Source organism: Mesorhizobium sp. WSM3873 (assembly GCF_001672445.1).
GTDB lineage: Bacteria > Pseudomonadota > Alphaproteobacteria > Rhizobiales > Rhizobiaceae > Mesorhizobium.
Genome location: NZ_LYTM01000017.1, coordinates 1 through 56,321, shown reverse-complemented (window position 1 = coordinate 56,321; position 56,321 = coordinate 1). Strand labels below are relative to the sequence as shown.

Here is a 56,321-nt window from a genome sequence, read left to right as displayed (position 1 = left end):
CATGAAGAGGGCCGAACGCTCGACGAATTCCTTCTGGCGGCGCTCGCTCTCTTCCTGCTCGGTCAGGATATCGATGTCCCAGCCGGTGAGCTGCGAGGCAAGGCGAACATTCTGGCCGCGGCGGCCGATGGCCAGCGACAGCTGGTCGTCCGGCACGACCACCTCGATGCGCTCGGCATCCTCGTCGAGCACCACCTTGGCGACTTCCGCCGGCTGCAGCGCGTTGACGATGAAGGAAGCGGCCGAAGGCGACCACGGAATGATGTCGATCTTCTCGCCCTGCAATTCGCCGACCACCGCCTGGACGCGACTGCCGCGCATGCCGACGCAGGCGCCGACCGGATCGATGGAGGAATCCCGCGAGATGACGGCGATCTTGGCGCGCGAGCCCGGATCGCGGGCGACCGACTTGATCTCGATGATGCCGTCGTAGATCTCCGGCACTTCCATGGTGAAGAGCTTGGCCATGAACTGCGGATGCGTGCGCGACAGGAAGATTTGCGGGCCGCGCTGCTCGCGGCGCACGTCGTAGACATAGGCGCGGACGCGGTCGCCATATTTGTAGTTCTCGCGCGGGATCAGCTCGTCGCGCCGGATGATCGCCTCGCCGCGGCCGAGGTCGACGATGACGTTGCCATATTCGACGCGTTTGACGGTGCCGTTGACGATCTCGCCAATACGGTCCTTGTACTCGTCATACTGACGATCGCGCTCGGCCTCGCGCACCTTCTGGACGATGACCTGCTTGGCCGACTGCGCGGCGATGCGGCCGAAATCCATCGGCGGCAGCTGTTCGGCGATGAAGTCGCCGAGCTGGGCGTCGGGATTGCGCTCGCGCGCCGTGGAAAGGGCGATCTGCGTCGCGTAATCCTCGACCTTCTCGACCACTTCCATCAGCCGCTGCAGCTTCATCTCGCCCGTATTGGGATTGATGTCGGCACGGATATTGGTTTCCTGCCCATAACGCGAACGCGCCGCCTTCTGGATCGCATCGGCCATCGCGGCGATGACGATCTGCTTATCGATCGACTTTTCACGCGCGACCGCATCGGCGATCTGCAGCAGTTCGAGCCTGTTGGCGCTTACAACCATTGTCTTTCTCCCGACTTCGCTCCGGGCATCGGCCCTGAAGCTCGATCAACTTTCCTGTTCGGTTTCGTTTTCTTCGCCGGCGATTGCATCTTCTTCCGCTTCGCCCCGGCGTTTTTTTGCTTCCTTGCGGACCCTGTTGTCCTTCGACAGGGCCTCGCGGATAAGATCGTCGGTCAGCACCAGGCGCGCCTCGGCAATCGCGTCATAGGGCACGCGTATCGTCGGCTCTTCGCCATAGGCCGCCTTGTCGCGCTCCAGCAAGATGCCGTCGGAGTCCGCCTCGGCGATCTTGCCTTTGAAGCGCTTGCGGTCGCCGATGAGGACCGACGTCTCCATCTTGACCAGATGGCCGGTCCAGGTGGTGAAATCCGATTTGCGCACCAGCGGCCGGTCGATGCCCGGCGACGAGACTTCGAGATGATACGCCTTTTCGATCGGATCTTCGACATCGAGCGCGGGCGAGACCGCGCGGCTGACCTCTTCGCAATCCTCGACGGTCATGGTGCCGTCGTCGCGCTCGGCCATGATTTGCAGCGTCAGCCCGTTCTGGCCGGTCAGTTGCACCCGCACGAGGCGGAAGCCGATGGCCTTCAGCACCGGCTGTATGATCAGCGCAATGCGTGCATCGATACCGCTTTCGCGGATGATACGGTCGTCGGCCTCGCTTGCCGCTGCGGTCATAAGTTTCCTGTCGCCTTTTCGCTCCGGCCGGCAGGTAACAAAAAAGAGCGGGACCGGGTGGACCCACTCTTCGTCATACCGACCAAGAATTTGAGGCTGATATAAACGATCCCGCCCGGCGTTTCAAGCCTGACGATGCATCGGACAAGCCCCGGGGGGTAGCAGCGTTGCGTGCCGAGCATGGCGGCTATGCGCCGGCGCCTCTGTAATCTTCGCCTGCCGGCACCCATCTATGTTGCAGTGCAGAAAGAAAGGTCGCGCGCACTGGCGCGCGAAGGTATTTGTCATGGACCGTGGATTGTTTTTTGTGATTGGCGATTTTCTTGGCACGTTCGGCAGCGCGGCTGCCGCATCGCGGGCCGTCGAGGCGAACCGCAAGCCGCGCCGCAGCGACCTGAAGAAACTCGGCATCGACCCGGCCGCTTTCGACAAGCTCGGCCGCTTTTAGGCCGCCCACGGAAGAAACGGACAATAACTGAGTACGAGCTTAAGCCTCGAGGCGCAGAATTCGTTGGCGGTCGCGGCTTCTTCGAGAGGCAGCCCTCGCCCCTACTTCTGAGCTTCTACGAGCGACGCAGCGATTGCAGCAATCGAACGGAACAAGACAAGCGGATCGTCCTTAGTCGGCAGAAATCCCCGTCTTTGCCAGAATTGCGCCGCCTCCCCGTCGATTGCATTGACCATGAGCGCACGTCCTCCAATCAGATCTGCAGCCTGAACGCAGCGCTGAAGCGCGTGCTTCAGCAAGCCAGTGCCGACACCGCGCCCAGCCCATTCTGTATCGGTCGCAAGCTGGCCAAGGAGAAGACAGGGCACCGGATCGGGCGGTTGCCCTGTGCGAATCGACCGGGGCAAGATCGACGGCACCACAGCCGTCGGCGCCAAGCCATAATATCCGACCACTCGGCCGACCTCGTGGACAACGAGAACGGCCGTGAAGCCTTTCTCCTGATTGGAGAGCGCGCGCGTTTTCAGCCAGTGATCAAGTGTAGGTTTCCCGCAGGAAAACCCGGAAACGTCGTGAGCTGCGCCAAGCGGTTCGGGAGCCGATAAGGCCACGGCCTAGCGCTTTGCTGCGTAACCGGCTTCCCAGGGCGCGGGCCGCTTTGCCAATTCCACCATGTCGGGAACCGGAGCGACCGGGGCTGACAGAACCTCCATAAACTCCGCGAAGCCTTCCGGGCTCATGCGGATAAGGCGGCTGTCCATCAACACATCTTCGGCCGCGCGCACGGCAGCATCGCGCACGAAATCCGTGCGGGACCGGCCGCGGAGAGCGGCGGCACGATCAATGATCGCCACGTCCGCCTCCGGAAGGCGCATCGAGATCGGGTATTCCTTACGTTCGACCGTGGCGGCCATAATTATCTCCCTGCCGTTAATATGGCAGCATGTAGCGCGAACTGCAATACATGAATCATCCCAGGCCGGCCGCAAGCCGGGTTCTCTGCGACCGGGAAGACCACTTTGCAAGCGATCGCCCGCTGCTGAGCGGCTGGTTACCGGTTCCTGGGAAGTTAGTGCTCGGTCGGCCTACTTCCGGATAAAGGTCAGATAGGCGGGCCGCCTTCCCGCGCGAAGGGCCTTCGCCTCGTAGCGAGTGCCGGGCCATCCCTCATAGGGCGTGTGCCAGTCGGCAGCCTCGTTTGCCTGCCAGGCGAAACTGCCATTGGCGCTGCAGGCGAGCAGCGTCCAGTTCACATAGCTGTCGATATCGGAGGCGAAGCGGAATCTCCCGCCCGGCTTCAGCACCCGGGCGAACCGGTCGAGATTGGCGGGGCTGACAAAGCGCCGCTTCCAGTGCTTCTTCTTCGGCCAGGGATCGGGATAGAGCAGGTCGATGCCGTCGAGCGAGGCTGGCGGCAGCCAGTCGAGCAGACGCGTGGCGTCGTCGTCATAGACTTTCAGATTGGCGAGCGGGCGCTTGTCGAGCGCCGTCATCATCTTGGCCATGCCGTTGACGAAGGGCTCGACGCCGATGAAACCGGTCGCCGGAGCCTCCGTCGCGCGATGCAGAAGATGTTCGCCGCCGCCGAAGCCGATCTCGAGCCAACAGGCTGAAACGTCCGCCTTGAACAGCGTTCCAAGGTCCGCGGGTGCCTCCGCCGTCAGGTCGAGGCGATAGGCGCGCAAGCCACGTTCAAGCGCCTCGGCCTGCTGCGGACGAATGGTCTTGCCGTGCCGGCGGCCGAAAAATCCTTCGGTCGCGCGGCTTGGCCTGTTGGTTGGCTCCATGAACAGGTCTGGCGACGCCGTCAGGCGGCAATCGCATCGGCAACCGCGTCCTTGAGCGCCTTGGCAAGGTCCGTCTTCTCCCAGGAGAAGGAACCGTCCCGGCCGGCCTTGCGGCCGAAATGGCCATAGGACGAGGTTTTCGCGTAGATCGGCTTGTTGAGGTCGAGATGACGGCGGATGCCGGAAGGCGAGAGGTCCATCACCTTGCGCAGCGCCTCCTCGAGCCTGGCCTCGTCGACCCTGCCGGTGCCGTGCAGGTCAACATAGACCGACAGGGGCTGGGCGACGCCGATGGCGTAGGAAAGCTGGATGGTGCAGCGGTCGGCGAGCTTGGCCGCTACCACGTTCTTGGCGAGATAGCGCGCCGCATAAGCAGCCGAACGGTCGACCTTGGTGGTGTCCTTGCCGGAGAAGGCGCCGCCGCCATGGGGCGCAGCACCGCCATAGGTATCGACGATGATCTTGCGGCCGGTCAGGCCGGCATCGCCGTCGGGCCCGCCGATCACGAACTTGCCGGTCGGGTTGATGTACCAGTTGCAGTCGTCGGCGACCTTGAGTTCGCCAAGCGCCTCGCGGACGTAAGGCTCGACGACATTGCGGACCTTCTTCGAATCCCAGCTCGAGTCGAGGTGCTGGGTGGAAAGCACGATCTGCGTCACTTCCGCCGCCTTGCCGTTGGCATAGCGCACGGTGACCTGGCTCTTGGCGTCCGGGCCGAGCTTGGCGGCCTCGCCGTTGCCTTCGTGGCGCGCGGCGGCAAGCAATTCGAGGATCTTGTGGCTGTAGTAGATCGGCGCCGGCATCAGGTCCGGCGTCTCGCGGCAGGCATAGCCGAACATGATGCCCTGGTCGCCCGCGCCTTCCTCGCCCTGGCGGTCGGCGGCATTGTCGACGCCCTGGCCAATGTCCGGCGACTGGCCGTGCAGCAGCACCTCGATCTTGGCCGTCCTCCAGTGGAAGCCAGCCTGCTCGTAGCCGATCTCACGGATGGCCTTGCGGGCGACCGATTTGAACTTGGTCGGATTGACGACCGGGTGGCCCGCCGCATCCTTGAGGATGTTGCCTGCCTTGTCCTTCTTCAGCAGCGTCTCGGGAACCCTGACCTCGCCGGCGATGACGACGCGGTTGGTGGTGGCCAGCGTCTCGCAGGCAACGCGCACCTTCCACGGGTCCATGCCCGTCTTCCTGGCCTCGCGATAGACGAGATCGACGATCTCGTCGGAGATACGGTCACAGACTTTGTCGGGATGGCCTTCGGAGACGGATTCCGAGGTGAAGAGATAGTTCTGCCGCGTCACGGGTGTCCCCTCTTGAAAAGGATCGGCAAGGCTGCCGATTTTGGCGCGCCACGTGTTAGCGGTGCCGGGCGCCGCTCGTCAAGCGGCGCGACAGATCTGGCATGACTATCGGCACAATCAACTTGTGCCACCGGCGGCAGGGCACCGCCGGCGACATGAGCCTGGATTCACTCGGCGTCGTCCGGCGAAAGGGACTTCACAAGATCGATAATCCGGCGCCGCACCTTGACGTCGGGAATCTTGACGAAGGCACGATTGAGCTGAAGCCCTTCCGGGCTGCCGCAGAATTCGATCGCGAAAGTCATCGAGGCATCCTCGGCAAATCCCCGATTGCCGGCGACCGCCTCCTGACCCGGGGCGTCCTCGAAGAAGAAGGCGACAGGGACGCTCAGGATGGAGGCGATTGCCTGCAGGCGGCTGGCGCCGACCCTGTTGGTCCCCTTTTCGTACTTCTGTATCTGCTGAAACGTGATGCCGAGATTTTCACCCAGCTTTTCCTGGCTCATTCCAAGCATATTGCGACGCAGCCGAATACGACTGCCGACATGAATGTCGATCGGATTCGGCTTCTTCTTGTTCTCTTCTGTCATTTTTTCCTCGCCGAATTTTTCCGGCTTTTTCTATTTTTGCCGCCCAAACGAAACCGGAGCCACCTGCCCCAACAGACCCCTCCAACCGACTTCGAGAAAATTTTAGGCGTTACAGTATGAGTTTCTAATGTGCCGACTGTCAATTCACCCGTAGCCGCTGCCTTACATTCAATGTGAGGGCCGCGAGGGCAAACAGCAACATGATCAGCAATCCGTTAATTCGCCGCTGATCGGCGGTTAGCAGGGCGCGCCCGGAAACCGGCACATGCGCGTCGATGGCGCCGCGCGCATCGACTGCCAGGGCATCGACGATGCGCCCACGCGAATCGACAACGGCGGAGATGCCGTTGTTGGCCGCACGCAACAAAGGCACTCCATTCTCCACCGCACGAATCTGCGCCTGCCTGAAGTGCTGGTAGGGGCCTGGCGTGTCGCCAAACCAGGCGTCGTTGGTGACGTTCACAATAAGCTCGGATGACGCTGCATCGATGGCAACGAGGTCAGGAAAGATGACCTCGTAACAGATGAACGGAACGGCGCGCAGGCCGTTCGGCACCGCGATCGGATGGCGTTCGTTGCCGGCGGCGAAATTCATCGGTCCGGCAACGAGCTGACCTATGCCGAAACGCTCGAACAGGCCGGCAAAAGGCAGATATTCGCCGAACGGCACCAGATGCACCTTGTCGACAGCATCGACGATCTCGCCCTTGTCGTTGATCGCCACCACGGAGTTGTAGTAACGGCTGCCGGCATTGCCTGCGCCACCCTCCTCGCGCACCACGCCGGCGATCAGCATCTGGCCGTCGCCCAGCATATCGCCCAAGGCCGTCAGCGCGTCCGGTCGCTCCGTGAACAGGAACGGCACGGAGGTTTCCGGCCACAGGATCAGTTGCGGCTTGGCATGGCCTTGCTCCGGTGCCTTCGCCGAAATCCCCATCAGCGTGGCGAAGATGCGGTCGCGCACCGAGGCATCCCATTTCTCGGTGAGGTCGACGGCGGGCTGAACGATGCGCACGTCGATCGAGCGGGTGGCCGGCGGGGCTGGGACGGCAAGCCTGAAATAGCCGAAGCCGACGTGAGCGGCAACGAGAGCGACGAACAAGGCCAAGCCCAGCCTGAGATGCCGGCGCGCCGCGACAAGCGCCGGCAGGGAAAAGACAAAAACGGCGAGCGCGTTCATGCCGATCATGCCCGTCACCGACACGCTTTGCATCAGGAGGGGCACCGGCATTGCGGCATAGCCGACGGCATTCCAGGGAAAGCCGGTGAACAGGAAATCGCGCAGCCATTCGGCAAGGCCGAAGCCGAAGGCAAGTGCGGCGATGCGGCCGATATCACTGCTCCAGCAAAGCCGCGCCACGAGCGTCGCGAAACCATAGAAGAAGGCGAGCCCAAAGGGGATGCCGACGACGGCGAAGGGCAGCGCCCAGGCGAAGCTGTCGGCCTCGACAAGAAGGGCCTGGCCGATCCACCAGAGGCCGGCGAGGAAATAGCCGAAGCCGAACCACCATCCGATGGCGAAAGCCGGGCGAAGGCGACGCAGCCAGCCGTCGGAGGCTTCACCGGTGGCGCCGTCGAGCAGCCAGACAAGCACCGGAAACGAGACGAAACAGACGGCGAAGAAATCGTAAGGTGCCTGGGCGAGAACCGCGAGCGCTCCCGCGACAAACGCTACCAGCGACCGCCGCCACCCCCACAGCAGAATTATCCGGCCGGCAAAGCGCTGCATTCAACTTTCCAAGTCGCGCGAATCAGGCAGCCAGAGATTTAACAGGCCGAGCCGGATGCTCCAAACATGAGTGAGCGCAACCAAATTCACGGTCGCGCTAACGGTGCCACCCTTCAATGCTGAGGCCGCTCAGTCGCTCGGCCTCCTCTTTGGGCACAATGCGCACGGTCTGTGTGGTCATCGATCGGCATGAGCGAATATCAGGCCTGCTCGGTGCGCGCCGCGCGGCGGCGCTGCCGTTCGCCCTTCGGGCTCTGCACGATGCGCACCCGCTTGACGCGGCGCGGATCGGCGTCGAGCACGTGGAATTCGAAGCCCGGTATGGCCTGCACCACTTCGCCACGGGCCGGAACCCGGCCGAGCGTGTTGAAGATCATGCCGCCGATGGTGTCGACATATTCGCCGTGCTCGCCGGCGGCGAAATCCTCGCCGATCATCTTGGCGACCTCGTCGATCTCGGCCTTGCCGTCGACCACGAACACGCCGTCTCCGATCCGGGTGATCATCGGCTCGTCGTCGTCGTGCTCGTCCTCGATGTCGCCGACCACCATCTCGACGATGTCTTCCAGCGAGGCGAGGCCGTCGGTGCCGCCATATTCGTCGATGACCAGCGCCATCTGGGTCCGCGTCGTCTGCATGCGCCCCATCAGGTCGGAAGCAAGCATCGATGGCGGCACGAACAGCACCGGACGGATCAGGTCGAGATCGCCGATGGTGCGGGCGAGATCGACCTGGGCCAGATCGAGGATCGTCGGCGCCTGGGTCTTCCTGTTCGCCCGGCCCTTCTTGACGCGGGCGACCTTGGTAATGTGGGCAAGAACGTCGCGTATGTGGACCATGCCGCGCGGATCGTCGAGCGTTTCGGAATAGACCGGCATGCGGGAATGACCGGACTGTTCGAAGAGGCCAAGCAGATCGCCAAGCGAGGTGGTGATCTCGACCGCCTCGATATCGGCACGCGGCACCATGACGTCCTCGACGCGCACTTCGCGCAGCCGCAGGATGTTGTTGAGCATCGCACGTTCGCCGGGCGAGAAGGATTCGGCATCGGTGGCCGTCTCGGCCAGCGCGTCGGCGATCTCCTCGCGCAGGTTGGTGCCGTTGCGGTGCCTGAACAGGCCTAGGACGCGATCGAAGAGAGAAGGACCGGCATGCGGAGGCTCGGCGGCCACGCTGCCGGTCGGAATACTCGGACTGGAGCCCTCTTCCGATTTTTCGGAAGGCTTGGCCGCACTGCCGGCGTCCGGACGGGCGGCAGTTTCTGGTTTGTCGTTCATCGCCATCAGGTCAATTGGTCTTTTTTGTTACGCGTAGGGATCGGGAATGGCAAGCCTCGCAAGCGCCGCGCGCTCGATCGCTTCCATCTCCTCGGCCTCGGCGTCGGTCTCGTGATCATGGCCCAGAAGATGCAGCAGGCCATGGATGACGAGATGGGTGATATGGTTCGCCAGCGGCTTGTCTTCCAGTGCGGCCTCACGCGCAACGGTCTCGGAAGCAAGCACGATGTCGCCCAGCATCGGCGGCAACTCGGCGCCTTTCGGAACGGAAAAAGCCGGGAAAGACAGTACGTTGGTCGGCTTGTCTTTGCCGCGCCATTCGGCGTTGAGAGTGCGGATATGGGCGTCGTCGGAAAAAACGACGCTGAGCTCCGAAGCGCCGCTCGCGCCGGTTTCGGCAAAGGCGGCAGCGACGGCCTGATCGACCAGGTGCGCCAGCTCGGCCTCAGGGGGCCAGTCGCCGGCCTCGACGAAAATATCGATGTCGACCGGCGTCTTGCCGCTGGATCCCGGATTTTCAGCCATGGGGCTTGGATCAGCTCTCGGCGCCGAGGCCCCTGGCGAACTTGCCGTCCCGGTCATAGGCCTTGACGATCTCGGCAACCAGCGGATGGCGCACGACATCGCCCTCGTTGAAGCGGACCGTGACTATGCCCGGCACGCCGTCGAGGATGCGCAGCGCCTCGACCAGGCCCGACTTGGTGTTGGGCGGCAGGTCGATCTGGGTCGGATCGCCGGTGACGATCATGCGCGAGTTCTCGCCGAGACGGGTGAGGAACATCTTCATCTGCATCGGCGTGGTGTTCTGCGCCTCGTCGAGGATCACCGCGGCATGCGCCAGCGTGCGGCCGCGCATGAAGGCTAAAGGCGCGATCTCGATAACCTCGGCGGCGATCGCCCGCTCGACCTTGTCGGCCGGCATCATGTCGTATAGCGCGTCGTAGAGGGGCCGCAGATAGGGGTCGACCTTCTCCTTCATGTCGCCGGGCAGGAAGCCGAGCCGCTCGCCGGCCTCGACCGCCGGGCGCGACAGCACGATGCGCTCGACCATGCCGCGCTCGAGCAGCATCGCCGCATGGGCCACCGCCAGATAGGTCTTGCCGGTGCCGGCCGGGCCGATGCCGAAGACCATTTCGGAGCGCTCCAGCGCGCGCATATAGGCGTCCTGGTTGAGCGAGCGGGCATAGATCGTGCGCTTGCGCGTGGCGATCTGGGCGGCCGAAACCTTGCCCTTGCGCTCCATGGTGGGCAGCGTCAGCTGGTCGTCGGCGGCGATCGCCATGCGCACGGCGCCGTCGACGTCGGACTGGCCGATATCGACACCCTTCTGCAGAATGCCGTAGAGCGTGTCGAGCGCGCGGCGCGCCTGCTCGGCGGCCGAAGCTGTGCCCTTGATCGCAAGCTGGTTACCGCGCGAACGGATATCGACGCCGAGCTTCTGCTCGAGACGGGCCAGATTCTCGTCGAACTGGCCGTATAGGGCGCTGGCAAGCTTGTTGTTGTCGAAGGTCAGTACGATGTGCGCCATGTCGGAGGCCCCGGATGCCTGGTTCTGGGGCGGATTCTTCAGTTCAGCAGCGCTCAACCGTCTCTCCTCATCTGCCGAGGCTTGTGGCTATGCATGTCGTTGTCCCGAAACCGCGAGCACTTTTTGGGCGACATGCATCAGGCCAACTCGGCGAACAGGCTGTTGGGACCTGTCTTCGTGATTCGTACGTCGATAATGTCACCGATTCCGCCGGCCTTGTCGTCAACAATAACAGGCTGCAGCCAGGGCGAGCGGCCGACGATCTGACCGGCATGGCGGCCGGGCTTCTCGATCAGCGTGCTGACGGTGCTGCCGACCAGGCTGGCGATGAATGCCTTCTGCTGCTCGTTGACTAGCGCCTGCAGGCGCTGCAGCCGCTCGTCCTTCACGGCTTCCGACACATGGCCGTCCATCTCGGCGCCCGGCGTGCCGGGACGCGGCGAATATTTGAACGTGAAGGCCGAAGCGTAATTCACCTCGCGCACCAGTTCGAGCGTTGCCTCGAAATCCGCTTCCGTCTCGCCGGGGAAACCGACGATGAAGTCGCCGGACATGGCGATATCGCCGCGGGCGGCGCGCATGCGATCGATGAGCGCCAGATAATCGCGTGCCGTATGCCTGCGGTTCATCGCCTTCAGTATCCGGTCGGAGCCAGACTGCACTGGTAAATGCAGATAGGGCATCAAGGCCGGCAGGTCACGGTGCGCGGCGATCAATTCATCATCCATGTCGCGCGGATGGCTGGTGGTGTAGCGCAGCCGCGCCAGGCCGGGAATTTTCGCCAGGCGGAAGAGCAGGCGGCCGAGGCCCCATTCCTCGCCGTTTTCGCCCTCGCCGTGCCAGGCGTTGACGTTCTGACCGAGCAGCGTCACCTCGCGCACGCCAGCCTCGGCGAGGCGCTCGGCCTCGGCGACGATCTGGGCCACCGGCCGCGAGACTTCGGAGCCGCGCGTATAGGGCACGACGCAGAAGGTGCAGAACTTGTCGCAGCCCTCCTGAACAGTAAGGAAAGCGGTGACGCCGCGCTTTGCCAGCTCGGCGCGCTTCGGCTGCGGCAGATGCTCGAATTTGTCCTCAATGGCGTAGTCGGTCTCGACGATCTTCTCGCCGCCGCGCACCCTCGCCAGCACGTCGGGCAGCCGGTGATAGGTCTGCGGGCCGATGACGAGATCGACGGCCGGCGCACGGCGTATGATTTCCGCCCCTTCGGCCTGCGCCACGCAGCCGGCGACGCCGATCAGCAGCTCACGGCCGGCCTCGGCGCGCTCGGCCTTCATGTCGCGGATGCGGCCAAGCTCCGAATAGACTTTTTCGGCCGCCTTCTCGCGGATGTGGCAGGTGTTGAGCAGCACCAGATCGGCGTCTTCGACGGCGTCGGTGGCGACATAGCCGTCGGCCGCCAGCGCATCGGTCATACGCTGGGAATCGTAGACATTCATCTGGCAGCCATAAGTCTTGACGAAGACTTTTTTCGCCGCCCCGGCATGCACCGGCTCGCGCTCAGGCGCGGTGCCGATGTCGTGACTTTCAATCGTGTTCAATTCCATCGGGCGGCTTCTAGCGCCTTTCCGCGACAAAAAACAGCCGATTCCGGCAGGCTACGGCGCCGCGCGTCGGTTTTTCAAGCTATGCGCTGACGACTGGGACGCGGCTCGGCGAGCGCAGCCTGCATCATCTCGCGCACCCTGGCTTCCATCAACCTTGCCGTTTCCTTGCGGTTAGAACCCTTGGAGAAGGGCACCGGATCACCGAAATGCACTTCGGCATCGAGCGAGCCCTCGGCAAGCAAACCCTTCAAATGCGGCATCAAGTCCTGGTCGCCGATCCAGGCGGCGATCGGCCGGTGGCGGCGGCCCATCGGCACGCCGTGCAGGCGCGTATAGGCGATCGCCACCGGCTGGATGAAGACCTGGTCCGCCGCCCCTTCCGAAATCGCCATCGAGGCGGCGCCGAACAAGGTGCTCTTGAACGGCAGCACCAGATTGCCGTCGCCGGTCGAACCCTCGGCGAACAGCACCATGGCATCGCCCTTGGCCATGCGTCTGGCGATCTCGCTCGCCTGGTCGCCGGAGGTGCGCCTGCGCTCGCGCTCGATGAAGACGGTGCGCTGCAGCTTGGACAGCATGCCGATCATCGGCCAGCCTTCCATGTCGGCCCTGGCGATGAACTTCACATCGACAAAGGAGCCGAGCACCATGATGTCGGTCCAGGAGATGTGGTTGGCCGCGATGAGCAAGGGGCGCTGCTTCGAGAGCGCGCCTTTGACGTGCACGCGCATGCCCAGCGCCTTGAGGATCATGCTGTGCCAGATTTTGAGGACGACCGTCTCCGGCCAAAGCCTCGTCTTCATCGACAGGAGCTGCAGCGGCGCCAGCACCAGCGTGCCGGCGGCGACGAGGCCGAACGCCAGGAAAATCCGCAATTTCTTGATCATTCGCTCCGGCCCTATCCCACGGTCTGGCTAGCGAAGATCGCGGCGCATGACAAGCGCGCCGGTCGGGCCGTGCTCGGTCGACCGGTAGTAGTTCGGACGCTGGCCGACCTGACGGAAGCCGAGCCGGCGATAGAGCGCGATGGCCGGCGCATTGGTCTCGTCGACCTCGAGGAACAGCGCCTCGGCGCGCTGCGCATGCAATTCGCGCAGCACCGCATCGATCAATTGCCAGCCAAGCCCCTGGCGCCGATGGGCGCGAGCCACCGCGACCGTAAGGATCTCGCCCTCGCCTGCCGCGAGCCGCGCCAGCACGAAACCGACCGGCGGCTTCGCACCCTGCCCGGTCTCGCGCGCGGCGTAACCGAACACGGTGTCCTGTTCGAGCAGTGCCGCGAACTCGCCATCGGTCCAGGGGCGAACGAAATCCTCGCGATGCAGCACCGCAACGGCGGCGCTGTCGGCCACCGTCAGCGGCTCCAGCGCATAATCCCTGCGGCGCGGCTGAAAGAAAGGTATGCGCATCAGGATTTTTTTCCCTTTGGTGCATGATCTTCTCCAGAACCCGGCTTCCCGGATTCATGGCTCCGCCTTGGCAGAATGAAACCGGCCTGCGGCTTGGCGTCGGCGCCGCGCAGATAGAGCGGCTTCGGCTTTGCGCCTGGCCCTTTCGCGGCGGCCAGTCGGGCATAGGTCGCTATGTCGGCTGTGGCAACGGCCGGCCCGGTGTCGAAACCATGTCCGCTCGCCGCGATCAGCGGCGCGGCGGTGCCGGTGAGGACCGCTTTCGCATCGACTGCCATTCCGGTCGCTTGGGAAAGCGTGGCCACCATTGGTCCGTAAGTCAGAACTAACGCTTCATCGAAAAGTGCCGCATGGAGTTCCTCGCGGCCGGCGTCGAGCGCCGCCAGCACGGCGCGGCCGGGAAAGGCATTCGCGGCCTCCGCCGCCAACGCTTCCAGCGTCGTCACGCCGATAGCCGGGATTTTCAGCGCCAGGGCCAAGCCGCGCGCGGTCGAGACGCCGACGCGCAGGCCGGTGAAGGAACCGGGGCCGATCGAGACGGCTACAGCGTCCAAGCCTTGATAGCCGATCCCGCCGGCCTTCAATGCCGCCTCGATGACGGCCATCAGATGCTCGGCATGCCCTTTGCCGAGGTCGAGCACCTGGCGGCCAAGCTCGATGCCAGCGTCAGCGTCGTGTACGCAGGCGGCGCAGAGATTGGCGGCGCAGTCGATGGCGAGCAGCTTCATAGGGCCGGTTAACCAACTGGATCAAAACACATTCCCTGTGCCCGGCATGGCCCGCCGCCGCAAGGGCCACGCCGCATAAATGTTATGCGGCTTGGCTTTAGCGCGACATCAGGAAGCTGGCCTTGACAGCGATCAGCCCGCAGCCGCGATGCGCAGCACGTGGTTGTCCCAGACATAGTCAGGTTCGGCGCGCGACCCGCCCGCACCGCCGACGATCTCGCCAGCGCCGGTCGTTGCCATGAAGTCGGCGCCGTCCGGCGCGAGACCGCAAACTTCGACCAGCGACTTCGTTGCGACAACGCGTCCGCTGGCGGCATCGATGACGGCCAGCGAATTACCCTCCGGCGAGGTCACGGCGACGGTGCCGGCATCGGGATTGGCGGCAACCGAGCCGATATAGTTGCGGAAGCCCGACAGCACGTCCTGCGGCATCTCCAAAAGCTCGAGCTCCTTGCCGCGCGCGGCGCGGCCGACCAGCGCCGGCCGGTCAGTCGCCGGCCCGCGATACTGGCAGCCGAACCAGACGGTGCCCGCCTGGTCGCGGTCCATGTGACGGATCGACAGCTGATGCAGCGCCGGAAACAATTCGTGCTTTTCGATCAGGTCGCCAGTGATGCGGTCGACCAGCGTGTAGGAAGGCTTCATCGTTGCGATGTTGAGCTCGGCGCGGCCGAAATCCGGATGCGTTTCGATGCCGCCATTCGCGACGGCGAGCGTCCTGCCGTCGCTGAGCAGCAGCAGTTCGTGCGGACCCGTGCCGTAGGTCGGGAACTCGCCGACGCGGCTGAACTTCGCCCGCGCGTCATAGACGCCGACGACGCCGGCGGCGTTGTCGAAATCATTTTCCGTTGCATAGAGCAGCGCGCCGTCGGGCGAGAACACGCCGTGACCGAAGAAGTGCCGGCCGGCGATGCTGGCGATGGTCAAAGGCTCCTCGCGGCCGGTGTGGTCGAAGACCATCGCGAAGGTGCCGGGCTGGCGGGCGAAGACGATCGAGCGTTTCGACACCGGATCGAACGCGACGTCGTGGCCACGGTCGGGCAGATCGAGCGTGTGCAGGATCTTGCCGGCCTCGGAGAGCACGGCGGCGCCGAAGCTGCCGTCGCGCCTGACGAAGGCCGTGGCGAAGACGGCGTCCGTTGCAAGCGTCTCCGCCCAGGCGCGCGGCGCCATCGCCGCGGCGAAGCCGGCGCCGGCGGCACGCAGAAAGTCGCGGCGATCGATGAGCGGCGTCGTCACGGCGTCAATCACCATCCAGCGACGAAAAGCCGGCGGTCAGGCCAAACTCGGCGGTCATCCTGGTGCCGATCAGGGTCGAGAGGCTGGAGGTGATCAGCGCGAGATGCTCGAGCTTGTCGCGTAGCGCCGGATCGGCGAGCGCCTTGTCGATCGGGCCGCTAACAGACTTCGCCGTCGCCACGCCGTTGGTCAGCTGGATGTGGATGGATTCGGCCATCCACCGCGCATCGGCGGGCAGCGCATCGCCAAGCTTGGAGGCCTGGAACAGCTTGTCGATGCCGGACAGATTTCCGGCCAGCGATTTCAGCGTGTTCTGCGAGCGCCAGTAGATCGCCTGCTTCGGCTTGTCAGCATCGGGCTTCGCGCCAAGAAAACCCTTGAGCCGCACGTCGCGGATCATTTCCAGCTCATTGATGAAAACGCCGACCAGTTCCGTAACCGCCTCGGTACCATCACGATAGAGCGGGTTCTTCGGCCCCGGATTGGCCCAGAGCGAGGCAAAACCATCGGGCTTGCTCCATGCTTCGCGGACCTCGCCGGCGATCGCTCGGATGTTGCTGGCCACCGCCGCGCCGTAGGCGCAGCGATAGGGATCGTCCTTACTGGCAAGCGTTTCGGCGCCATCGCCGAACAGCACATATTCCAACGCACCGAGGCCCTGCATGGCCACGCTCTTTCCCGCGAGTTGCGCCGGATCGGCGGCGGATGGATCCTTGGCAACGAGGGTCGACTGCACCTGCCTCAATCCGATGCTCTTGCGGTCCGGCCAGTAGAGCATGCGCTCCAGCCGGTTGTTTTCCTTGATGGGCCCGAAGGCGATGATCTCGGCCACGGACCAGGCTTCGACTGTGACGGAAAACTCGGTACGCGCCGCGTCGAGATTTTGCTGGGACGGCGCATTGCAGAGCTGGCGCATCGCCTGGGTCAGGGTTCCGGCATGGTCGTCGAGGCTGGCGTAGGCCGGGCGGACGAAGCCGTCGATCGCGCGTCCGATAACATCGGAAGCTTTGACCGCGGCCTGGGTCGGCAAGGCCGCGGCCAGCAAGAAAGGAAGGGCAAGCGCGGCGGCACGTCGGTTAAACATCAGAGCGACTCCAGGAATTTGATCAGCGCATCGCGGTCGGCGGCAGCTGCGCCGGCAAAGCGGTCGCGCGCCTTCTGGCCCTCGCCGCCGTGCCACAAGATCGCCTCTTCGAGCGTCCGCGCGCGGCCGTCATGCAGATAGAAGCTGTTGCCGTTGACCGTGGCGGTCAGGCCGATGCCCCAGAGCGGCGGCGTGCGCCATTCGCTGCCGCTCGCCTCCCCCACGCGCTGCCCGTCGGCGAGGCCCTCGCCCATGTCGTGCAGCAGGAAATCGGAATAGGGCCAGATCAGTTGGAAGGCTTGCGCCTTGTTGGGCGTGCCGCGCATGGTGACGAATTTCGGCGTGTGGCAGGAAATGCAGCCCATCTCGTAGAATTGCTTCTTGCCGGAAAGAACCTCCGGCTTGTCGAGGTCGCGCCGCGCCGGCACAGCGAGGTTCTGCGAATAGAAGGTGACGAGGTCCATGACCGGGGGCGGCGCTTCCGCCGCGCCCAGGCGCTCTTGGACGCCATTCGGCAGGGTAAGGCACGCCTTCTCAGCTTCGGTGCAATCGCCCCAATGCTTCGGCACTTCAGGCGTCGAGATGCCGATATCGCCGGCAAAGGCATCGGCGGCCTGCTGCCGGATCGATGCGGCCTGCGCTTTCCAGCCGAAGCGGCCCAAAGTTATCGCGCCGCTCAACTCCTCGCGAACTAGGTTCGGCCGGCCGGAGATGCCGTCGCGGTCGCGGTCATGCGGATCGGCAAGGGCGAGGATGTCGGCCGGGGCGATCTCCTCGATCAGTCCGAGCCCGATCATTGGCGGCGTCAGGCGCGGCGACAACGTCGTGCGCGGGTCGAGCGGGCCATAGCCCGGATTCTCGACCGAGTAGCGGGGCTTGCGCAGCAAAACGACGGCACCGTCGCCCAGCGTTACCTTCTCTTCCGAATAGTCGATGCGCATGCGGCCTTCACCCTTGAGGCCGGGAACCGCCAGATCCTGCAATTGCGAGCCATAGACAGGATCGGGGAAATTCAGCAGCTTATGGTTGGCAAGTTCGGCTCTCTCCTCGGCATTGCTTGCATCGCGCGCCAGCCGCAAGAACATCGAGGTCGAGCCTGTGCCGCTTCCCGGCGGTCGGCCGCGACCATCCTTCAGATGGCAGTTCTGGCAGGCGCGTTCGTTGAACAGCGGACCGAGCCCGTCGGACGCCTGGGTCGATGACGGCGACGACACCCAGTTCTTGCGGAAAAGCGCATTGCCGAGCTTGAAGGTCCCTTCCTCCTCGAAGGTTATGTTGGCGGAAGGCTGCGAGAAGGCGTCGCGGTTGACGTCCTTCCTCGACGTGCCGGCGCCGCCCTGCATCAGCTCGAACGGTTCGGGCTTTGTAAAGTCGGTCGTAGGCTTGGTGACCGCCAACACCCGCGCCTGATCCTCCGGCGTCAGATCTGTGCGGCTCGTCGGCAGACCCGCCGGCTCGCCCGCCATGGCGGGAGCAGAAAGCGTGATTGCCAGCAGGAGCGTGGCATCGCGCCAGATCGGGTATCGCCGGTTCCTCGGGAGCAGCAGGCCGGCTATCTCGGCCCGCCACGAGCGGCGCGAAAAATCTATCGGGCGCCGCATTCCCGCATGTCCTTACTCCGCGTCGTTGGCCGAGTCGGCGTTGAGCTGGCCGTATTTCTCCTCGCCGATCGAGGCGAGCAGGTCGAGCTGACTCTCCAGGAAGTCGATGTGGCCTTCCTCGTCCGTCAGCAGATCCTCGAACAGTTTCATCGACACATAGTCGCCCGCATCCTGGCAAATCTCGCGCGAGCGCTTGTAGGAGGTGCGCGCGTCATATTCGCCGGCGAGATCGGATTCGAGCACTTCCTTCACATTCTGGCCGATACGTAACGGCGCGACCGACTGCAGGTTCGGATGGCCTTCGAGGAAGATGATGCGGGCAACCAGCCGGTCGGCGTGATGCATTTCTTCGATCGATTCCGCCCGCTCCTTCTTTGCCAGCTTGGTGTAGCCCCAGTCTTCGAGCAGACGATAATGGACCCAGTACTGATTGACGGCACCAAGCTCCAGAAACAGGGCTTCGTTAAGCCGCTCGATGACCTGCGGTTCGCCTTTCATGGGTTCTGCTCCCGAATTGGCCGCGCAGTCCTCTGACGCGGTCCAGGTGTGAAACGATATCCGCGCCGCTCCCCTCTGAACGGGCGTGGTAGTTCTCGGTGACCCGAATGATCGTTTCCACCACATTTGGAAAGCAGCCGCAACAGCGACCGCGCTTGCGCATGGCATGATAGACCTTGGCCGGCACGATAAGCTGCCAGGGATCTTCATCCAGCAGACCGATGATCGTCTGCTCGATCTCCTTCTCGGTGATGATGTTGCAATGGCAGATCAGCATTCACTTGCTCTGGCTGGCGGCGCTGTTCCGGCGCCGTTTGGCTTGTTTCTCAAAAAACCGGCTTCCACTTTTTGGGATCATGCTAGGGTGCTACTTGAACACCTTGTCCGGAGCATCGAGGCTGTCGGAGCCCTCGAAGGCGATGGCATTGAGCTTGAGTGAGCCGACCGCGCGTTCGATCGACTTGGTCTGGTCGATCAGGGCGTCGATCGCCGCCTGCACAGTGGCGTTGCCTTCCGCATTGCCTTCGGCGATCTGCTGGTCATAGGCCTCGCCGGCCAGCGCCCGCGCCTTGATCGCTTCCATCTTGGCGACCGAAGTATCGAGCTTGTCCGACAGTTCCTTGTCGATCGCAGAATCGGCCACCTTCACCATGTCCGACACCGACGGGCCGGAAACCACGGTGCCGTCGAGGCGCGTATAGTTGGCGTGATAGGCGGCGCGGATGCCGATCGCATCATAGAGATGCGAGTTGTAGGTGTTGTCGGAGAAGCAGTCCTGCTCCTCCTCCGGGTCGTGCAGCAAAAGGCCGAGCTTCATGCGCTCGCCGGCCAGTTCGCCATAGGAGAGCGATCCCATGCCGGTGAGGATGGTGGAGATGCCGGCATTCGGCTCGCCATCGACGAGGGTCTTGCGCGCGGCGCCGTCTTCCTTCCAGTTGTTGACCATCTCCTGCAGGTCGGAGACCAGAAGGTCGCTTGCCGACTTCAGATATTCCGCGCGGCGGTCGCAATTGCCGCCAGTGCAGTTCTTGAGATCGTAGTCGGTGTACGGGCGCTCGCCGGCGCCTGGACCGGTCCCGTGCAGGTCCTGGCCCCAAAGCAGGAATTCGATGGCGTGATAGCCGGTCGCGACATTGGCCTCGACGCCGCCGGCTTCCTGCAGCGTGCCCGAGAGGAATTCCGGCGTCAGCTTCGAGGCGTCGACCTTCTTGCCGTTGATCTCGATCTCCTTGTTCGCAATGACGTTCGCCGTATAGAGCGAGTTCTCGTCCGACTCGGTGCCGTAGCTCTTGGCGACATAGTCGATCAGGCCTTCGTCCAGCGGCCAGGAATTCACCTTGCCTTCCCAGTCGTCCACGATCTTGTTGCCGAAGCGGTAGACCTCGGTCTGCTGGTAAGGCACGCGCGCCGCCTTCCAGGCGTCGCGTGCAGCGTTGAGCGTCTCTGCCGAGGGCTTGGCGAGAAGCGCGTCGACGGCCTTGTCGAGCGCCTCAGCCGTGATCAGCGAATCCTCGTATTTGGCGAGCGCGATGTCGGCATAGGTTTTGATCACCGCCTTCGCATCGGTTTCGGCCTTCGCCGGCAGCACGAACACGGCCGCCGTCAGCGCCGCGGTGGCGCCGATCGCGGCAAGCCTGGGGCCCCAACGTAGCGCAATAGTTCGCGGCGTGATTATCGCTTTCATCAATCCCATCTCCTCAGAAATTCAATGACATAGGCATGCGGCCGCCGGCGCGCGGCGCCAGCGCAAGCACGAATGACCGGAAAGGCAAAGTTGCCGCGCAATGGCGCGGCCAATCAGCAAAAGTCACCGAAATGCCTCCAATCGAAAGGGTTCAAGGCCCAGACATCAAAGGAATGCGCCGAGAGCGCGGCCCTCCATAAAGCGGCGGAGTGCCTGGAAGTCAACTGGTGGAATAGAGAAAATTCAATTGAAACAACAGTTTAGAATTATTCTAAACTACAATTATCAACTTTAAGCCGGCGAAATGCGGCGGATATCCGGATTGACAGGCGGCCATCCTGGGTGCGACCCGGACCACGGCTCTTGCGGCGGCGGCAGACAATCGCCACTTGGCGGAAGATCCTAGATTTGAAGGCAAAAAGGGCTGCGATGAAGAACGGGGTGGTCATTGTCGGTGCGGGTCATGCCGGCGTGCAGGCGGCCGCTAGCCTGCGTGAGGAAGGCTATGACGGGCCTGTCATCCTGATCGGCGACGAGAACGAGCTGCCCTATCACAAGCCGCCGCTGTCCAAGACCTTCATCAAGGATGCCGAAGCCAAGCCGCAGCCTTTGCGCGGCGAGGCCTTCTATTCCGGCAATGCCATCGACTACCGGCCGGGCGTTTGGATCGACAGGATCGATGGTGGCGAGCGCAGGCTGGACGTTTCAGGCGGCGGCACAATTGCCTTCGACCGGCTGGTGCTGGCCACCGGCTCGCGGCCGCGGCTCCTCAAGCTCGATGGCGCGGAGCTCGCCGGCGTGGTGTCGCTGCGCTCGCTGGCCGATGCGCGGCTGATCCGCGAGTTGAGCGCGCAGAGCGAGGAGGTCGTCGTCCTCGGCGGCGGCTTCATCGGCCTCGAAATCGCAGCGACGCTGAGGGCCGCCGGCCGCAGGGTCACCGTCGTCGAGGCGCTCGACAGGCTTCTCGGCCGCGCCGTGGCGCCGGCAATCGCGGCGCATGTGCGCCAGCGCCTGGAGGCGATGGGCGTGCGCCTGCTCACCGGCACCACGGTTGCCCGTCTGGAAGGCGAAGGCGGCCGCGTTTCGGCCGCGATCACGTCAAGCGGCGAGCGCCTGCCGGCGCAACTGCTGATCATCGGCATCGGCGTGGTGCCCAATGTCGAGCTGGCCGAAGCCGCCGGCATCGCGATCGCCAACGGCATCCGCGTCGACCAGCATATGCAGAGCTCGATCCCGGAAATCCTCGCCGTCGGCGATGCCGCCTCCTACCGGCATTGGTTCACCGGCGGCGACGTGCGGCTGGAATCGGTGCAGAACGCCACCGACCAGGCGCGGCTTGCCGCGCGCACCATCGTCGGCCATGCCGAACCCTTCGCGGCCGTGCCTTGGTTCTGGTCGGATATCGGCGACATGAAGCTGCAGATGGTCGGCCTGACGCAAGGCGGCGACAGCCATGTCGTGCTGGGCGAGCCGGCCGAGAACAGGTTCTCGATCTACCATTATGCCGACAACAGACTTCTGGGCATCGAATCCGTCAACCGCCCGGCCGACCACATGCTCGGCCGCAAGATGCTCGGCGCCGGCTTCTCGCCCGCGCCCCACACCGTGGCAGCCGGGCCGGATGCGCTGAAGGCGGCGCTTGCGGCCTTCAGCCAAGACGAGCCGGCAAGGGCCGCAGGCTGACGCGCTTACCCTCTCCCTTGTGGGGAGGGCGCTGCGAAGCAACGGGGCGAGGGGACTGCGCAGCCCCCGCCCGGACCTTCGATCCGACCTCCCCACAAGGGGGAGGTAGGGTTGGCTCAAGCCGCCCGCGCCTCGCGGATCGAGGTCTCCAATATATCCAGCGCCTCCGTCATGACGCCGTCCTGGATGGTGATTGGCGACAGGAAGCGGATGACGTTGCCGTAGACGCCGCAGGTGAGCAGGATGAGGCCCTTGTCGAGCGCCTTCAGCCGCACCGCATTGGCTAATTCCGCCGAGGGCAGGCCCTTCTTCACATCATTGAACTCGACGGCGTTCATGAAGCCCGGGCCGCGGATGTCGACGATCTCCGGCACGTCCTCGCGGATCGACGCCAGCCGCTGCTTCAGCCTGGCGCCGAGCGCGTTGGCGCGCTCGCACAGCTTTTCTTCCTCGATGACGTCGAGCACGGCATGCGCCGCGGCGACGCCGATCGGGCTGCCGCCATAGGTGCCACCGAGCCCGCCCGGTCCAGGCGCGTCCATGATCTCGGCGCGGCCGGTGACGGCCGACAGCGGGAACCCGCCGGCGAGGCTCTTGGCCATGGTGGTGAGATCCGGCGCCACGTCATGGTGCTCCATCGCGAACATCTTGCCGGTGCGGGCAAAGCCGGTCTGCACCTCGTCGGCGACAAGAAGGATGCCGTGCTGGTCGCAGGTCTTGCGCAGTGCCGTCATGAAATCGCGCGGCGCCTCGTAGAAGCCGCCCTCGCCCTGCACCGGCTCGACGATGATGGCCGCGACCCTGGCCGGATCGACATCGGCCTTGAACAGCTTGTCGAGCGCTGCAAGCGAATCCGCGACCGACACGCCGTGCAGCGCGACCGGGAACGGCGCATGGAAGACATCGGCCGACATGGCGCCGAAGCCAACCTTGTAAGGCACGACCTTGCCGGTCAGCGCCATGCCCATGAAGGTGCGGCCGTGGAAGCCGCCGGAAAAGGCGATGACCGCCTGGCGACCGGTGGCGTTGCGCGCGATCTTGATGGCGTTCTCGACGGCCTCGGCGCCGGTGGTGACGAAGACGGTCTTCTTGTCGAACTTGCCGGGCAGCATGCCGTTCAGCCGCTCGGCGAGGCGCACATAGCTCTCGTAAGGAACGACCTGATGGCAGGTGTGGGTGAAGCGGTCGAGCTGCGCCTTGACCGCTTCGATCACTTTCGGATGGCGGTGACCCGTGTTGACCACCGCAATGCCTGACGAGAAGTCGATGTAGCGGCGGCCCTCGACGTCCCAGATTTCCGAATTCTCGGCACGATCGGCGTAGATCTGCGTGGTCATGCCGACGCCGCGCGAGATCGACTGGTTCTTGCGTTCGGAAATGGCTGAATTCTTCATCTCACACCTCATCGGGCCGGCGCCCGCTCCGTTTTGATGCCGTCAAAGCCTCTTCTGACCTTATTTCAGGTTTTCCTCAAGTCGGCACATTGGCCCAGTCGATTGGGCCTGCCGCAAGGCCGAAATCGGTCTCGACCAGCCGGTCGATCGTCGGGCAGAAACAGTTTCCTTTTCCGGCCGATCGATTATCCTCGCTTCAGCCGCGACGTGCCGCTGCCGGGAGCGGCTCCCGCGGGCCGAGGGAACCATGAGCAGGAACGCGACATCGTCCGCCTTGCCGTCCTTGCCGCTCCGCCCTGCATGTTGTCCAAACACCTTGCTGCTGCTGACCTGTGTCGCGGCGCTGTTGGTTTCAGGTTGCCAGAAGCAGCAGGCAGCCGACAAAAAGCTGCCCGTGATGGTGACCACACAGACGGTCGCGCTTGCCGACTACGCGCCGCGGACCTCGCTGACCGGGGTGATTGCGGCCCGCACGCTCAACAATCTGTCGTTCCGCGTCGGCGGGCGCGTCGCCGAGCGGCTGGTCGATGTCGGCCAGCATGTCGATAAAGGGGCGGTGCTTGCCCGCATCGATCCGCAGGAACAGGAATCGGACCTGCGCTCGGCTCAGGCCGACCTCGACGCCGCGCAGGCGCAGCTCACCCAGGCGGCGGCCACCTACCAGCGGCAAAAGACGCTGCTCTCCGAGGGTTTTACCACCAGACGCGATTTCGACACCGCCAACCAGACGCTGAAAGTGGCGCAAGGCAGCGTCGATGCGGCGCAAAGCGCCTTGGCCAATGCCAAGGAAAATCTTTCCTTCACCGAGCTCAAGGCAGGAGCCAGCGGCGTCATCACGGCGCGCCAGGTCGAAGCCGGGCAGGTGGTGCAGGCGGCGCAGACCGTGTTCACCATCGCCGAGGACGGCGACCGCGACGCAGTCTTCAACGTGCATGAAACGCTGGTTGCCCAGACGCCGCCCTCCCCGGCGGTGACGATCACGCTGCTTTCCGACCCTCAGGTCAGGGCTGTCGGCAAAGTGCGCGAGATCTCGCCGGCGGTCGATACCCAGTCGGGATCGATCCGGGTCAAGGTCGGCATTCCCGATACGCCTGCCGGCATGCCGCTGGGTGCGGCCGTGATCGGCACGGTCAGCGCCAAGTCCGTCAAAGCCATCCTACTGCCCTGGCAGGCGCTGACGTCCACCGCCGGCAAGCCCGCGGTGTGGATCGTCGACCCGTCAAGCAAGGCGGTGACGGCGGCGCCGGTCGAGGTGCTCGCCTTCGATTCCGGCGTGGTCGTCGTCGACAAGGGTCTGCAGGAAGGCCAGAGCGTCGTGACGGCCGCCGGGCAGTTGCTCAGTCCTGGCCAGACGATCGAAGTGGCGGGGTCCGACCAATGAACCGGTCGCCGCACATTGCCTCGCTGGTTCTTCTTGCTGCGCTTGCCGCCTGCTCGCGTTCGGAAGAGAAGGCGCCTGAGGTCATCCGGCCGGTCCTGTCGATGGTGGTCGAACCGAAGACCGTCGAGACCTTCGGCTTTGCCGGCTCGATCGAGCCGCAATACAGCGCCGACCTCGCCTTCCGCCTGCTCGGCCGCGTCGTCTCGCGCGACGTCAAGGTCGGCGACATCGTCAGCAAGGGCACGACGATCGCGGCGCTCGATCCGACGGCGCTGGAGTTCGCCGTCCAGGCATCGAAAGCCGATCTGTCGAACGCGCAGGCGCAATTCGCCAATGCCACGGCCAGCGAGGAGCGGCAGCGCCAACTGCTTGCCTCCGCCAATACTTCGCAGGCTACGTTCGATGCCGCCAAACAAGCGCGCCAGGCGGCGGAAGCCGGCGTCGAGCGCGCCAATGCCGCTCTGGCCAAGTCGCAGGAGCAGCTCGGTTATGCCCGGCTGTTCTCCGATTTCGACGGCGTCGTCACAGCGATCGGCGCCGAAGTCGGCCAGACGGTTTCGCCGGGACAGACCGTCGTCACCGTAGCCCGCACTGACCCGCGCGAGGCAGTGGTCGACATTCCCGACCAATTGACCGGCGATCTCACCGTCGGCGCGCCGTTCGAGATCATTCTGCAATCGCTGCCGGGCATCAAAACCGACGCCAAGCTGCGCGAGGTCGCGCCGCAATCGGAGGGCTCGACCCGCACCCGCCGCGTGCGGCTGACCCTGGTCAATCCGCCGTCAGCGTTCCGGCTGGGCTCGACGATCACGGCGACGCGCATGACCAAGCTGGCGCCGACCATCGAACTGCCGATATCGGCGCTGCTGGAAAAGAATGGCTCGGAAATGGTGTGGGTCGTCGATCCGCAGTCCTCAAGCGTGAGCGCGCGCGAGATCAAGATCGCGTCGAAAAAGGGCGGCAGCTTCACCGTGGCCGAAGGCCTCGAGGCAGGCATGCGCGTCGTCACCGCGGGCGTCCACAGCTTGAGCGAAGGCGAGAAAGTCAAGGTGCCGGAGGGCGGGGTCTGATGCAGGGCTTCAATCTTTCCGATTGGGCGCTCAGCCACCGCTCCATGGTGTGGTATTTCATGCTGGTCTTCGTCGTGGCCGGCATTTTCTCCTATCTCAATCTCGGCCGCGAGGAAGATCCCGCCTTCACCATCAAGACCATGATCATCCAGGCCAACTGGCCGGGCGCCTCGGTCAAGGAGACGGTGCAGCAGGTGACCGATCGCATCGAGAAAAAGCTCGAGGAGCTCGACAGCCTCGACTTCACCAGATCCGTCACCACGGCCGGCCAGACCGTCATCTTCGTCAACCTGAAGGACACCACCAAGGCGCGCGATGTCGTGCCGAACTGGCTTCAGGTGCGCAATATGGTCAACGACATCAAGGCGCAGTTGCCGCAAGGCGTGCAGGGACCGTTCTTCAACGACCGCTTCGGCGATGTCTACGGCAACATCTACGCCTTCACCGCCGACGGGCTGACGCCGCGCCAATTGCGCGACTATGTCGAGGATGTGAGGACAAAGATCCTGACCGTGCCGAATGCCGGCAAGGTTGACCTGGTCGGGGCGCAGGACGAGGCGATCTACCTGGAATTCTCCAGCCGGCAGATCGCCGCGCTTGGCCTCAACCAGCAGCAGATCGTCGCCAGCCTGCAGGCGCAGAACGCCATCACGCCGTCCGGCGTCGTGCAGTCCGGTCCGGAGCGCGTCAGCGTGCGCGTCGGAGGCCAGTTCACTTCCGAGGAGAGCCTGCGGGCCATCAACCTGCGCGTCAACGACCGCTTCTTCCGGCTGAGCGACGTGGCGACGATCAGGCGCGGCTACGTCGACCCGCCGACGGCCTTGTTCCGCTTCAACGGCCAGGATGCGATCGGGCTTGCCATCGGCATGAAGCCGAACGCCAATCTGCTCAAATTCGGCGAAGCGCTGCACGAGGAGATGCAGAAGGTGCTGGCCGACCTGCCGGTCGGCGTCGGGGTGCATCTGGTCGCCGACCAGCCGGTCATCGTCGAGGAGGCGGTCTCGGGCTTCACGCGGGCGCTGTTCGAGGCCGTCGCCATCGTGCTGGCCGTCTCCTTCATCAGCCTCGGCCTGCGCGCCGGCTTCGTCGTCGCACTGTCGATTCCGCTGGTGCTGGCCATCACCTTCACGGTCATGGCGTATCTCGGGATATCGCTGCAGCGCATCTCGCTCGGCGCGCTGATCATTGCGCTCGGCCTTTTGGTCGACGACGCCATGATCGCCGTCGAGATGATGGTGGCGCGGCTGGAGGTCGGCGACAACCTGCGCAAGGCGGCGACCTATGTCTATACCTCGACCGCCTTCCCGATGCTGACCGGCACGCTGGTGACAGTCGCCGGCTTCATCCCGATCGGGCTCAACTCGAGCGCCGCAGGCGAGTACACCTTCACGCTGTTCGTCGTCATCGCGGTGTCGCTGCTGGTGTCATGGATCGTGGCGGTGCTGTTCGCGCCGCTGCTCGGGGTCACCATCCTGCCGGCGACGATGAAGGAAAAACATCACGACCAGCCCGGCCGGTTCACGTCACTGTTCCGGCGCGTGCTTGTCTTCTCGGTTCGCCGCCATTGGCTGACGATCATCGTGACGATGCTTGTGTTCGCGGCCTCGGTCGCCGGCTTCGGTCTCGTCCAGCAGCAGTTCTTCCCGCCATCGGACCGGCCGGAGCTGATCGTCGACTGGAACCTGCCGCAGAACTCCTCGATCACCGAGACGCGCGACCAGATGGAGCGCTTCGAGCAGCGGGCGCTGGTCGGCAACCCCGACATCGACCATTTCAGTTCGTACATTGGCCAGGGCGCGGTGCGCTTCGTGCTTGCCTATGACGTTCAGCCGGCCAATCCCTATTTCGGCCAGACCGTCATCGTCACCAAGAGCATCGAAGCGCGCAACCGGGTGAAGCCGGCGCTGGAAAAGCTGCTGCGCCAGGAGTTCGTCGGCACCGACGCGTTCGTCAAGCCGCTCGAGCTCGGGCCGCCGGTCGGCAGGCCGGTGCAGTACCGCGTCGGCGGTCCCGACATCCAGACGGTGCGCGAGCTGGCGCAACAGTTTGCCGGCGTGATCTCCGCCAATCCGAGGCTCGCCGCGCCGACCTTCGACTGGAACGAACCGCAGCGCGTGCTGAGGGTCGACGTGCTGCAGGACAAGGCGCGCCAGCTCGGCATCACCTCGTCCGATATCGCCAGCGCGCTGAACAGCACGGTGGGCGGCTCGACGATCACCCAAGTGCGCGACGCCACCTACCTGATCAATGTGGTGGCGCGCTCGCGCGAGGCGGACCGCAGCTCGATCTCGACACTGCAGAACATGCAATTGCCGACCGGCACGGGCGAGTCGATCCCCTTGGCTGCCATCGCCAATTTCCGCTACGACCTCGAGCAGCCGACGGTGTGGCGGCGCAACCGCACGCCGACGATCACCGTGCGCGCCGGCCTGGTGGGCGACGTGCTGCCTGCGACCGTGGTCAACGAGCTTAAGCCTTCGGTCGAGGCCTTCATCGCCAAGCTGCCGCCCGGCTATTCGGTCGAAATAGCGGGCTCGGTCGAAGAAAGCGCCAAGAGCCAAGGACCGATCGCGGCCGTGGTGCCCTTGATGCTGTTCATCATGGCGACCATCCTGATGGTGCAGTTGCAAAGCTTCCAGCGCCTGTTCCTGGTGGTGGCGGTGGCGCCGCTCGGGCTGATCGGCGTGGTGGCCGCCCTGGTGCCCAGCGGCGCGCCGCTCGGCTTCGTCGCCATTCTCGGCGTGCTGGCGCTGATCGGCATCCTGATCCGCAACTCGGTCATCCTGATCGTCCAGATCGAGGATCTCGTCGCCGAGGGCAAGGACCGCTGGGCAGCCGTGATCGAGGCGACCGAGCACCGCATGCGGCCGATCGCGCTGACGGCGGCGGCGGCCAGCCTGGCCCTGATCCCGATCGCGCGCGAGGTGTTCTGGGGACCGATGGCCTACGCGATGATGGGTGGCATCATCGCCGGCACGGCGATCACGCTGCTCTTCCTGCCGGCGCTTTATGTGACGTGGTTCCGGATCAAGGAGCCGCCGAAGCGGGTGCGGGATGGCGCCAAAGCAGACGTGATCGTTGCTGCGGAGAGTTAAACCCTCACAAACCCCTCGCTCGCTCGAAGCAGGTTGCGCGTATAATCCTCGCTCACGCGGTGGCCGATCAGCTGGCTTGCGGTCAGCGTCTCCACCGCTTCGCCGTTCTGCATCACCATCAGCCGTTCGCACATATGGGTGATGATGGCGAGGTCGTGACTGACCATCAGGAAGGTGAGCTTGCGCCGCCGCCGCACCTCTTCGAGCAGGTTCAGCACCTCGGCCTGGACAGAAGCATCGAGCGCCGAGGTCGGCTCGTCGAGCAAAAGGATCGAGGGTTCGAGGATCAGCGCGCGGGCGATCGCCACGCGCTGGCGCTGGCCGCCGGAGAGCTGGTGCGCATAGCGGAAGCGGAAACCCTTGCCGAGGCCGACTTCGTCCAGCGCGCGCTCGATGCGCTTCTCGCCATCCTGGATTGCGTGAATGGCGAGCGGTTCCTGCAGCAGCCGGTCGACGGTCTGGCGCGGATGCAGCGACCCATACGGATCTTGGAAGACCATCTGCACGTCGCGGTAAAAGGCCTTGTCGCGGGTCTTGCCAAGCGTCTTGCCGTTGACAGCGATGGTGCCGGCAGCGACAGGCGCAAGGCCGGTGATTGCCTTGAGCAGGGTCGACTTGCCGGAGCCGCTTTCGCCAACCAGCCCGTAGGACTCGCCTTCCCTGACTTCGAGGTTAACGCCCTTCAGCGCGCGGAAGCGATCGAAAACCACCTCCAGCCCTTCGATGGTGATGGCGGCCGTCATGCCGCCCATTCCGGCTTGCGGTCGAGCACCGGCAGCGGGTGTCGCTCGAAGCCGATTCTCGGCATGCAGTTGAGCAGGCCGCGCGTATAGGGATGCTGGGCCTCGCGCAGTTCGGACGCCTTGAGCTGCTCGACCACCTTGCCGGCATACATGACGACCACGCGGTCGCAGAAGGAGGACACCAGGCGCAGATCATGCGAGATGAAGATCAGCCCCATGCCGCGCTCGGCGACCAGCCTATCGAGAATGTTCAGCACATCGAGCTGCACGGTGACGTCGAGCGCCGAGGTCGGCTCGTCGGCGATCATCAGTTCCGGCCCGGCGATCAGCATCATGGCGATCATCGCGCGCTGGCCCATGCCGCCCGAGACCTCATGCGGGTGAAGGTCGAAGACACGGGCCGGATCGCGAATCTGGACCGCCCGCAGCATCTCCAGCGCGCGCTCGCGCGCTTCGGCCTTTCCGACTTTCTCATGCGTGCGCAGCGTCTCGACGATTTGGCGGCCGATGGTCATCACCGGATCGAGCGAGTATTTCGGGTCCTGCAGGATCATGGCGATGCGGTTTCCCCGCAGCGCACGGCGCCGGCTGGATGACACCGAGAGCAGATCGATGCCGTCGAAGCGCAGCTTTTTCGCCGACACCTCGGCCTGCGGCGGGGTCAGGCCCATGATGGCGCGGCCGGTCTGCGACTTGCCGGAGCCGCTCTCGCCGACAATGCCCAGCCGCTCGCGGCCGAGCGAGAAGGACACGCCGCGCACCGCCTGCACGATCCCGGTGCGTGTCGGGAAAGTGACGCGCAGATCGTCGACTTCGAGCAGCGTGCCTTTCGTTTGCCTATCGGAATTACCGCTCATCGGTCGCCGCTCATCGGTCGTCACTCATTGGTCGCCGCTCCGGGGATCGAGCGCGTCGCGCAGGCCGTCACCGAGCAGGTTGAAGCCGAGGCTGACGATGAGGATGGCAACGCCTGGTGCGGCAGCCACCCACCACTGGTCGAGGATGAAGCGGCGGCCGGACGCGATCATCGCGCCCCATTCGGGCAGCGGCGGCTGCGCGCCGAGGCCGAGGAAGCCGAGGCCGGCGGCGGTGAGGATGATGCCCGCCATGTCGAGCGTCACCCGGATGATCAGCGAGGAGATGCAGAGCGGCATGATGTGGCGCAGCACGATGCGGAAGGGTGAGGCACCCATCAATTGCACCGCCTTGATGTAGTCGGAATTGCGTACCGTCAGCGTCTCGGCGCGCGCGATGCGCGCGTAAGGCGGCCAGGAGGTGATGGCGATCGCCAGCACCGCGTTCTCGATGCCGGGGCCGAGCGCCGCGACGAAGGCCAGCGCCAGCACCAGCTTCGGGAAGGCTAGGAAGATGTCGGTGATGCGCATCAAAATGGCATCGGTCCAGCCGCCGGCATAGCCTGCGACGGTGCCGACCAGCAGGCCGATGGGCGCGGCGATGATGGCGACGAGGATGACGACATAGAGCGTCCAGCGCGAGCCGTGGAGGATGCGCGAGGAGATATCGCGGCCGAGGTCGTCGGTGCCGAACCAATGCGCGGCGCTCGGCGCCAGCAGACGGGCATTCTTCAGGTCACCCACGGTTGGCGAATAGGGTGCCAGCACGCCGGCAAGCGCGGCTACCACCACCAATGCGAGAATGATGAGCAAACCGACGAGCGCGAGCCGGTTGGCTGTGAAGCGCCGCCAGGCCACATAGGCGCGGCCGAGCCTTGCCTGCATGCGCGAGGCCGGCCTCTCGCTGAGCAGCCATTCGCGTCGGGTTTGCATCGTCTCGGCGCTCATTCGACTTTCGTCCGTGGATCGAGGAACCGATAGAGCAGGTCCGACAGAAGGTTGATGGCGATAAAGACCGAGCCGATGATGATGGTGCCGCCGAGCACCGCGTTCATGTCGGCGTTCTGCAATGAATTGGTGATGTAGAGGCCGATGCCCGGCCAGGAGAAGACGGTCTCGGTCAGCACCGAGCCTTCGAGCAGGCTGGCATAGGAAAGCGCGATCACCGTCACCATCGGCACAGCGGCGTTGCGCAGCGCGTGGCCCCAGATGATGCGCGTCTCCGACAGGCCCTTGGCGCGGGCGGCGACGATATATTCCTGCGCCATCTCGTTCAACATGAAGGAGCGCGTCATGCGGCTGATATAGGCGAGCGCGAAATAGCCAAGCAGGGAGGCCGGCAGGATGATGTGGCGGTAGGCATCGTAGAAGACATCCCACTGTCCCTGCATGGCCGCATCGAGCAGGTAGAAGCCGGTGATCGGCGTGAAAGTGTATTCGTAGACGACGTCGAGCCGCGCCGGAAAGGCGACCCATTGCAGCTTGGCGTAGAACAGGACGAGGCCGAGCAGTCCCAGCCAGAAGATCGGCACGGAATAGCCGATAAGGCCGATGATGCGCACGATCTGGTCGACGAGACTGCCGCGACGGACAGCAGCGAGCACGCCGAGCGGCACGCCGATGACGGCGCCGATGATCGTGCCGAGCGTCGCCAGCTCGATGGTCGCCGGAAAGACGCGGCGGATGTCGGACATCACCGGATTGGTGGTCAGCACCGAAGTGCCGAAATCGCCGCTGAGCGCGTTTTTGACGTAGATGTAGAACTGCTGGATCAGCGGCAGGTCGAGCCCCATCTCGCGGCGCGTGCGCTCGACGACGGCTGTCGGGGCCCGGTCGCCGAGCACGGCCAGCACCGGATCGATCGGGATGACGCGGCCGATGAAGAAGGTCACCGCGAGAAGACCGAGATAGGTCGTCACCGCGATGACCAGGAAGCGGCCGATCGACGACAGAAGCGCGACGGCACGGGCGCCGCCGCGCCCCGCCGCCGCCTGGTTCTCAGCTACGCTCACGCGGCGCGTCCGAAAGCGCTATTCCTTCGAGACCGGCCAGACGAAGTTGGTGTCGAAGCTCGGGCCGAGCTTGAAGTCCTTCAGGTTCTTGCGCAGCCCCGCCACCTCCAGTTGCTGATGGATGATGACGAAGGGGCTGGTGTCGAGGATCTTCTTCTGCAGGTCCTTGTACATGTCGGCGCGCTTGGCGGAGTCCTTCTCGAGCAGCGCCGCCTCGGTTTCCTTGGTCAGGTCCGGAATATCCCAGGCATTGCGCCAGGCCAGTGTCTTGATCTTGGCACTGTCGGAATTGTCCGGGTTCGAGGCGAAAGTCTGCGCGTTGGAGTTGGGATCGAAATAGTCCTGGCCCCAATTGCCGATATAGATGTCGTGGTTGCGGGCGCGGTATTTGGTCAGCGTCTGCTTGCCGTCGCCGGGGATGATCTCAAGCTTGATCCCGGCCTGGCCGAGCGTCTGCTGGATCGATTCCGCCATGCCGGTGGTCGGCTGGCCGGTGCGCACGTCCATGGTCACTTTGAAGCCATCAGCCAACCCGGCCTTCGCCAAAAGGTCCTTGGCCTTGGCCACGTCGAGCTTGAACGGATTCTCGTCGATCGCGCCGAGATCGCCCTTGGGCAGGAAGGACTGGTGGATCTCGCCAATGCCCTTCAGGATGGTCGAGGCCATCGCATCATAGTCGATCAGATATTTGAACGCCTGACGCACCTCAGGCTTGGCGAGGTTCGGGTTCTTCTGGTTGAGGCTGATGTAATAGACCGTGCCCTTCGGCGCGCTTGTCGTGGTGAGATCGGCGTTTTTGGCGATGGCATCGAGATCGTTCGGTTCCAGATTGCGGGCGACATCGATGTCACCGGCCTCCAGCGCCAGGCGCTGCGCCGAGCTCTCCTTCATGTTGCGGTAGATGACGCGGGCGAGCTTGGCCTTCTCGCCATTGTAATTGTCGTTACGCTCCAGCACGACAGCCTCGTTGGCGCGCCATTCGCGCAGCTTATAGGGGCCAGAGCCGGCATAGCCGGTCTTCAGCCAGGCGTTGCCGAAGTCGTTGTCCCATTTGTAGTCGGCGCTCGGCGTGACGGCGGCGACATGCTCCTTGACCAGCTTGCTGTCGACGACCGAAGCGACGGTGGCCGACAGGCAGTTCAGCACGAAGCTCGGCGCATAGGCCTTGTCGACAACGAACTGGAAGGTGGTGTCGTCGACCGCTTTCGCCTTCTCGGTGACATTGTCGCCACTGATGCCGAACTGATTGATGATGAAGGCCGGGCTCTTATCGAGCTTGATGGCGCGCTCGAAGGAATAGGCGACATCGGCCGCGGTGATTGGATTGCCGGAGGCGAACTTCATGCCGGGCTTGAGCTTGAAGGTATATGTCAGGCCGTCATCCGAAACGCTCCAGCTTTCGGCGAGATCGCCCTTGACCTTGGAAGTATCGTTGAGGTCGAGGCGGACCAGAAGATCATAAGTATTGCCGGTAACCTCGGCGGTCGACAGCTCGAACGCTTCGCCCGGATCCATCGAGATGATGTCGTCGATTGCGAAACCTTCGACCAGCGTGTCGGCAGGCGTGACCGCAAAGGCCGGCACCGCGAGCAGCGCCGACATCGCCACACCCGCGAGCAAGCCACGAGAGCGAAGAGCAAACCTTTCCAGCATCATGGTAGTCGTTCCCTGTTTTGTTGATTGTTGACCTGAGTTCCCGGCTCAGGGTTGCAGAATTCCTTGGGACCGATCGACGGCCCACCGAGCTTACCGTCGTGGTTTTTGTCCAGTTGGTCAACACCCTATTCGGCGGCGTTCGAACCCGCAACGCGCATTTTGCGAGACAGCTTATTGGGCCAGAATGGGCCACCACGAGTCGACCCAGCTGCCGGCTAATCGAAGCCGCCGATTGGGAAAATCTGCCAACTCCTGGCCGCTTGGAAGTCGCCCGTCATTTTAGCTGCGCAACCAGGTTCGCGTCCGGAAAGCAGGTGGCGGCCTTGCCGTTCTTCGCTTGCCAGACGCCGATCGAGCGGCGTGTCTTGAAGCCGGGCAAGCCGTCGGCGCTGCCGACGTCGTAACCCTTCGCCTCCAGCGTCCGCTGCAGCGAAGCGATATCGGACCGGTGAAGATCGCCGACCGGCCCCCAGGTGCCGGCGAAGGTGGCGTCGCCCTTGGCGATGCGATCGGCGGCGTGGCCGATGAACAGCGCATAGAGGTCACTGGTGTTGTATTCCTTCAAGACATAGAAGTTCGGCGTGACGATGAAGGCAGGACCGCTGCGCCCGGCCGGCATCAGCAGAAACCCCTCGGCCTTCAATTCGCTCGCCGCGAACGCTTTGCCATCGGCGCGCCTGATGCCCATCGCCACCCAGTCGGATATCTTCTTTCCCTGGTCGGGTCCTTCGAGCGCGCAGGAGACGTTTGCCGGCGCAATCACCTCGGTTCCCCAGCCGCGCCCCCTCACCCAGCCATAGTGGACAAGATAGTTGGCGATGGAGGCGAGCACGTCCGGCGTCGAGTTCCAGATGTCGGGCCGGCCGTCGCCGTCGAAATCGACGGCATGCTTGAGGAAGGAAGTCGGCATGAATTGCGGCTGGCCGAGCGCGCCTGCCCAGGAGGACTTCATCGCATTGACCGGAGCCAGCCCGCGCTCGACGATCTCTAGTGCGGCCAGCACCTCGGTGCGGAAGAAATCCTTCTTCGTCGACATGAACGCCTTGGTGCCCAGCACCTCGAAGGCGTCGTAAGGCATCTTGGCGGCGCCGAAGCCGGTCTCGCGACCCCAGATCGCCAGCACGATCTCGCCAGGCACGCCGTACCGCTTCTCGATGAGCCCAAGCACGCGGGCGTTGGCGCTTTCGCGCGACCGTCCTCCGCCGGTGACGGCCCGAATGATCTTCTCGGCGAAATAATTGGCGGGCGGACCGAACTCCGCCTGGTGCTGTTTTTGCGGCGTCGCCGGCTTCTCGCCGGGCATGACGAGATCCGGCAGTTTCAGGTTCGGCTTCACGCCGATGAAGGCGGCGTCGAAGGTCTTTTTGGAAATGCCTTTGGCCTTGGCCTCGGGCCAGAGGTCGTTTTGCAGCCAGGCCTGGAATTGGTTGTCGATGGGCGTGGCGCGAGCGGGGAGGGTGAGGAGGACGGCAAGCGCGGCAAGGAAAAATGCGAAGCCGAATTTGGAAAAGCCGCGTTCTGTCGCGCCCCCCTCTGTCTTGCCGGACATCTCCCCCACTTGGGGGGAGATTGGCTGTTTCGGTGCCCCGCCTCTTCCTGCGACCTTGGATATTGGCGAAAGCCGGCGTGACGTCTGATCTCCCCCCTTGCGGGGGAGATGTCCGGCAGGACAGAGGGGGGTGGGACGGAGTGCGGCCTTTCCGGGAAAAACGCCAGTCACCAATCCCCTCCCCTCAAAACGCCGTCCTCGAGCGCAGCGCCGCGGCAAGCGTGCCTTCGTCGAGATAATCGAGCTCGCCGCCGACCGGGACGCCATGCGCGAGCCTAGTCACCTTGACCTCGAAACCCGAGAGCTGATCGGTCAGGTAGTGCGCCGTGGTCTGGCCCTCGACGGTGGCGTTGACGGCAAGGATCACCTCCTTCACCTCGCCGCCGGCGACACGGTCTACCAGCGAGCGGATGTTGAGCTGGTCCGGGCCGATGCCATCGAGCGGCGACAGCGTGCCGCCGAGCACGTGATAGCGCACATTCATAGCGGCGGCGCGTTCCAGCGCCCAGAGATCGGAGACGTCCTCGACGACGATAAGCGTGCCGGCATCGCGGCGTGGATCGGTGCAGATCATGCACGGGTCGGAGGTGTCGACATTGCCGCAGGTCGAGCAGATGCGCACTTTATCGGCCGCCTCGCCCATGGCTGCGGCTAAAGGCTCGAGCAGCTGCTCCTTCTTCTTGATGAGATGGAGAGCCGCGCGCCTTGCCGAACGCGGCCCGAGCCCCGGCACCTTGGCCAGGAGCTGGATCAGGCGTTCTATCTCTGGACCGGCGATTCTTTTCGACATCGCTCTGATCTAGAGCAATTCCGGGAAAAGTGCGAAACGGTTTTCAGAGCGCTTTGGTGACATCCGCAACAGGAAATGATCCGCCATGCCGTCAAGGCGGATCATTTGATGGCGGGTTGGCTCAGTAGGCTTCGAGCGGCCGGGACTGGCTGACAATCAGCGCGCCGATGGCGTCGGTGTTCTCGGGCGTCGACTGGAATCCCATCGCCGCTTCCTGCGGGGCGCTCGGAACGGAGGTGATGTAGCGGCCTTTCAACGTGCCGCCGAAGCGGGAGGCGTCGGGCTCCTCCATCGGCTCCTGCATCGCCACCATGATCGGCTTCGCGGTGACGCGGCCGGCCTTCTGCCCTGGCGCGGCGGAGGCCGTCACATAGGTCTGCTGGGCAGCAACGGTTGTGGTCTTGGCCGGAAGCGCCGGCGCGGCAGCCGCGGTCGTGGCGGCCGGATCAGCATGCACGATCGTCTTGACCACCGGCTCGGCGGAAGCGACGAGGACCGGAGCGGTGGGGTCGGTCTTCTGCGACTTGCCGGAGGCCATGGCGACCATGGGCTCATCCGGCAACGGCTGCCAGTTGCGGCCGCGCTTCTCATAGAAGGCATTGCCGCCGGCCACCATCGTGTAGTGCATGTTCTTGTAGGGGAAACGCAGGCCGGCGGTGTGGAAGAACATCGTGTTCTTGAGCTTGGCCTTGCGCTCGCCTTTCAGCACTGCCTCGGCGGCTTCCTCGACATCTGGCAATGCCCGCGAATTCATCGGGCGCGTCAGCACGCCTGGGGCGAACTGGCCCCTTTCGCCGACGACCTCGCAGATCGTGCTGCCATGCTGGCCCGAGCGCAGCCGGTTCATCACGACCGTACCGACGGCGATCATGCCGTCACGGCTCGACCGGTTGGACTCGAAGAACATCGCCCTTTGCAGGCACTCCTTGTCCTTCATCGAGTATTTGTAGGAACGCGAGCTGAGGAAGCTCGGGGTGACGGCGTCGGTCAGGCTCGCCACCGACATGCCATGTGAAGCGGTCTGGCTGCAGCCGGCCAGGAACAAGGGGGAAGCGGCGATGCCGATAAGCAGCAGCGGCGTCTTCCATCGCGTCGCGATCAACAAAAAAGCCTCATTTCCAGATGCCAGCCCGCCCCGAGATGTGGCAAGAATGAGACTCTTTCAGGCAAAAAGATGGCTAGATGGTTAGCAATCTCTGGACTTGGGTAAAACTTTATGAATGTCGCGAAATGAGCCCGTGAGCATGCCGGCAAAATGGTTAATATTGCGGCCCAGGCTCAATTCTCGTTCATAATCAATTAACTGGTGGCAGATGCCTTAGAACGGCAATTTCATTCCGGGCGGTATAGGCAGGCCCGCAGTCAATGCCTTGGTCTTTTCCTGCATGACCAGCTCGACCTTATTTTTGGCATCATTGTGAGCGGCCAACAGCAAGTCTTCGAGGATCTCCACCTCGTCGTCCTTCAGCAAGGACGGATCGATCTTCAGCGCCTTCATTTCGAACTTGCCGGTCAGGGTCACGCTAACCAGCCCGCCACCCGCCTGCCCAGTGGCTTCGAGGGTGGCGATCTCGTCCTGCATGGCCTGGAACTTGGCCTGCATTTCCTTTGCCTTGCCCATCAGGCCGAGAAGATCCTTCATCGTAAAACTTCCTCTTGTTGGAATCTACGTTAACGCGAGCATGATCTTGACCGAAACCGGTCCGTACTTTCCCTGACGCGTTCGTCAGCTCTAAATCTCTTCGTCGTCGGCAGCCGGCTCAACCGGCAGGTCGGCGTCAGCGCCTTCCGCTTCCGGCACATCCGGAATGCGCACATCGATGATCTTGGCGCCGGGAAAGCGAGCGAGGATGGCGGCGACGGTCGGATCGCTCCTGGCATCGGAGAAGGCGTTCTCGCGCTTGGTCGTCTCCATCTCGGCCAGCGTCTGGCTACCCTCTTCCTTCGACAGCGAGACCAGCCAGTTGCGGCCGGTCCAGGCACGCAGCTTGGAGGTCAGGTCGTTGAGCAGCATCTTGGGCGCATCGGCGGTCAGGCTGACGTCGATGCGGCCAGGCTCGATGCGCACCAGCCGCACGCAGCGCTTGACCAACACCTTGAAGGCGATGTCGCGGTTGGCATCGGCAAGGGCCACGATGTCGGCCAGCGACTTCACCGGAACGGCCGGTGTTTCGATGACCGGTTCGGGCGCCGGGACGAAGGCGGCGGGCGCGGGCTGCATCTCGACCAGCCGCATGGTCTGCCCTCCGCCGTTAGAGGCCGGCATCCGCGCCGGCGCCACGGCATTTGTGCCGCCGCCACTGCTTGCCGGCGCTCCATTGGCGCGCGGAGCGCCATTCGGCACAGGGGCCGCCCCCTCGAGCGATTTCAGCGCTTCGTCCAGCGTCGGCAGGTCGGCGGCGTGCGCCAGCCGGATCAGCACCATCTCGCCGGCGCTGACCGGACGGTTGGAGGACTGCACCTCGGGAATGCCTTTCAAGAGCATCTGCCAGGTTCGCGAGAGCACGCGCACGGACAGCGTGCTCGCAAATTCGGCGCCGCGCCGCCGCTCGTCCTCGGAGAGCGAGGCATCATTGGCCGCGACCGGCACGAACCGCAGACGCGTAACGAGGTGGTTGAATTCCGCCAGGTCGGTGAGCACCGCGGCCGGATCGGCGCCGGTATCGTATTGCGCGCGGAATTCGGACAAGGCCGCTGCAACATCGCCCTTCATGACGTGGTCGAACAGGTCGATGATGCGGGCGCGGTCGGCCAAGCCCAGCATGGCGCGAACGGCGTCAGCGCTGACGGTGCCGCTGCCATGGGCGATCGCCTGATCGAGGATGGAGAGCGAATCGCGTGCCGAGCCCTCGGCGGCCCGCGCAATCATCGCCAAAGCCTCATCATCGACGGAAATGCCTTCCTTGGCGGCAATCGAGGAAAGATGCGCGACGAGCGCGCCGGCATCGATGCGCCTCAGGTCGAAGCGCTGACAGCGCGACAGAACCGTGATCGGCACCTTGCGGATCTCGGTGGTGGCGAAGATGAATTTGACATGCGGCGGCGGCTCTTCCAGCGTCTTCAACAGGCCGTTGAAGGCCTGGGTGGAGAGCATGTGCACTTCGTCGATGATGTAGACCTTGTAGCGGGCCGAGACCGGCGCGTAGCGGACGCGGTCGATGATGTCCCTGATGTCGTCGATGCCGGTATGGGAAGCCGCGTCCATCTCGATGACGTCGACATGGCGGCCCTCCATGATCGCCTGGCAATGCTCGCCGGGGGTCGAAAGGTCGACGGAGGGCTGGTCGACGGTGGCGGTTTTATAGTTCAGGGCGCGTGCGAGAATGCGCGCCGTTGTCGTCTTGCCGACACCGCGCACGCCGGTCAGCATCCAGGCCTGGGCGATGCGGCCAGTGGCGAAGGCATTGGTGAGCGTGCGGACCATCGGCTCCTGGCCGATCAGTTCGGAGAAATTGGAGGGGCGGTATTTGCGCGCCAGCACGCGATAGGCGCCGGCCTTTCCTGTCTCCAGGCTTTCTGGCCCCGAATTTCCGGCTTCGCTCATTCGCCGTCAAAAGCTCCAAGGACCGCGACGGAAGGCGGCCGATTCCTGCGCATAGTCTCGCCCGCACGGCTCGGCGCCGTCAATGTCGCGGGAGAAAGGCGAAGAGGCGGGAGGCTGGAACAATGACCCGTTCCGGGCTCGTTAGGGCTGCTTCCTTCCGGACCTGACCCGGTTGGCGAGTGGATCGTCCACCACCAACCTCCCAAGCTCCATATCGGCAATTCAGCGGCGAAATGCAAGGGTCGTAGTGGATCACCGGCCAGGCCATGCGGTGCAGACGACCTTCAAATCCGCAGGAGCGGTCAATGATTCGCTTGCAGCCACCTTGCCGTCGCTCTAGCGTTCAGGGTTTGAAGCATTCTCGAAAAGTGAGGGAAACGCCCATGCTGCCTGGCCTAAAGGCCGGTTTCACACTGGACGCCCGATTGGAGGCGGACAGTGAGCAGCTCATGTGGCTCGGCCTGTGCGAGCTCCGGCTGATGAACGATCGCCGCTGGCCGTGGCTGGTCCTGGTGCCGCAGCGGCCGGGCGTGGAGGAAATCCACGACCTGACGCCGCTCGACCAGACGATGCTGACCTTCGAGACCAATATGGTGGCGCACGCGCTGAAGCGGGTGACCGGCTGCACCAAGATCAACACCGGGGCGCTCGGCAACATCGTGCGCCAGCTGCACGTCCATGTCATCGCCCGCAGCGAGAGCGACCCCGGCTGGCCAGGGCCGGTCTGGGGGCATGGCATGCGCGAGCCGTATGAGCGCTCCGACATCCGCCGGTTTGCCGAAAAGATCAAGGCAGCGCTATAAGCCCATCAGTGTCCACCCCGCGCTTTCCTCGAGTCTCCTATGAACTTTCGTCTGTTTGACGCGCCTTTGCGCGAGCCGAGCCAATTCGTCGGTTTCGCCGGCAACCGGATCGATCGGCAATCGGAAAACCGCGCCGACGACGCGGTCGAGAAGGCGCTTGGCGAGCGATCGGCGCGGCTGATGCTGATGCATGGCGGCAGGCTTTATCTGAAGCTCGACGACGGCAAATTCGACCCATGGTTCGAGGCGGCGGAAAGCGAGGCCTTCGAGGTTTCGCTCGACGGCGGCGTGCTGCTCGGCCTCTCGGAGAGCGGCCCGGTGCTGGCGGTGCCCGCCGGGATCGAACCGGAAAATCTGCCGGAAACGGTGAAGGCGATCGACTACCGCTCCGTCTATATGCAAGGGCTGATCGACGAAGCGGCGGCCGGTGCGCTGGCGCAAGGCGCTGCGCTGCTGGCCTGGCATGCCAGCCACGCTTTCTGCAGCAAATGCGGCAATCGCTCGGAGATGCGCGCCGGCGGCTACAGGCGGCATTGCCCGGCCTGCGGCACCGACCACTTCCCGCGCACCGATCCGGTGGCGATCATGCTGACGGCGACGCGCGAGAAATGCCTGCTCGGGCGCGGCCGGCATTTCGGGCCCGGCATGTATTCGGCCCTTGCCGGCTTCATCGAGCCCGGCGAGACGATCGAGGCGGCGGTGCGCCGCGAGACGCTGGAGGAGGCCGGAATCCGGCTCGGCCGCGTCGTCTACCACGCCAGCCAGCCCTGGCCGTTCCCCTATTCGCTGATGATCGGCTGCTTCGGCGAGCCGCTCAACGAGGACATCCAGGCCGACCTGAACGAGCTCGAAGACTGCCGCTGGTTTTCGCGCGATGAGGTGCGCTCGATGCTGGAGAGAACGCACCCCGGCGGCCTGATCACGCCGCCGAAAGGAGCGATCGCCCACCACCTCATCCGCGCCTGGATCAACAGCGAATAGGAGCCGAGAAATGATCCGTCATACCGTCGTGTTCACGCTGAAGCATCCGCCGCATTCGCTGGAGGCGAAGCGGTTCCTCCACGATGCCAAGAAGATCCTGACGGGGATCAAGGGTGTGACGCATTTCGAGCAGCTGCGCCAAGTGAGCCCCAAGAACGACTATCAGTTCGGCTTCTCGATGGAGTTCGCCGACCAGGCTGCCTACACCAGATACAACGAGCATCCCGACCACGTCGCCTTCGTGCGCTACCGCTGGCTGCCTGAGGTCGAGGCGTTCATGGAGATCGACTACGTGCCGCTGGGCTTTTAGCGCGACCCGGGCCTAATCGGCGACCTTCCACTGCTCGCGCGACGCGCTTGCCGGATAAACGCCGAGAATGCGCATCTCGCGCGAGAAGAAGCGCAATTCGTCGAGCGCCAGCTTGACCAGCGGATCATCGGGGTGGCCCTCGATGTCGGCATAAAACAGCGTCGCTGTGAAAGCGCCGAGCTGGTAGCTCTCGAGCTTGGTCATGTTGATGCCGTTGGTGGCGAAGCCGCCCATGGCCTTGTAGAGCGCGGCCGGCACGTTGCGGACGCGGAAGATGAAGGTGGTCATCATCTTGGCTTCCAGCGAGGGGCGCTCGGCCCATTGCTTGTTCTTGGTCAGCACGACGAAGCGGGTGACGTTCGAGTCGGTGTCCTCGACATTCTTCTCGATGATGTCGAGGCCGTAGAGCTCGGCGGCAAGCGCAGGCGCAAGTGCCGCCATCGTGCGGTCCTTGACCTCGGAGACCATCTTGGCCGATCCCGCCGTGTCGCCGGCGACAACCGGCTTCCAGCCATTCTTGCGGATGTATTTGCGGCATTGGCCAAGGGCATGGATATGGCTGTGCACGCTTCTGATCTCTTCGCGTTTCACGCCCGGCAGCACCATCAGCTGGAAATGGATGGGCAGGAAATACTCGCCGACGATGTGCAGGCGCGATTCCGGCAAAAGATGATGGATGTCGGCGACGCGCCCGGCAATCGTGTTCTCGATCGGGATCATGGCGAGCTCGGCCTTGCCGGTCTCGACCGCGTTGAAGGCGTCTTCGAAGGTGGGACAGGGCAACGGCTCCATCGAGGGGAACATGTTGCGGCAAGCGGTATCGGAATTAGCGCCCGGCTCGCCCTGGAAGGATATTCTGTTGGTCTTTTCAGGCATGCGCCAAGGTCTCGCTTACGGATGTCTCAGTTTGAAAGAATTTGCCTGGCGCGCTCGAGATCGTCGGGCGTGTCGACGCCGAGCGGCAGCGACCGGACGATCTCGGCATCGATGCGCATGCCGGCTTCCAGCGCCCGCAGCTGCTCCAGCCGCTCACGGCGTTCGAGCGGCGACGGCTTCAGCGCCACGAAACGTTCCAGCGCTGTCCGGCGGTAGGCATAGAGGCCGATGTGGTGATAGAGCGGGCCCTCCCCCCACGGCGCCGTGGCGCGCGTGAAATAGAGCGCCTTCAGCCTTGTCGCCGAGAGCGGCGAGCCGACGATCTTGACCACGTTCGGATTGGTCCTTTCCTCGTCGCGCACAATCTCGACGCCGAGCGTGGCTATGTCGACCGACGGGTCGGCGAAGGGCCGCAGCGATGCGCCGATGATCTCAGGATCGATGGTCGGCAGATCGCCCTGGACGTTGACGATGGTTTCGACCTTTTTCTCCGGGTCCAGCACGGTGAGCGCCTCGAAGATGCGGTCGGATCCCGATTCGTGGTCCGCGCGCGTCATCACCGCCTCGAAACCGTGATCCCTTACCGCCGAGGCGACCGCTTCGGTGTCGGTCGCCACCACCACACGGCCGAGCCCAGCCTCGGCGCCGCGGCGGGCGACATGGACGATCATCGGCGCGCCGGCGATGTCGGCCAGCGGCTTGCCCGGCAGGCGCGTCGAGGCCATGCGGGCGGGGATCAGGATCAATGTCGACATGGGACTTCTGGGACAGCCGGGGAAGCGGATGGAAAAGTGGCAAAACGTCTCACTGGAAGCGCCCTTATAGGTGTTGCAACGACGAAGCAAAAGACCTAGTTTCCGCGCGATTTAACGGGCCCGTTGGGGCCTTCGCTATACCGACGGACGGAGTGGACGGGACGGTCCGCCGGAAAAGGGAGCAAGGGGCGTATGGATTCCAACGAAGTCAACAAGCTGCTCGCCGGATTCCTCGGAACCTGTTTCGTCGTCTTTTCCGTGGGCATCGTTTCCGACGGGCTGTTTGCCTCCCCCGCTCCCGAGAAGCCGGGCTTCGCCATCGAGGCGGCCGAGCCGGCCGAAGGCGGCGGCGCTGCCGCGCCCGCGGCCGAAGCCAAGCCGATCGCCGACCTGCTCGCCACCGCCAATGCCGAGACGGGCGCCGCCATTTTCAAGAAGTGCCAGGCCTGCCATTCCGGCGAAAAGGGCGGCCCCAACAAGGTCGGTCCGGACCTCTGGGACATCATCGATCGCCCCGTCGCCGAGCATGAGGGCTTCGCCTATTCGGCCGGCATGAAGGATTTTTCCAAGGGCGGCGCCGAGAAGTGGACCTACGACAACCTCAACCACTTCATCAACGCGCCGAAGAAGTTCGTGAAGGGCACGGCGATGGGCTTTGCCGGCCTGCCGAAGGACGAGGACCGCGCCAACGTGATCGCCTATCTGCGCACGCTGTCGGACAATCCGAAGCCGCTGCCGCAGCCGGGCGCTTCGGCGGAAGCCAAGCCCGCCGAAGGCGCCGCCGCGGCGAAGCCGGCCACAGGTGCCGCACCCGCCAAGCCGGCCGAAGGTGCGGCTCCGGCAAAGCCGGCCGAAGGTGCCGCCCCGGCCAAGCCGGTTGCGCCGGCGCAATAAACATTTCGTCATAAAGACACCTTGGAAAAGCCGGGTTCATCCCGGCTTTTTTGTTAGGAAAGCCGCATATGCTGAGACAAAAGCCGGCGCTTGCGGTTTTCACCGGCGTCAAATGATCTAGATTGCCGGTGGGTACTGTTGCGACGAGGAGAACGCATGACGGTCGGCCGCTCCCGGACGTTTTTCGCATCGATGCTGGCGATCGCCTTCGCCGCCAGCCTGCAGGCCAGCCTCGCTGATGAGTGGCACACCACGTCCTCGCTGACCGGCCCGTCCAAATACGGCGAAAATTTCCAACGCTACGACTATGTCAATCCGGACGCTCCCAAGGGTGGCGCCCACGATTCCGTCGTTGTCGGCACTTTCGACAGCTTCAATCCCTATATCGTGCCGGGGTCGCCGGCCGCGGGGCTCGCCGGGTTCGGCGGCGGCCTGCTCTACGACACGCTGATGGACCAGGCGACCGACGAGGGCAGCGTCAGCCACCCGCTGGTTGCCGAGGCCTATAAATACCCGCCCGACTATTCCTCTGCGACCTACCGGCTCGACCGGCGAGCGAAATGGCATGACGGCCAGCCGATCACCGTCGACGATGTGGTCTGGTCGTTCCAGGTGCTGAAGGCCAACGCCCCCCAATACAACCGCTATTTCGAGAACGTTACCGACGCGGTGGCGATTTCCGACCGCGAGGTCGAGTTTCATTTCAACCAGAAGGGCAACCGCGAGCTGCCCAAGATTATCGGCGATCTGGTCGTCCTGCCGAAGCACTGGTGGGAGGGCACCGATGCCAGCGGCAAGAAGCGCGACATCACCAGGCCGACTCTCGAGCCGCCGCTGGGATCAGCCGCCTACAAGATCGCCAGCTTCAAGCCGGGTTCCGAGATCGTCTGGCAGCGCGTGGCTGATTACTGGGGCGCCAAGCTGCCGGTGAAGATCGGCCGGGAGAACTTCGACACCCAGCGCTTCACCTACATACTGGACGAGAATGCTGCGTGGCAGGCCTTTACCAAGGGCGGGCTAGACGACATCAAGGCCGAAAACAGCTCGCGGCGCTGGGCGACGGCTTACAACTTTCCGGCGGTGAACGCCGGCGACGTGATCAAAAAGGAATTCAAGACCACTTCGCCGGAGCCGATGCAGGCCTTCATGCTGAACCAGCGCCGGGCGCTGTTCCAGGATCGCCGGGTCCGCGAGGCGCTGACCTATCCCTATGACTTCGAGACGATGAACCGAACGCTGTTCTTCAATTCCAACACGCGCACCCAAAGCTATTTCCAAGGTACGGAACTCGCGTCGAGCGGTCTGCCGCAAGGCAAGGAACTCGAAATCCTGGAGAAGTATCGCGACAAGCTGCCGCCTGAACTTTTCACCCAGGAATTCAAGCTGCCGGTCTACGACTCACCACAAGCGGAGCGGAAATATCTGAAGCAGGCTGTCGACCTCTTCGCCCAGGCCGGCTGGGTGATCAAGGGCGGCAAGATGATGAACGCCAAGACCGGCGCGCCGTTCAAATTCGAGATCCTCGGCACGTCCGACACGGATCAGATCCTCTCCGGCAACTATATCGCCAATCTGCGCAAGATCGGCGTCGATGCGACGCTGCGCATCATCGACCCAAGCCAGTACGTCAACCGCGTCAACAATTTCGACTACGACGTCATCACCAACGTGCTGCAGCAGTCGGATTCGCCCGGCAACGAACAGCGCGATTTCTGGAGTTCGAAGTCCGCCGATTCACCCGGATCGCGCAATTACTCCGGCATCAAGGATCCGGTCGTCGACGCGCTGGTGGACCGCGTCATCTTCGCCACCGACCGCGACGATCTCGTCGCCGCGACCCACGCGCTCGATCGCGTGCTGTTGTGGAACTACTATACCGTGCCGCAATACTACCGCGCGGTGGTCTGGCTTGCCTACTGGAACAAGTTCGGCATGCCCGAAAAGCAGCCCTCCTACCGTGGCGCCGATATCGACTCCTGGTGGATCGATACGGCGAAGGAAAAGGCATTGACCGCCAAATACAGGGGCAACTGATGAGGCGGCAGACATTGCTTCCTCGTCGCGACTTCCTGGCGCTCGGCGCGGCGACGACTGCCGCAGCGCTGCTGCCGGGTCGGGCTTTCGCCCAGACCCCGACCGGTGTCAAATTGCATGGGCTGTCGGCGTTCGGCGATTTGAAATACAAGCCTGACTTCGCGCATTTCGACTATGTCAACGTCGATGCGCCGCAAGGCGGCACCTTCAATTTCTCGCCGCCCAACTGGGGCCAAAACCAGAGCCCTTTGACGTTCAACACGCTGAACTCCTTCGTGCCCAAGAGCGATGCGCCGCAGCGCATGGAAATGTGCTTCGATTCGCTGATGGTGCGGGCGCTCGACGAGCCTGACGCCGTCTATGGGCTGATCGCCGACGGGGTCACAATTTCCGACGACCGCAACGGCTTCACCTTCTCGCTGCGCCCGCAGGCGCGCTTCCATGACGGCACGCCGCTCACCGCCGACGATGTCGCCTTCACCTTCAAACTGCTGAAGGACAAGGGGCATCCGGATTATTCGCTGTCGTTGACGCATCTCGACAACGCGGTGGTGAAGGACGCCCATACGGTCGAGCTCAAGTTCTCCGGCAAGCAATCGGCCCGTACCATCCTGAACGTCGTCGCGTTTCCGATCCTGTCGAAGGCCTTCTTTACGGCCAACCCCTTCGATTCGTCCCAGCTCAACCCGCCGCTCGGCTCAAGCGCCTACAAGGTCGGGCGCTGGTCGGCGGGCGCCTGGATCGAGTACGAGCGGGTGGCCGATTATTGGGGCAACGACCTGCCGGTCAACCGCGGCCAGAACAATTTCCAGCGTATCCGCATCGAATTCTACCAGGACCGCACGGCCGGCTTCGAGGCCTTCAAGAAGGGCGAGATCCTCTATCGCGAGGAATTCACCTCACGCGTCTGGGCGACGGCTTACAACTTTCCGGCCTTTACCGCCGGCAGGGTGGTGAAGCACGAATTCCCGGCCGAGACGGTGCCGTCGATGCAGGCGACAGCCGTCAACCAACGGCGCGCGCAGTTCCAGGACCCGCGCGTTCGGCAGGCTATCGCGCTCTGCTTCGACTTCGAATGGACGCGACGCAATTTCTTCTATGGCTCCTATGAGCGCTCGCAATCCTGCTTCGAGAAATCAGATTTTCGCGCCGAAGGCGTGCCGCCGCCGCCAGAACTCGCGCTGATGCAGCCCCTGCGCGAGAAGCTGCCGCCGGAGGCCTTCGGCGAAGCGGTGACGCAGCCAGCCTCGGACGGCTCGGGACGCGACCGCAAACTGCTTGGTAAGGCGGCGAAGCTGCTTGCCGAAGCCGGCTGGAAACGCTCCAGCGATTTCGTCGTCAACGACAAGGGCGCGCGGCTGCCCGCCGAGTTCCTCGTGGAAGACGAGACCTTCGTGCAGGTGTATTCGCCCTGGGTCGCCAACATGAAGGCGATCGGCATCGACGCTTCGATCCGGCTGGTCGATTCCGCCCAATACCAGCTTAGGCAATCGACCTTCGATTTCGATCTGATCTCGGCCGCCTTCTCTTTCAGCGCCACGCCGACACGCGACGACCTCGAGATCTTCTTCCATTCGCGAAGCGCGTCGGTTTCAGGCTCTCGGAACCTGCCGGGCATAGCGAGTCCGGCTATAGACGCGCTGATCGACGCCGTCGGCGCGGCCAAGGACCGTGAGAGCCTCACCGTCGCCATGCGGGCGCTCGATCGGGCCTTGCGCGCTCGGCGCGATTGGATTCCAAGTTGGTATCTGGCGAATCACCGAAGCGCCTATTGGGACATGTTCGGCTTTCCCGAGCAGAAGCCCGATTTCGGCTTTCCGGTCGAAGCGCTGTGGTGGGTCGACAAGGGCAAGGCGGCGAAAATTGGCAAAGGGTGACTTTCATGCGGGCGAAGGTGCCGCCCCTCACCTGCCTGCCGGCATCCTCTCCCCGTATAGTGACGGGGAGAGGGAAGCCTTCATCTTTGGTTTCGCCAATCACAAGCGGCGTGGCGAAAGTGCCGAGATTGCGGCCAGCCCCTTTCTCCCCGTCACTATAGGAGGAGAAATGTCCGGCAGGACGATGAGGGGCGGCGCCGACGCCGACAATTGGTCTGAAGCGATTGCCTCGGGGGCACCTCCAGATACAGTGGTCTTCCCCAAGGAGGGCAACATCTGATGGGCGCCTATATCCTGCGCCGCATCCTTCTGATGATCCCGACGCTGTTCGGCATCATGGCGATCTCGTTCGCCGTCATCCAGTTCGCGCCGGGCGGCCCGGTCGAGCAGGTCATCGCCAAGCTCACCAACCAGGGCGGCACCGATCGCCTGGGCGGCGGCGGTGGCGACGCGGGCGCCACCAATTTCGACGTCGCCGGCGATGTCGGCTCGAAGTATCGCGGCGCTCAAGGGTTGGATCCCGAATTCATCAAGAAGCTCGAAAAGCAGTTCGGCTTCGACAAGCCGCCGCTCGAGCGCTTCGGCATGATGCTGTGGAACTATGCCCGATTCGACTTCGGCGACAGCTATTTCCGCGACATCTCGGTGCTCGACCTGATCCTGGAAAAGATGCCGGTGTCGATCTCGATCGGGCTCTGGATCACGCTGCTCTCCTACCTGATCTCGATCCCGCTCGGCATCCGCAAGGCGGTGCAGGACGGCTCGACCTTCGATGTCTGGACGAGCGGCGTGGTGATCGTCGGCTACGCCATCCCGGGCTTCCTGTTCGGCATCCTTTTGATGGTGCTGTTTGCCGGCGGCTCGTTCTGGGATTGGTTCCCGCTGCGCGGCATCGTTTCCGACAATTGGGACCAGTTGTCCTGGCCGGACAAGATCATCGACTATTTCTGGCACATGACGCTGCCGCTGACCGCGCTTGTGCTGTCGGCCTTCGCCACGACGACGCTTTTGACCAAGAACTCGTTCCTCGAGGAGATCCGCAAGCAATATGTGGTGACGGCGCGCGCCAAGGGTCTCTCGGAGCGCAAGGTGCTATACGGCCATGTCTTCCGCAACGCTATGCTGATCGTTATCGCAGGGTTCCCGGGAGCCTTCATCTCGGCCTTCTTCACCGGCTCGCTGCTGATCGAGAACATCTTCTCGCTCGACGGGCTCGGCCTGCTCGGCTTCAAGTCGGTGATCGACCGCGACTATCCGGTGGTCTTCGCCAATCTCTACATCTTCTCGCTGCTCGGCCTGTTCGTCGCCCTGCTCTCGGACCTGATCTACACCTGGGTCGATCCGCGCATCGATTTCGAGCGGAGAGACGTCTGATGACGGCAGCTTCGGCAGAAACCAAGCCGGCCCGCGCCGCCCGGCCGTGGTTGTCGCCGCTCAATCAGCGGCGGCTGCAAAACTTCAAGGCGAACCGGCGCGGCTACTGGTCGCTGTGGATCTTCCTGTTGCTGTTCGTGCTGTCGCTGTTTTCCGAATTGATCGCCAACGACAAGCCCATCATCGCCTCCTACAAGGGCGAGATCCTGTTTCCGGTGCTGGTCGCGTATCCGGAGGAGAAATTCGGCGGCTTCTATGCCGTCACGGACTATCGCGATCCGGTGATCCAGGACGAGATCAATGCCAATGGCTGGATGATCTGGCCGCCGGTCCGCTACTCCTACCAAACGGTCAACAACGCCATCCCTGAAGCCGCACCCGCCAAGCCGTCATGGCTTTACGACAAGAAGACGCGCTGCAGCCAGTATCCGCAGGGCGAAGCCGATCCCAACTGCGTCGTCGGCAACTGGAATTGGCTGGGCACCGACGACCAGGCGCGGGACGTGCTGGCACGCGTGCTTTACGGCTTCCGCATCTCGGTGCTGTTCGGGCTGATCCTGACGCTCGGCTCCTCGCTGATCGGCGTCGCGGCGGGCGCGGTGCAAGGCTATTTCGGCGGCTGGACGGACCTTCTGTTCCAGCGCTTCATCGAGATCTGGTCGGCGATCCCGGTGCTTTATCTGCTGCTCATCGTCTCCGCCATCCTGCCGCCCGGCTTCTTCATTCTGCTCGGCCTGATGCTGCTGTTCTCCTGGGTGGCGCTGGTCGGCGTAGTGCGGGCCGAGTTCCTGCGCGCGCGCAACTTCGAATATGTCAACGCGGCGCGCGCGCTTGGCGTGCCCAACCTCACCATCATGTTCCGCCATCTCCTGCCCAACGCCATGGTGGCGACGCTGACCTTCCTGCCCTTCCTGCTCTCGGGCTCGATCTCGACGCTGACCTCGCTCGACTATCTCGGCTTCGGCCTGCCGCCGGGTTCGGCCTCGCTCGGCGAATTGCTGAAGCAGGCGCAACGCAATCTCAACGCGCCATGGCTCGGCATCTCGGGCTTCATCGTGATTTCGCTGATGCTGTCGCTGCTGGTCTTCATCGGCGAGGCGACGCGCGATGCCTTCGATCCGCGCAAGACGTTCAAATGAGCGAGCCTCTGCTTTCCGTCCGCGATTTGAGTGTCGCCTTCGCGCAAGGCGGCAAGCAGTCGATTGCCGTCGACCACGTCTCCTTCGACATCGGCAAGGGCGAGACGGTCGCGCTGGTCGGCGAATCCGGATCCGGCAAATCGGTCTCCGCGCTCTCAGTGCTGAAGCTGTTGCCCTATCCGTCGGCCAGCCACCCCTCGGGAAAGATCCTGTTCCACGGCGCCGACCTGCTCCACGCCAACGAAAGGACGCTGCGCGGCGTGCGCGGCAACAAGATCACCATGATCTTCCAGGAGCCGATGACCTCGCTCAATCCGCTGCATACGATCGAGCAGCAGATCGTCGAGGTCCTGAAGCTGCATCAGGGGCTGGGCGATCGCCAGGCCCACGCTCGCACGTTGGAGCTGCTCACCGAGGTCGGCATACGCGACCCGCAGAAGCGGCTCGATGCCTATCCGCACCAGCTCTCCGGCGGCCAGCGCCAGCGCGTCATGATCGCCATGGCCTTGGCCAACGAGCCGGAACTCTTGATCGCCGACGAGCCGACGACGGCGCTCGACGTGACCGTGCAGGCGCAGATCCTCGAACTGCTCGCCGGCCTGAAAAGCCGCAAGCGCATGTCGATGCTATTCATCACCCATGACCTCGGCATCGTCAGAAAGATCGCCGACCGCGTCTGCGTCATGACGAAGGGCAAAATAGTCGAGACCGGGCCGACCAAGGAGATCTTCGCCAACCCGCAACACGCCTATACCAAGCACCTCTTGGCCGCCGAGCCGAAGGGCAAACCGCCGGCGGCGAATGCCGATGCCACGGCGGTGATGACCGGCAAGGACATCAAGGTCTGGTTCCCGATCAAGCGGGGCTTCTTCCGCCGCACCGTCGACCATGTGAAGGCGGTGGACGGCATCGACGTTACCGTGCGCGCCGGCCAGACGCTCGGCGTCGTCGGTGAATCCGGCTCCGGCAAGACGACGCTCGGCCTGGCGCTCGCGCGGATGATCTCGTCCACGGGCGCGATCAACTTCAACGGGCGCGACATCAACCAGCTTTCCTTCAGCGCCATGCGGCCGCTGCGGCGCGAACTGCAGATCGTCTTCCAGGACCCGTTCGGATCCTTGAGCCCGCGCATGTCGGTCGCGGAGATCATCGAGGAAGGGCTGAAGATCCACGCGCCGAAACTCTCGCCCGATGAGCGCGACGACAAGGTCGTCGAGGTGCTGAAGGAAGTCGGTCTCGACCCGGAGACGCGTCACCGCTATCCGCATGAATTCTCGGGCGGCCAGCGCCAGCGCGTCGCCATCGCACGCGCCATGGTGCTCAACCCGCGCTTCGTCATGCTCGACGAGCCGACCTCGGCGCTCGACATGAGCGTGCAGGCGCAGGTGGTCGATCTGTTGCGCAACCTGCAGGCCAGGCACAACCTCGCCTATCTCTTCATCAGCCACGACCTGAAGGTCATCCGCGCCCTTGCCAACGACGTGATCGTCATGCGCAATGGTCAGATCGTCGAAGCCGGGCCGTCCGAACAGATTTTCGACCGCCCGCAAACCGACTATACGAGGGCGCTGATCTCGGCCGCGTTCCGGATCGAAACGGCACCGACCGGGGTTGTCAGCGAGTAGGCTGGAAATACAGGAAAGACACTCCACGAATGGAAAAAGGCAAAGTCTTGCTTGCCCTCACCGGCTTTCACCCGCAGCGCTGGCGCGAACTGCTCGCGGCCGAGCGCGAGGTGGTGCTGGAGCCCGATGGTCCGAGCGATCCCTCGATCGCTTATGCAGTGGTGTGGAAGCAGAAACCGAATCTGTTGTCGTCGCTGCCCAATTTGCGCGCCATCTTCTCGATCGGCGCAGGCGTCGACCATATCTTCGCCGACCCCGGCCTGCCCGAGGTGCCGATCGTCCGGGTCGTTGCCGACAATCTCACGCAATACATGACCGAGTATGTCGTCTGGCGCGTGCTCGACCACCATCGCCAGGGCATGCTCTACCGAGCGCAGCAGCAGAAGAAGACCTGGCACGAGCCGCCGCAACGCCCGGCCGGCGACATCTCCGTCGGCATCATGGGTCTCGGCAACCTTGGCCGCGCCGCGGCATCGGTGCTTTTGGCGCTAGGCTTCGCCGTGAACGGCTGGTCGCGAACCGAGCACCCGATGCAGGGGGTCTCGACCTATTTCGGCGAAGGCGGGCTGATCCCCTTCCTCAACGCCACCGACATCCTGGTGGTGCTGTTGCCGCTGACGCCGCGCACGCAAGGCATCGTCAATTACGCCGTTCTGAAGGAATTGCGCAAACGCAACGGCCTCGGCGGCTCGGTGCTGATCAACGCCGGGCGCGGGCGGCTGCAGAAGGATGCCGACATCCTGCGCGCGCTGGAAGACGGCACGCTGAAGGAAGCGAGCCTGGACGTGTTCGAGGTCGAGCCGCTGCCCAAGACGAGCCCGTTGTGGAGCCATCCGAAAGTGTTCGTGACGCCGCATGCGGCGGCGACCTCGGACCCGGCCCATCTGGTGCCGATCATGCTTCGGCAGATGGCCGCCTTCGAGCGCGGCGAAAAGCTCGAAAACGTCGTCGATCGCGAAGCGGGTTACTGAGCAGACGCCGGCTTCGAGCCCGGCAGCGCGAACTTGTCCTTCTTCTTCGGCTTGCCGCAATCGCGCCGTTCGATCGAGCGGTTCATTGCGTCGATCTCGCCGCTCGCCTTGTCGCTGTCGCGCTGCGCCCTGGAGCGCATGTCCGGCGTGAACGGGCCAAAACCCATCGCCGGATTGGAGAAAGCCGGTTTTGCGGTGACCGGCAGATTGTATTGCTGCGCCAGCGCGTTGCGGTTGGCCAGCAGCTGGTCGCAGGGCACGCTGTCATATTGCAGCGAGGATTGGACGTTTTCGTCCTGGCGCTCCGCCATCGAAGTGCCGCCAACGCAGCCGGCCGTCATCAGGCAAGATGCCAACACAGCCATGGTCCAGCGCATGGTAATTCTCCGTGCCATATCGCCCAAGCCTAAGCCGACACGCGATTCGGGCTTTTTCGCGAGCAGCCGTCGCCCTCATTCCGCCGGCCTGCGACGGGCTATTACAGCAAGGCCTCCTACGGCCTCGCCGCGGTCATGCCGGATGGTCGTGCTTTCCAGCGACAGGATCGCAAACCCGCTGTCGGCGAGAACGTGCCGCACATAAGCCTCGGAATGCGCGTAGCGCCGCGAGGGCAGCAATGCAAAGTCATCGCCACCGGCAAATGTCTCGACCGAGAACGCACAGAGCCCTTCATCGACCAGACTGTCGGCAACTGCTCCAACAATGCGTTCGAGCGCCCCGACATAGATGAACACGTCGGCGGCGACCACGAGGTCGGCTTTCGCGTCGGGTCGACAGAAATGCTGGAGATCGGACTTGGAAAGCCGGTCGTAGATGCCTTTGGCGCGCGCCTTCCGCAACATGCTGCTCGAAATGTCATAGCCTTCCAGCCGGTCGACGATCGGGCGCAGCCTTTCGCCCATCAGGCCGGTGCCGCAGCCGAGGTCGAGCGCCAGCCGGAACCGGCTCGGGCTCGCCGCGCGAATGGCGCGCTCGAGAAACTCGGGCATCCGATAGCGGAGTTTCCCGACCAGCGATTGCTCGAAACTGTCGGCATAGTGATCGAACAGGGTCTCGACGAAAGCGCTGGGCGGAGCCGCTGCCACCGGCGCATGACCGATCAGTTGCAGCTTGAGCGCGGAACCCAGCCGGTCCGCGGGATCGAGCTTCATGGCCATCGCCCATGCGTGCGCGGCCTGGTGGGGAAAACGTGCGGCTTCCTGCATCTCGCCGAGCCGGAACCAGCCCGCCGTCCATTGCGGCGCCAGCTCCAGCGCGCCAAGCAAAAGCTCCGCCGCCTGCGCAGGCTCGCCGGAGGCCAGCAGCATCTCGGCAAAGTCGGCGCGACGGTCGGCGTTCAAATCGCCGGACGAGGCTTGAAATGGTTTCATGGTTCCGTTGATCCCGCCGGTGTGCGAACCGGCGGCCGGCTGTAGGACGAGTCAGCAGTCTGTTGCAACAGGCTTCCCGCGTCGAATTTAGCCACTATGTTCAAGGCCATGCGCGCCAGCGACCTGCTCAAGCCACGACCCGAAGGGCTCTACTGCCCGCCAGGCGATTTCTTCATCGATCCGGTGCGGCCGGTCAGCCGCGCGCTGATCACGCACGGCCATTCCGATCATGCGCGCTCAGGCCACCGCTCGGTGCTTGCCACACAGCAAACGCTCGACATCATGGGTCTGCGCTATGGCGAGGATTTCGCCGAAACCACGCAGGCAGCCGTCATCGGCGAGACGATCGATATCAACGGCGTCTCCGTCACTTTCCATCCGGCCGGGCATGTGCTGGGTTCGGTGCAGATCGTCGTCGAGCATCAGGGCCTGCGCATCGTCGCCTCCGGCGACTACAAGCGCCAGAAGGACGCTACCTGCCTGCCGTTCGAGCCGGTGCCTTGCGATGTCTTCATCACCGAGGCGACCTTCGGGCTGCCGGTGTTCCGGCACCCGCCGGACCATGAGGAGATCGCGCGCCTGCTCAAATCGGCGATGCAATTTCCCGAGCGTTCGCACCTGATCGGCGCCTATGCGCTGGGCAAGGCGCAGCGCGTCATGCGGCTGCTGCGCGAGGCCGGTTACGACAGGCCGATCTACATCCACGGCGCGCTGGCCAAGCTCAGCGAATATTACCAGAGCCAAGGCATCGATCTGGGGCAACTCGAACCAGCGACGGTGGAAAGCGGCGGCAAGGCCGATTTCGAAGGCGCCATCGTCGTCGGGCCGCCGGCCGCCTTCGCCGACCGCTGGGCGCGGCGCTTCCCCGACCCGATCGCCTGCTTCGCTTCAGGTTGGATGCGCATCCGTCAGCGCGCCAAGCAGGGCGGCGTCGAGCTGCCGCTGATCATTTCCGACCATGCCGACTGGGACGAGCTCATCGCCACGATCAAGGAAACCGGCGCCGAGGAGGTCTGGGTGACGCATGGCCGCGAGGAAGCGCTGGTGCGCTGGTGCGAGTTGGAGGGCATCGCCGCGCGGCCGCTGCATCTTGTTGGGTATGAGGACGAGGGCGATTGATGGAACAGTGTTCGCCAATCGCTGCCGCCGAGTTCTACGGCGCCCCCCTCTGTCCTGCCGGACATCTCCCCCTCAAAGGCAGGGCTATCGCATATGAGTAAAGAGTTCATAGAAGAAGTCTTTGCTCCAGTTGGCCCTGCGCATCTTGCTGGCGATTGGTTTGTCGAGCGGATGGGCAGCCAAGATGTTTTGGGCGAGCCTG

53 protein-coding genes and 1 other RNA gene (1 of these 54 running past the window's edge) are annotated in these 56,321 nt (G+C 64.0%); 17 read left to right on the top strand and 37 right to left on the bottom strand.

What is annotated here, in order from left to right; genetic code table 11:
* Both nusA and rimP read right to left on the bottom strand, forming a co-directional pair.
* Window positions 1–1,092 carry the 5' portion of a transcription termination factor NusA gene (gene nusA, locus A9K71_RS14125; RefSeq protein WP_066996346.1) on the bottom strand. The gene continues 501 nt to the left of window position 1, outside the view, so the window shows 1,092 of its 1,593 coding nt (coding positions 1–1,092); the start codon lies at window positions 1,090–1,092; the stop codon falls past the left edge of the window.
* 45 nt (window positions 1,093–1,137) lie between these two features.
* Window positions 1,138–1,773 (bottom strand): ribosome maturation factor RimP, encoded by a 636-nt coding sequence (gene rimP / locus A9K71_RS14120; RefSeq protein ID WP_066996344.1) that lies wholly within the window; start codon window positions 1,771–1,773, stop codon window positions 1,138–1,140.
* Window positions 1,774–2,005: 232 nt separating this feature from the next.
* On the opposite strand from rimP, the gene A9K71_RS14115 reads away from it, so the two are divergent.
* Complete coding sequence (locus A9K71_RS14115) at window positions 2,006–2,221, top strand: hypothetical protein (RefSeq protein ID WP_066996340.1); 216 nt, start codon at window positions 2,006–2,008, stop codon at window positions 2,219–2,221.
* Between the two features lie 101 nt (window positions 2,222–2,322).
* Here the strand turns inward: A9K71_RS14115 and A9K71_RS14110 are convergent, their stop codons facing one another.
* From A9K71_RS14110 to A9K71_RS14020, 19 genes are all read right to left on the bottom strand, one after another.
* Window positions 2,323–2,832: a GNAT family N-acetyltransferase gene (locus A9K71_RS14110; protein WP_066996337.1), complete on the bottom strand. Its 510-nt coding sequence runs from the start codon at window positions 2,830–2,832 to the stop codon at window positions 2,323–2,325.
* Between the two features lie 3 nt (window positions 2,833–2,835).
* Entirely contained in the window at window positions 2,836–3,135 is a 300-nt protein-coding gene (locus A9K71_RS14105; RefSeq protein ID WP_066996334.1) for a DUF1778 domain-containing protein, read from the bottom strand.
* A gap of 171 nt (window positions 3,136–3,306) precedes the next feature.
* Entirely contained in the window at window positions 3,307–4,008 is a 702-nt protein-coding gene (locus tag A9K71_RS14100; RefSeq protein ID WP_066996331.1) for a tRNA (guanosine(46)-N(7))-methyltransferase TrmB, read from the bottom strand.
* Between the two features lie 20 nt (window positions 4,009–4,028).
* The gene (gene metK / locus A9K71_RS14095; protein ID WP_066996328.1) at window positions 4,029–5,306 is read right to left on the bottom strand and encodes a methionine adenosyltransferase; all 1,278 of its coding nucleotides are present in this window, start codon (window positions 5,304–5,306) and stop codon (window positions 4,029–4,031) included.
* Window positions 5,307–5,473: 167 nt separating this feature from the next.
* Window positions 5,474–5,896: a helix-turn-helix transcriptional regulator gene (locus tag A9K71_RS14090; protein ID WP_066996325.1), complete on the bottom strand. Its 423-nt coding sequence runs from the start codon at window positions 5,894–5,896 to the stop codon at window positions 5,474–5,476.
* Window positions 5,897–6,035: 139 nt separating this feature from the next.
* Entirely contained in the window at window positions 6,036–7,625 is a 1,590-nt protein-coding gene (gene lnt, locus A9K71_RS14085; RefSeq protein ID WP_066996322.1) for an apolipoprotein N-acyltransferase, read from the bottom strand.
* 200 nt (window positions 7,626–7,825) lie between these two features.
* Window positions 7,826–8,902: a hemolysin family protein gene (locus A9K71_RS14080; RefSeq protein WP_066996489.1), complete on the bottom strand. Its 1,077-nt coding sequence runs from the start codon at window positions 8,900–8,902 to the stop codon at window positions 7,826–7,828.
* Window positions 8,903–8,929: 27 nt separating this feature from the next.
* Window positions 8,930–9,427 (bottom strand): rRNA maturation RNase YbeY, encoded by a 498-nt coding sequence (gene ybeY, locus A9K71_RS14075; protein ID WP_066996319.1) that lies wholly within the window; start codon window positions 9,425–9,427, stop codon window positions 8,930–8,932.
* A 10-nt stretch (window positions 9,428–9,437) separates the two neighbouring features.
* On the bottom strand, window positions 9,438–10,430 hold the full coding sequence (locus A9K71_RS14070; protein ID WP_245299624.1) for a PhoH family protein: 993 nt from the start codon (window positions 10,428–10,430) through the stop codon (window positions 9,438–9,440).
* A 137-nt stretch (window positions 10,431–10,567) separates the two neighbouring features.
* Entirely contained in the window at window positions 10,568–11,977 is a 1,410-nt protein-coding gene (gene miaB, locus A9K71_RS14065) for a tRNA (N6-isopentenyl adenosine(37)-C2)-methylthiotransferase MiaB (protein ID WP_066996313.1), read from the bottom strand.
* 74 nt (window positions 11,978–12,051) lie between these two features.
* Entirely contained in the window at window positions 12,052–12,864 is an 813-nt protein-coding gene (locus A9K71_RS14060; RefSeq protein WP_066996310.1) for a 1-acyl-sn-glycerol-3-phosphate acyltransferase, read from the bottom strand.
* Window positions 12,865–12,891: 27 nt separating this feature from the next.
* Window positions 12,892–13,386 carry a ribosomal protein S18-alanine N-acetyltransferase gene (gene rimI, locus A9K71_RS14055; RefSeq protein WP_066996307.1) on the bottom strand — a complete coding sequence of 165 codons (495 nt, stop codon included), beginning with the start codon at window positions 13,384–13,386 and terminating at the stop codon, window positions 12,892–12,894.
* Complete coding sequence (gene tsaB / locus A9K71_RS14050; RefSeq protein WP_066996304.1) at window positions 13,386–14,114, bottom strand: tRNA (adenosine(37)-N6)-threonylcarbamoyltransferase complex dimerization subunit type 1 TsaB; 729 nt, start codon at window positions 14,112–14,114, stop codon at window positions 13,386–13,388. The genes rimI and tsaB overlap by 1 nt, the downstream gene beginning before the upstream one ends.
* Window positions 14,115–14,246: 132 nt before the next feature.
* Window positions 14,247–15,353 (bottom strand): DUF1513 domain-containing protein, encoded by a 1,107-nt coding sequence (locus A9K71_RS14045; RefSeq protein ID WP_066996483.1) that lies wholly within the window; start codon window positions 15,351–15,353, stop codon window positions 14,247–14,249.
* A gap of 4 nt (window positions 15,354–15,357) precedes the next feature.
* Window positions 15,358–16,437, bottom strand: a complete 1,080-nt coding sequence (locus A9K71_RS14040) for an imelysin family protein (RefSeq protein WP_082980510.1) — start codon at window positions 16,435–16,437, stop codon at window positions 15,358–15,360.
* On the bottom strand, window positions 16,437–18,038 hold the full coding sequence (locus A9K71_RS14035; protein ID WP_066996301.1) for a di-heme oxidoredictase family protein: 1,602 nt from the start codon (window positions 18,036–18,038) through the stop codon (window positions 16,437–16,439). The genes A9K71_RS14040 and A9K71_RS14035 overlap by 1 nt, the downstream gene beginning before the upstream one ends.
* A 12-nt stretch (window positions 18,039–18,050) precedes the next feature.
* Window positions 18,051–18,536 carry a bacterioferritin gene (gene bfr, locus A9K71_RS14030; RefSeq protein WP_066996298.1) on the bottom strand — a complete coding sequence of 162 codons (486 nt, stop codon included), beginning with the start codon at window positions 18,534–18,536 and terminating at the stop codon, window positions 18,051–18,053.
* Window positions 18,502–18,813, bottom strand: a complete 312-nt coding sequence (locus tag A9K71_RS14025; protein ID WP_066996295.1) for a (2Fe-2S)-binding protein — start codon at window positions 18,811–18,813, stop codon at window positions 18,502–18,504. Before A9K71_RS14025 ends, bfr begins: the two co-directional genes overlap by 35 nt.
* A 90-nt stretch (window positions 18,814–18,903) precedes the next feature.
* The gene (locus A9K71_RS14020; RefSeq protein ID WP_066996292.1) at window positions 18,904–20,220 is read right to left on the bottom strand and encodes an imelysin family protein; all 1,317 of its coding nucleotides are present in this window, start codon (window positions 20,218–20,220) and stop codon (window positions 18,904–18,906) included.
* Window positions 20,221–20,649: 429 nt separating this feature from the next.
* Here A9K71_RS14020 and A9K71_RS14015 point away from each other — a divergent pair, with 429 nt between their 5' ends.
* Window positions 20,650–21,903 carry an FAD-dependent oxidoreductase gene (locus tag A9K71_RS14015; RefSeq protein ID WP_066996289.1) on the top strand — a complete coding sequence of 418 codons (1,254 nt, stop codon included), beginning with the start codon at window positions 20,650–20,652 and terminating at the stop codon, window positions 21,901–21,903.
* Window positions 21,904–22,019: 116 nt separating this feature from the next.
* Here the strand turns inward: A9K71_RS14015 and A9K71_RS14010 are convergent, their stop codons facing one another.
* Window positions 22,020–23,297 (bottom strand): 4-aminobutyrate--2-oxoglutarate transaminase, encoded by a 1,278-nt coding sequence (locus A9K71_RS14010; protein WP_066996286.1) that lies wholly within the window; start codon window positions 23,295–23,297, stop codon window positions 22,020–22,022.
* 247 nt (window positions 23,298–23,544) lie between these two features.
* Here A9K71_RS14010 and A9K71_RS14005 point away from each other — a divergent pair, with 247 nt between their 5' ends.
* Genes A9K71_RS14005 through A9K71_RS13995 form a run of 3 tightly spaced genes read left to right on the top strand, consistent with a single transcriptional unit; the run spans window position 23,545 to window position 28,843 of the window.
* On the top strand, window positions 23,545–24,678 hold the full coding sequence (locus A9K71_RS14005) for an efflux RND transporter periplasmic adaptor subunit (protein ID WP_066996283.1): 1,134 nt from the start codon (window positions 23,545–23,547) through the stop codon (window positions 24,676–24,678).
* Window positions 24,675–25,748: an efflux RND transporter periplasmic adaptor subunit gene (locus A9K71_RS14000; RefSeq protein ID WP_066996280.1), complete on the top strand. Its 1,074-nt coding sequence runs from the start codon at window positions 24,675–24,677 to the stop codon at window positions 25,746–25,748. The genes A9K71_RS14005 and A9K71_RS14000 overlap by 4 nt, the downstream gene beginning before the upstream one ends.
* A complete protein-coding gene (locus tag A9K71_RS13995) occupies window positions 25,748–28,843 on the top strand; it encodes an efflux RND transporter permease subunit (protein ID WP_066996277.1) in 3,096 nt (1,031 codons plus the stop codon). Before A9K71_RS14000 ends, A9K71_RS13995 begins: the two co-directional genes overlap by 1 nt.
* On the opposite strand, the gene A9K71_RS13990 is transcribed toward A9K71_RS13995, so the two are convergent.
* From A9K71_RS13990 to ffs, 11 genes are all read right to left on the bottom strand, one after another.
* A complete protein-coding gene (locus A9K71_RS13990) occupies window positions 28,840–29,586 on the bottom strand; it encodes an ABC transporter ATP-binding protein (protein WP_066996480.1) in 747 nt (248 codons plus the stop codon). The two genes, A9K71_RS13995 and A9K71_RS13990, sit on opposite strands and share 4 nt — an antisense overlap.
* Window positions 29,583–30,443, bottom strand: a complete 861-nt coding sequence (locus A9K71_RS13985) for an ABC transporter ATP-binding protein (RefSeq protein ID WP_066996477.1) — start codon at window positions 30,441–30,443, stop codon at window positions 29,583–29,585. The genes A9K71_RS13990 and A9K71_RS13985 overlap by 4 nt, the downstream gene beginning before the upstream one ends.
* A 24-nt stretch (window positions 30,444–30,467) precedes the next feature.
* On the bottom strand, window positions 30,468–31,388 hold the full coding sequence (gene nikC / locus A9K71_RS13980) for a nickel transporter permease (RefSeq protein WP_066996274.1): 921 nt from the start codon (window positions 31,386–31,388) through the stop codon (window positions 30,468–30,470).
* Window positions 31,385–32,452 (bottom strand): ABC transporter permease, encoded by a 1,068-nt coding sequence (locus A9K71_RS13975; RefSeq protein WP_066996271.1) that lies wholly within the window; start codon window positions 32,450–32,452, stop codon window positions 31,385–31,387. Before A9K71_RS13975 ends, nikC begins: the two co-directional genes overlap by 4 nt.
* An 18-nt stretch (window positions 32,453–32,470) precedes the next feature.
* Window positions 32,471–34,108 (bottom strand): ABC transporter substrate-binding protein, encoded by a 1,638-nt coding sequence (locus tag A9K71_RS13970; protein WP_066996268.1) that lies wholly within the window; start codon window positions 34,106–34,108, stop codon window positions 32,471–32,473.
* Between the two features lie 274 nt (window positions 34,109–34,382).
* Complete coding sequence (locus tag A9K71_RS13965) at window positions 34,383–35,657, bottom strand: lytic murein transglycosylase (protein ID WP_066996265.1); 1,275 nt, start codon at window positions 35,655–35,657, stop codon at window positions 34,383–34,385.
* A 184-nt stretch (window positions 35,658–35,841) separates the two neighbouring features.
* Window positions 35,842–36,447, bottom strand: a complete 606-nt coding sequence (gene recR / locus A9K71_RS13960; protein ID WP_066996262.1) for a recombination mediator RecR — start codon at window positions 36,445–36,447, stop codon at window positions 35,842–35,844.
* A gap of 121 nt (window positions 36,448–36,568) precedes the next feature.
* Window positions 36,569–37,549 (bottom strand): cell wall hydrolase, encoded by a 981-nt coding sequence (locus tag A9K71_RS13955; protein WP_066996474.1) that lies wholly within the window; start codon window positions 37,547–37,549, stop codon window positions 36,569–36,571.
* Window positions 37,550–37,765: 216 nt separating this feature from the next.
* Window positions 37,766–38,089, bottom strand: coding sequence for a YbaB/EbfC family nucleoid-associated protein (locus A9K71_RS13950; protein WP_066996259.1), 324 nt, complete (start codon window positions 38,087–38,089; stop codon window positions 37,766–37,768).
* Between the two features lie 90 nt (window positions 38,090–38,179).
* A complete protein-coding gene (locus A9K71_RS13945; protein ID WP_066996256.1) occupies window positions 38,180–39,991 on the bottom strand; it encodes a DNA polymerase III subunit gamma/tau in 1,812 nt (603 codons plus the stop codon).
* Between the two features lie 106 nt (window positions 39,992–40,097).
* An RNA gene (gene ffs / locus A9K71_RS13940) (signal recognition particle sRNA small type) lies at window positions 40,098–40,194 on the bottom strand.
* Between the two features lie 180 nt (window positions 40,195–40,374).
* Here ffs and A9K71_RS13935 point away from each other — a divergent pair.
* Genes A9K71_RS13935 through A9K71_RS13925 form a run of 3 tightly spaced genes read left to right on the top strand, consistent with a single transcriptional unit; the run spans window position 40,375 to window position 42,085 of the window.
* A complete protein-coding gene (locus tag A9K71_RS13935; RefSeq protein ID WP_066996253.1) occupies window positions 40,375–40,794 on the top strand; it encodes an HIT family protein in 420 nt (139 codons plus the stop codon).
* Between the two features lie 39 nt (window positions 40,795–40,833).
* Window positions 40,834–41,775 (top strand): NAD(+) diphosphatase, encoded by a 942-nt coding sequence (nudC, locus tag A9K71_RS13930; protein WP_066996250.1) that lies wholly within the window; start codon window positions 40,834–40,836, stop codon window positions 41,773–41,775.
* A 10-nt stretch (window positions 41,776–41,785) separates the two neighbouring features.
* Entirely contained in the window at window positions 41,786–42,085 is a 300-nt protein-coding gene (locus A9K71_RS13925) for a Dabb family protein (RefSeq protein WP_066996247.1), read from the top strand.
* 12 nt (window positions 42,086–42,097) lie between these two features.
* Here A9K71_RS13925 and A9K71_RS13920 read toward each other — a convergent pair whose 3' ends face one another.
* Window positions 42,098–42,961, bottom strand: coding sequence for a prephenate dehydratase (locus A9K71_RS13920; protein ID WP_066996244.1), 864 nt, complete (start codon window positions 42,959–42,961; stop codon window positions 42,098–42,100).
* Window positions 42,962–42,987: 26 nt separating this feature from the next.
* Window positions 42,988–43,716 carry a 3-deoxy-manno-octulosonate cytidylyltransferase gene (locus A9K71_RS13915; protein ID WP_066996241.1) on the bottom strand — a complete coding sequence of 243 codons (729 nt, stop codon included), beginning with the start codon at window positions 43,714–43,716 and terminating at the stop codon, window positions 42,988–42,990.
* A 192-nt stretch (window positions 43,717–43,908) separates the two neighbouring features.
* Between A9K71_RS13915 and A9K71_RS13910 the strand changes: the two genes are divergently transcribed.
* From A9K71_RS13910 to A9K71_RS13875, 8 genes are all read left to right on the top strand, one after another.
* Entirely contained in the window at window positions 43,909–44,610 is a 702-nt protein-coding gene (locus A9K71_RS13910) for a cytochrome c family protein (RefSeq protein ID WP_066996238.1), read from the top strand.
* A gap of 156 nt (window positions 44,611–44,766) precedes the next feature.
* Window positions 44,767–46,644: an extracellular solute-binding protein gene (locus tag A9K71_RS13905; protein WP_066996236.1), complete on the top strand. Its 1,878-nt coding sequence runs from the start codon at window positions 44,767–44,769 to the stop codon at window positions 46,642–46,644.
* Complete coding sequence (locus A9K71_RS13900) at window positions 46,644–48,521, top strand: extracellular solute-binding protein (RefSeq protein WP_066996233.1); 1,878 nt, start codon at window positions 46,644–46,646, stop codon at window positions 48,519–48,521. The genes A9K71_RS13905 and A9K71_RS13900 overlap by 1 nt, the downstream gene beginning before the upstream one ends.
* Window positions 48,508–48,801, top strand: a complete 294-nt coding sequence (locus tag A9K71_RS13895) for a hypothetical protein (protein ID WP_066996230.1) — start codon at window positions 48,508–48,510, stop codon at window positions 48,799–48,801. The genes A9K71_RS13900 and A9K71_RS13895 overlap by 14 nt, the downstream gene beginning before the upstream one ends.
* Window positions 48,801–49,895 (top strand): microcin C ABC transporter permease YejB, encoded by a 1,095-nt coding sequence (locus tag A9K71_RS13890; protein WP_066996227.1) that lies wholly within the window; start codon window positions 48,801–48,803, stop codon window positions 49,893–49,895. The genes A9K71_RS13895 and A9K71_RS13890 overlap by 1 nt, the downstream gene beginning before the upstream one ends.
* Window positions 49,895–51,034: an ABC transporter permease gene (locus A9K71_RS13885; RefSeq protein ID WP_066996224.1), complete on the top strand. Its 1,140-nt coding sequence runs from the start codon at window positions 49,895–49,897 to the stop codon at window positions 51,032–51,034. The genes A9K71_RS13890 and A9K71_RS13885 overlap by 1 nt, the downstream gene beginning before the upstream one ends.
* Entirely contained in the window at window positions 51,031–52,659 is a 1,629-nt protein-coding gene (locus A9K71_RS13880; RefSeq protein WP_066996221.1) for an ABC transporter ATP-binding protein, read from the top strand. Before A9K71_RS13885 ends, A9K71_RS13880 begins: the two co-directional genes overlap by 4 nt.
* A gap of 29 nt (window positions 52,660–52,688) precedes the next feature.
* The gene (locus A9K71_RS13875; RefSeq protein WP_066996218.1) at window positions 52,689–53,630 is read left to right on the top strand and encodes a glyoxylate/hydroxypyruvate reductase A; all 942 of its coding nucleotides are present in this window, start codon (window positions 52,689–52,691) and stop codon (window positions 53,628–53,630) included.
* Here the strand turns inward: A9K71_RS13875 and A9K71_RS13870 are convergent.
* Together A9K71_RS13870 and A9K71_RS13865 are read right to left on the bottom strand one after the other, a co-directional pair.
* Window positions 53,624–54,007 carry a hypothetical protein gene (locus A9K71_RS13870; protein ID WP_066996215.1) on the bottom strand — a complete coding sequence of 128 codons (384 nt, stop codon included), beginning with the start codon at window positions 54,005–54,007 and terminating at the stop codon, window positions 53,624–53,626. The genes A9K71_RS13875 and A9K71_RS13870 overlap by 7 nt on opposite strands.
* A gap of 75 nt (window positions 54,008–54,082) precedes the next feature.
* Window positions 54,083–55,000, bottom strand: coding sequence for a methyltransferase domain-containing protein (locus A9K71_RS13865; protein ID WP_066996212.1), 918 nt, complete (start codon window positions 54,998–55,000; stop codon window positions 54,083–54,085).
* Between the two features lie 108 nt (window positions 55,001–55,108).
* Between A9K71_RS13865 and A9K71_RS13860 the strand changes: the two genes are divergently transcribed.
* The gene (locus A9K71_RS13860) at window positions 55,109–56,119 is read left to right on the top strand and encodes a ligase-associated DNA damage response exonuclease (protein WP_066996471.1); all 1,011 of its coding nucleotides are present in this window, start codon (window positions 55,109–55,111) and stop codon (window positions 56,117–56,119) included.
* The last annotated feature ends 202 nt before the right edge of the window (window positions 56,120–56,321 follow it).

Coding starts and splice junctions, on each gene's coding strand:
- rimP (WP_066996344.1), bottom strand. CDS start 1,773: ATGACCGCAGCGGCAAGCGAGGCCGACGACCGTATCATCCGCGAAAGC.
- A9K71_RS14115 (WP_066996340.1), top strand. CDS start 2,006: ATGTTGCAGTGCAGAAAGAAAGGTCGCGCGCACTGGCGCGCGAAGGTA.
- A9K71_RS14105 (WP_066996334.1), bottom strand. CDS start 3,135: ATGGCCGCCACGGTCGAACGTAAGGAATACCCGATCTCGATGCGCCTT.
- A9K71_RS14100 (WP_066996331.1), bottom strand. CDS start 4,008: ATGGAGCCAACCAACAGGCCAAGCCGCGCGACCGAAGGATTTTTCGGC.
- A9K71_RS14090 (WP_066996325.1), bottom strand. CDS start 5,896: ATGACAGAAGAGAACAAGAAGAAGCCGAATCCGATCGACATTCATGTC.
- lnt (WP_066996322.1), bottom strand. CDS start 7,625: ATGCAGCGCTTTGCCGGCCGGATAATTCTGCTGTGGGGGTGGCGGCGG.
- A9K71_RS14080 (WP_066996489.1), bottom strand. CDS start 8,902: ATGAACGACAAACCAGAAACTGCCGCCCGTCCGGACGCCGGCAGTGCG.
- ybeY (WP_066996319.1), bottom strand. CDS start 9,427: ATGGCTGAAAATCCGGGATCCAGCGGCAAGACGCCGGTCGACATCGAT.
- A9K71_RS14070 (WP_245299624.1), bottom strand. CDS start 10,430: ATGGCGCACATCGTACTGACCTTCGACAACAACAAGCTTGCCAGCGCC.
- miaB (WP_066996313.1), bottom strand. CDS start 11,977: ATGGAATTGAACACGATTGAAAGTCACGACATCGGCACCGCGCCTGAG.
- A9K71_RS14060 (WP_066996310.1), bottom strand. CDS start 12,864: ATGATCAAGAAATTGCGGATTTTCCTGGCGTTCGGCCTCGTCGCCGCC.
- rimI (WP_066996307.1), bottom strand. CDS start 13,386: ATGCGCATACCTTTCTTTCAGCCGCGCCGCAGGGATTATGCGCTGGAG.
- tsaB (WP_066996304.1), bottom strand. CDS start 14,114: ATGAAGCTGCTCGCCATCGACTGCGCCGCCAATCTCTGCGCCGCCTGC.
- A9K71_RS14040 (WP_082980510.1), bottom strand. CDS start 16,437: ATGTTTAACCGACGTGCCGCCGCGCTTGCCCTTCCTTTCTTGCTGGCC.
- A9K71_RS14035 (WP_066996301.1), bottom strand. CDS start 18,038: ATGCGGCGCCCGATAGATTTTTCGCGCCGCTCGTGGCGGGCCGAGATA.
- bfr (WP_066996298.1), bottom strand. CDS start 18,536: ATGAAAGGCGAACCGCAGGTCATCGAGCGGCTTAACGAAGCCCTGTTT.
- A9K71_RS14025 (WP_066996295.1), bottom strand. CDS start 18,813: ATGCTGATCTGCCATTGCAACATCATCACCGAGAAGGAGATCGAGCAG.
- A9K71_RS14020 (WP_066996292.1), bottom strand. CDS start 20,220: ATGAAAGCGATAATCACGCCGCGAACTATTGCGCTACGTTGGGGCCCC.
- A9K71_RS14015 (WP_066996289.1), top strand. CDS start 20,650: ATGAAGAACGGGGTGGTCATTGTCGGTGCGGGTCATGCCGGCGTGCAG.
- A9K71_RS14010 (WP_066996286.1), bottom strand. CDS start 23,297: ATGAAGAATTCAGCCATTTCCGAACGCAAGAACCAGTCGATCTCGCGC.
- A9K71_RS14005 (WP_066996283.1), top strand. CDS start 23,545: ATGAGCAGGAACGCGACATCGTCCGCCTTGCCGTCCTTGCCGCTCCGC.
- A9K71_RS14000 (WP_066996280.1), top strand. CDS start 24,675: ATGAACCGGTCGCCGCACATTGCCTCGCTGGTTCTTCTTGCTGCGCTT.
- A9K71_RS13995 (WP_066996277.1), top strand. CDS start 25,748: ATGCAGGGCTTCAATCTTTCCGATTGGGCGCTCAGCCACCGCTCCATG.
- A9K71_RS13990 (WP_066996480.1), bottom strand. CDS start 29,586: ATGACGGCCGCCATCACCATCGAAGGGCTGGAGGTGGTTTTCGATCGC.
- A9K71_RS13985 (WP_066996477.1), bottom strand. CDS start 30,443: ATGAGCGGTAATTCCGATAGGCAAACGAAAGGCACGCTGCTCGAAGTC.
- nikC (WP_066996274.1), bottom strand. CDS start 31,388: ATGAGCGCCGAGACGATGCAAACCCGACGCGAATGGCTGCTCAGCGAG.
- A9K71_RS13970 (WP_066996268.1), bottom strand. CDS start 34,108: ATGATGCTGGAAAGGTTTGCTCTTCGCTCTCGTGGCTTGCTCGCGGGT.
- A9K71_RS13965 (WP_066996265.1), bottom strand. CDS start 35,657: ATGTCCGGCAAGACAGAGGGGGGCGCGACAGAACGCGGCTTTTCCAAA.
- recR (WP_066996262.1), bottom strand. CDS start 36,447: ATGTCGAAAAGAATCGCCGGTCCAGAGATAGAACGCCTGATCCAGCTC.
- A9K71_RS13950 (WP_066996259.1), bottom strand. CDS start 38,089: ATGAAGGATCTTCTCGGCCTGATGGGCAAGGCAAAGGAAATGCAGGCC.
- A9K71_RS13945 (WP_066996256.1), bottom strand. CDS start 39,991: ATGAGCGAAGCCGGAAATTCGGGGCCAGAAAGCCTGGAGACAGGAAAG.
- A9K71_RS13935 (WP_066996253.1), top strand. CDS start 40,375: ATGCTGCCTGGCCTAAAGGCCGGTTTCACACTGGACGCCCGATTGGAG.
- nudC (WP_066996250.1), top strand. CDS start 40,834: ATGAACTTTCGTCTGTTTGACGCGCCTTTGCGCGAGCCGAGCCAATTC.
- A9K71_RS13925 (WP_066996247.1), top strand. CDS start 41,786: ATGATCCGTCATACCGTCGTGTTCACGCTGAAGCATCCGCCGCATTCG.
- A9K71_RS13920 (WP_066996244.1), bottom strand. CDS start 42,961: ATGCCTGAAAAGACCAACAGAATATCCTTCCAGGGCGAGCCGGGCGCT.
- A9K71_RS13915 (WP_066996241.1), bottom strand. CDS start 43,716: ATGTCGACATTGATCCTGATCCCCGCCCGCATGGCCTCGACGCGCCTG.
- A9K71_RS13910 (WP_066996238.1), top strand. CDS start 43,909: ATGGATTCCAACGAAGTCAACAAGCTGCTCGCCGGATTCCTCGGAACC.
- A9K71_RS13905 (WP_066996236.1), top strand. CDS start 44,767: ATGACGGTCGGCCGCTCCCGGACGTTTTTCGCATCGATGCTGGCGATC.
- A9K71_RS13900 (WP_066996233.1), top strand. CDS start 46,644: ATGAGGCGGCAGACATTGCTTCCTCGTCGCGACTTCCTGGCGCTCGGC.
- A9K71_RS13890 (WP_066996227.1), top strand. CDS start 48,801: ATGGGCGCCTATATCCTGCGCCGCATCCTTCTGATGATCCCGACGCTG.
- A9K71_RS13885 (WP_066996224.1), top strand. CDS start 49,895: ATGACGGCAGCTTCGGCAGAAACCAAGCCGGCCCGCGCCGCCCGGCCG.
- A9K71_RS13880 (WP_066996221.1), top strand. CDS start 51,031: ATGAGCGAGCCTCTGCTTTCCGTCCGCGATTTGAGTGTCGCCTTCGCG.
- A9K71_RS13875 (WP_066996218.1), top strand. CDS start 52,689: ATGGAAAAAGGCAAAGTCTTGCTTGCCCTCACCGGCTTTCACCCGCAG.
- A9K71_RS13870 (WP_066996215.1), bottom strand. CDS start 54,007: ATGCGCTGGACCATGGCTGTGTTGGCATCTTGCCTGATGACGGCCGGC.
- A9K71_RS13865 (WP_066996212.1), bottom strand. CDS start 55,000: ATGAAACCATTTCAAGCCTCGTCCGGCGATTTGAACGCCGACCGTCGC.
- A9K71_RS13860 (WP_066996471.1), top strand. CDS start 55,109: ATGCGCGCCAGCGACCTGCTCAAGCCACGACCCGAAGGGCTCTACTGC.